Source organism: Kaistella sp. SH40-3 (assembly GCF_030686865.1).
GTDB lineage: Bacteria > Bacteroidota > Bacteroidia > Flavobacteriales > Weeksellaceae > Kaistella.
This window is the reverse complement of sequence record NZ_JAQYUS010000009.1, coordinates 57,672-115,342: the sequence shown is the minus strand read 5'-3', so window position 1 is coordinate 115,342 and position 57,671 is coordinate 57,672. Positions and strand designations below refer to the sequence as shown.

General features: G+C 36.1%; 53 protein-coding genes and 2 pseudogenes (1 of these 55 only partly in view). 36 read left to right on the top strand and 19 right to left on the bottom strand.

The window, feature by feature from the left end:
- Positions 1–202: 202 nt before the first annotated feature.
- Entirely contained in the window at positions 203–478 is a 276-nt protein-coding gene (locus PUH65_RS13555) for a hypothetical protein (RefSeq protein WP_305520733.1), read from the bottom strand.
- Positions 479–765: 287 nt separating this feature from the next.
- Between PUH65_RS13555 and PUH65_RS13550 the strand changes: the two genes are divergently transcribed.
- The 3 genes from PUH65_RS13550 to PUH65_RS13540 are packed head-to-tail and all read left to right on the top strand — an operon-like array spanning position 766 to position 2,750.
- A complete protein-coding gene (locus PUH65_RS13550; protein ID WP_305520732.1) occupies positions 766–1,056 on the top strand; it encodes a hypothetical protein in 291 nt (96 codons plus the stop codon).
- Complete coding sequence (locus PUH65_RS13545) at positions 1,057–1,605, top strand: hypothetical protein (protein WP_305520731.1); 549 nt, start codon at positions 1,057–1,059, stop codon at positions 1,603–1,605. It abuts the gene before it with no gap.
- A 23-nt stretch (positions 1,606–1,628) separates the two neighbouring features.
- Positions 1,629–2,750, top strand: a complete 1,122-nt coding sequence (locus tag PUH65_RS13540; RefSeq protein WP_305520730.1) for a PD-(D/E)XK nuclease family protein — start codon at positions 1,629–1,631, stop codon at positions 2,748–2,750.
- Positions 2,751–2,809: 59 nt separating this feature from the next.
- On the opposite strand, the gene PUH65_RS13535 is transcribed toward PUH65_RS13540, so the two are convergent.
- Entirely contained in the window at positions 2,810–3,163 is a 354-nt protein-coding gene (locus PUH65_RS13535) for a DUF2493 domain-containing protein (RefSeq protein WP_305520729.1), read from the bottom strand.
- Between the two features lie 109 nt (positions 3,164–3,272).
- Between PUH65_RS13535 and PUH65_RS13530 the strand changes: the two genes are divergently transcribed.
- The 3 genes from PUH65_RS13530 to PUH65_RS13520 all read left to right on the top strand — a co-directional run bounded on the left by PUH65_RS13530 (position 3,273) and on the right by PUH65_RS13520 (position 5,134).
- Positions 3,273–4,208 carry a YafY family protein gene (locus PUH65_RS13530; RefSeq protein WP_305520728.1) on the top strand — a complete coding sequence of 312 codons (936 nt, stop codon included), beginning with the start codon at positions 3,273–3,275 and terminating at the stop codon, positions 4,206–4,208.
- Positions 4,209–4,323: 115 nt separating this feature from the next.
- Complete coding sequence (locus tag PUH65_RS13525; RefSeq protein ID WP_290216401.1) at positions 4,324–4,806, top strand: hypothetical protein; 483 nt, start codon at positions 4,324–4,326, stop codon at positions 4,804–4,806.
- Positions 4,796–5,134, top strand: a complete 339-nt coding sequence (locus tag PUH65_RS13520) for a cyclic-phosphate processing receiver domain-containing protein (protein WP_290216400.1) — start codon at positions 4,796–4,798, stop codon at positions 5,132–5,134. Before PUH65_RS13525 ends, PUH65_RS13520 begins: the two co-directional genes overlap by 11 nt.
- A 705-nt stretch (positions 5,135–5,839) precedes the next feature.
- Here PUH65_RS13520 and PUH65_RS13515 read toward each other — a convergent pair.
- From PUH65_RS13515 to PUH65_RS13500, 4 genes are all read right to left on the bottom strand, one after another.
- Complete coding sequence (locus PUH65_RS13515; RefSeq protein ID WP_290216398.1) at positions 5,840–6,103, bottom strand: hypothetical protein; 264 nt, start codon at positions 6,101–6,103, stop codon at positions 5,840–5,842.
- On the bottom strand, positions 6,093–6,359 hold the full coding sequence (locus PUH65_RS13510; RefSeq protein ID WP_290216396.1) for a hypothetical protein: 267 nt from the start codon (positions 6,357–6,359) through the stop codon (positions 6,093–6,095). Before PUH65_RS13510 ends, PUH65_RS13515 begins: the two co-directional genes overlap by 11 nt.
- A 9-nt stretch (positions 6,360–6,368) precedes the next feature.
- Positions 6,369–6,821, bottom strand: coding sequence for a DUF5675 family protein (locus PUH65_RS13505; RefSeq protein WP_305520727.1), 453 nt, complete (start codon positions 6,819–6,821; stop codon positions 6,369–6,371).
- 90 nt (positions 6,822–6,911) lie between these two features.
- Complete coding sequence (locus tag PUH65_RS13500) at positions 6,912–7,715, bottom strand: hypothetical protein (protein WP_305520726.1); 804 nt, start codon at positions 7,713–7,715, stop codon at positions 6,912–6,914.
- A 108-nt stretch (positions 7,716–7,823) separates the two neighbouring features.
- Between PUH65_RS13500 and PUH65_RS13495 the strand changes: the two genes are divergently transcribed.
- Both PUH65_RS13495 and PUH65_RS13490 read left to right on the top strand, forming a co-directional pair.
- Entirely contained in the window at positions 7,824–8,381 is a 558-nt protein-coding gene (locus PUH65_RS13495) for a thermonuclease family protein (protein WP_305520725.1), read from the top strand.
- Between the two features lie 123 nt (positions 8,382–8,504).
- The gene (locus PUH65_RS13490; RefSeq protein ID WP_305520724.1) at positions 8,505–9,539 is read left to right on the top strand and encodes an acyl-CoA reductase; all 1,035 of its coding nucleotides are present in this window, start codon (positions 8,505–8,507) and stop codon (positions 9,537–9,539) included.
- A 3-nt stretch (positions 9,540–9,542) separates the two neighbouring features.
- Here the strand turns inward: PUH65_RS13490 and PUH65_RS13485 are convergent, their stop codons facing one another.
- Complete coding sequence (locus PUH65_RS13485; RefSeq protein ID WP_305520723.1) at positions 9,543–9,857, bottom strand: DUF4286 family protein; 315 nt, start codon at positions 9,855–9,857, stop codon at positions 9,543–9,545.
- A 149-nt stretch (positions 9,858–10,006) separates the two neighbouring features.
- Here PUH65_RS13485 and gyrA point away from each other — a divergent pair, with 149 nt between their 5' ends.
- The 3 genes from gyrA to PUH65_RS13470 all read left to right on the top strand — a co-directional run bounded on the left by gyrA (position 10,007) and on the right by PUH65_RS13470 (position 15,961).
- Positions 10,007–12,616, top strand: a complete 2,610-nt coding sequence (gene gyrA / locus PUH65_RS13480; protein WP_305520722.1) for a DNA gyrase subunit A — start codon at positions 10,007–10,009, stop codon at positions 12,614–12,616.
- Positions 12,617–12,646: 30 nt separating this feature from the next.
- Positions 12,647–14,035: a M48 family metallopeptidase gene (locus tag PUH65_RS13475; protein WP_305520721.1), complete on the top strand. Its 1,389-nt coding sequence runs from the start codon at positions 12,647–12,649 to the stop codon at positions 14,033–14,035.
- A 153-nt stretch (positions 14,036–14,188) separates the two neighbouring features.
- Positions 14,189–15,961 (top strand): aminopeptidase P family protein, encoded by a 1,773-nt coding sequence (locus PUH65_RS13470; RefSeq protein ID WP_305520720.1) that lies wholly within the window; start codon positions 14,189–14,191, stop codon positions 15,959–15,961.
- Positions 15,962–16,010: 49 nt separating this feature from the next.
- Here PUH65_RS13470 and PUH65_RS13465 read toward each other — a convergent pair whose 3' ends face one another.
- The 3 genes from PUH65_RS13465 to PUH65_RS13455 all read right to left on the bottom strand — a co-directional run bounded on the left by PUH65_RS13465 (position 16,011) and on the right by PUH65_RS13455 (position 18,111).
- The gene (locus tag PUH65_RS13465; protein WP_305520719.1) at positions 16,011–16,451 is read right to left on the bottom strand and encodes a phage tail protein; all 441 of its coding nucleotides are present in this window, start codon (positions 16,449–16,451) and stop codon (positions 16,011–16,013) included.
- A 150-nt stretch (positions 16,452–16,601) separates the two neighbouring features.
- Positions 16,602–17,093, bottom strand: a complete 492-nt coding sequence (locus PUH65_RS13460) for a nucleoside deaminase (protein ID WP_305520718.1) — start codon at positions 17,091–17,093, stop codon at positions 16,602–16,604.
- Positions 17,094–17,130: 37 nt separating this feature from the next.
- Entirely contained in the window at positions 17,131–18,111 is a 981-nt protein-coding gene (locus PUH65_RS13455) for a dipeptidase (RefSeq protein WP_305520717.1), read from the bottom strand.
- 192 nt (positions 18,112–18,303) lie between these two features.
- Here PUH65_RS13455 and PUH65_RS13450 point away from each other — a divergent pair, with 192 nt between their 5' ends.
- A complete protein-coding gene (locus PUH65_RS13450) occupies positions 18,304–18,474 on the top strand; it encodes a hypothetical protein (RefSeq protein WP_305520716.1) in 171 nt (56 codons plus the stop codon).
- Positions 18,475–18,484: 10 nt separating this feature from the next.
- Here PUH65_RS13450 and PUH65_RS13445 read toward each other — a convergent pair whose 3' ends face one another.
- The 4 genes from PUH65_RS13445 to PUH65_RS13430 all read right to left on the bottom strand — a co-directional run bounded on the left by PUH65_RS13445 (position 18,485) and on the right by PUH65_RS13430 (position 22,778).
- A complete protein-coding gene (locus PUH65_RS13445) occupies positions 18,485–18,997 on the bottom strand; it encodes a MepB family protein (RefSeq protein ID WP_305520715.1) in 513 nt (170 codons plus the stop codon).
- Positions 18,998–19,156: 159 nt separating this feature from the next.
- The gene (locus PUH65_RS13440; RefSeq protein WP_305520714.1) at positions 19,157–20,131 is read right to left on the bottom strand and encodes an NAD(P)H-quinone oxidoreductase; all 975 of its coding nucleotides are present in this window, start codon (positions 20,129–20,131) and stop codon (positions 19,157–19,159) included.
- A gap of 74 nt (positions 20,132–20,205) precedes the next feature.
- Positions 20,206–21,231: a DNA helicase UvrD gene (locus tag PUH65_RS13435; RefSeq protein WP_305520713.1), complete on the bottom strand. Its 1,026-nt coding sequence runs from the start codon at positions 21,229–21,231 to the stop codon at positions 20,206–20,208.
- The gene (locus tag PUH65_RS13430) at positions 21,213–22,778 is read right to left on the bottom strand and encodes an ATP-dependent endonuclease (protein ID WP_305520712.1); all 1,566 of its coding nucleotides are present in this window, start codon (positions 22,776–22,778) and stop codon (positions 21,213–21,215) included. The genes PUH65_RS13435 and PUH65_RS13430 overlap by 19 nt, the downstream gene beginning before the upstream one ends.
- Before the next feature lie 279 nt (positions 22,779–23,057).
- On the opposite strand from PUH65_RS13430, the gene mnmE reads away from it, so the two are divergent.
- The 7 genes from mnmE (at position 23,058) to PUH65_RS13395 (ending at position 30,646) form a co-directional block, all read left to right on the top strand.
- On the top strand, positions 23,058–24,596 hold the full coding sequence (gene mnmE, locus PUH65_RS13425) for a tRNA uridine-5-carboxymethylaminomethyl(34) synthesis GTPase MnmE (protein ID WP_305520711.1): 1,539 nt from the start codon (positions 23,058–23,060) through the stop codon (positions 24,594–24,596).
- A gap of 168 nt (positions 24,597–24,764) precedes the next feature.
- Complete coding sequence (locus PUH65_RS13420) at positions 24,765–25,904, top strand: site-specific integrase (RefSeq protein ID WP_305520710.1); 1,140 nt, start codon at positions 24,765–24,767, stop codon at positions 25,902–25,904.
- Between the two features lie 229 nt (positions 25,905–26,133).
- A complete protein-coding gene (locus PUH65_RS13415; RefSeq protein WP_305520709.1) occupies positions 26,134–26,415 on the top strand; it encodes an AlpA family transcriptional regulator in 282 nt (93 codons plus the stop codon).
- Positions 26,416–26,519: 104 nt separating this feature from the next.
- Complete coding sequence (locus tag PUH65_RS13410) at positions 26,520–27,680, top strand: VapE domain-containing protein (RefSeq protein ID WP_305520708.1); 1,161 nt, start codon at positions 26,520–26,522, stop codon at positions 27,678–27,680.
- A gap of 237 nt (positions 27,681–27,917) precedes the next feature.
- Positions 27,918–28,784, top strand: a complete 867-nt coding sequence (locus tag PUH65_RS13405) for a toprim domain-containing protein (protein ID WP_305520707.1) — start codon at positions 27,918–27,920, stop codon at positions 28,782–28,784.
- 235 nt (positions 28,785–29,019) lie between these two features.
- Entirely contained in the window at positions 29,020–29,487 is a 468-nt protein-coding gene (locus PUH65_RS13400; protein WP_305520706.1) for a special sigma factor, read from the top strand.
- Positions 29,480–30,646 carry a relaxase/mobilization nuclease domain-containing protein gene (locus PUH65_RS13395; protein ID WP_305520705.1) on the top strand — a complete coding sequence of 389 codons (1,167 nt, stop codon included), beginning with the start codon at positions 29,480–29,482 and terminating at the stop codon, positions 30,644–30,646. The genes PUH65_RS13400 and PUH65_RS13395 overlap by 8 nt, the downstream gene beginning before the upstream one ends.
- Positions 30,647–31,420: 774 nt before the next feature.
- Here the strand turns inward: PUH65_RS13395 and PUH65_RS13390 are convergent.
- Positions 31,421–32,704 carry an ATP-binding protein gene (locus PUH65_RS13390; RefSeq protein WP_305532475.1) on the bottom strand — a complete coding sequence of 428 codons (1,284 nt, stop codon included), beginning with the start codon at positions 32,702–32,704 and terminating at the stop codon, positions 31,421–31,423.
- 89 nt (positions 32,705–32,793) lie between these two features.
- Here PUH65_RS13390 and PUH65_RS13385 point away from each other — a divergent pair.
- A pseudogene (locus tag PUH65_RS13385) lies at positions 32,794–33,369 on the top strand (master DNA invertase Mpi family serine-type recombinase).
- 131 nt (positions 33,370–33,500) lie between these two features.
- Positions 33,501–34,139 carry a GNAT family N-acetyltransferase gene (locus PUH65_RS13380; protein WP_305532473.1) on the top strand — a complete coding sequence of 213 codons (639 nt, stop codon included), beginning with the start codon at positions 33,501–33,503 and terminating at the stop codon, positions 34,137–34,139.
- A 290-nt stretch (positions 34,140–34,429) separates the two neighbouring features.
- On the opposite strand, the pseudogene PUH65_RS13375 reads toward PUH65_RS13380, so the two are convergent.
- Positions 34,430–34,828, bottom strand: a pseudogene (locus PUH65_RS13375) (outer membrane beta-barrel protein); the annotation flags it as partial.
- 85 nt (positions 34,829–34,913) lie between these two features.
- Here PUH65_RS13375 and PUH65_RS13370 point away from each other — a divergent pair.
- The 12 genes from PUH65_RS13370 (at position 34,914) to PUH65_RS13320 (ending at position 47,134) form a co-directional block, all read left to right on the top strand.
- Positions 34,914–35,099 carry a hypothetical protein gene (locus tag PUH65_RS13370; protein ID WP_305520576.1) on the top strand — a complete coding sequence of 62 codons (186 nt, stop codon included), beginning with the start codon at positions 34,914–34,916 and terminating at the stop codon, positions 35,097–35,099.
- A 293-nt stretch (positions 35,100–35,392) separates the two neighbouring features.
- Positions 35,393–35,740, top strand: coding sequence for a hypothetical protein (locus tag PUH65_RS13365; protein WP_305520577.1), 348 nt, complete (start codon positions 35,393–35,395; stop codon positions 35,738–35,740).
- A gap of 176 nt (positions 35,741–35,916) precedes the next feature.
- The gene (locus tag PUH65_RS13360; protein WP_305520578.1) at positions 35,917–36,279 is read left to right on the top strand and encodes a hypothetical protein; all 363 of its coding nucleotides are present in this window, start codon (positions 35,917–35,919) and stop codon (positions 36,277–36,279) included.
- Positions 36,272–36,658: a hypothetical protein gene (locus tag PUH65_RS13355; RefSeq protein ID WP_305520579.1), complete on the top strand. Its 387-nt coding sequence runs from the start codon at positions 36,272–36,274 to the stop codon at positions 36,656–36,658. Before PUH65_RS13360 ends, PUH65_RS13355 begins: the two co-directional genes overlap by 8 nt.
- 203 nt (positions 36,659–36,861) lie before the next feature.
- Positions 36,862–38,175, top strand: a complete 1,314-nt coding sequence (locus tag PUH65_RS13350) for a sigma-54 dependent transcriptional regulator (protein ID WP_305520580.1) — start codon at positions 36,862–36,864, stop codon at positions 38,173–38,175.
- Between the two features lie 348 nt (positions 38,176–38,523).
- Positions 38,524–38,601: a potassium-transporting ATPase subunit F gene (locus PUH65_RS14945; RefSeq protein WP_370692046.1), complete on the top strand. Its 78-nt coding sequence runs from the start codon at positions 38,524–38,526 to the stop codon at positions 38,599–38,601.
- An 11-nt stretch (positions 38,602–38,612) separates the two neighbouring features.
- The gene (kdpA, locus tag PUH65_RS13345) at positions 38,613–40,307 is read left to right on the top strand and encodes a potassium-transporting ATPase subunit KdpA (RefSeq protein ID WP_305520581.1); all 1,695 of its coding nucleotides are present in this window, start codon (positions 38,613–38,615) and stop codon (positions 40,305–40,307) included.
- 17 nt (positions 40,308–40,324) lie between these two features.
- Positions 40,325–42,367, top strand: a complete 2,043-nt coding sequence (kdpB, locus tag PUH65_RS13340; protein ID WP_305520582.1) for a potassium-transporting ATPase subunit KdpB — start codon at positions 40,325–40,327, stop codon at positions 42,365–42,367.
- Positions 42,368–42,392: 25 nt separating this feature from the next.
- Entirely contained in the window at positions 42,393–42,950 is a 558-nt protein-coding gene (locus PUH65_RS13335) for a potassium-transporting ATPase subunit C (protein WP_305520583.1), read from the top strand.
- A 173-nt stretch (positions 42,951–43,123) separates the two neighbouring features.
- Positions 43,124–44,206: a porin gene (locus PUH65_RS13330; RefSeq protein WP_305520584.1), complete on the top strand. Its 1,083-nt coding sequence runs from the start codon at positions 43,124–43,126 to the stop codon at positions 44,204–44,206.
- A 38-nt stretch (positions 44,207–44,244) separates the two neighbouring features.
- Entirely contained in the window at positions 44,245–45,357 is a 1,113-nt protein-coding gene (locus PUH65_RS13325) for a sensor protein KdpD (RefSeq protein ID WP_305520585.1), read from the top strand.
- A gap of 55 nt (positions 45,358–45,412) precedes the next feature.
- Positions 45,413–47,134: an ATP-binding protein gene (locus PUH65_RS13320; RefSeq protein WP_305520586.1), complete on the top strand. Its 1,722-nt coding sequence runs from the start codon at positions 45,413–45,415 to the stop codon at positions 47,132–47,134.
- Between the two features lie 538 nt (positions 47,135–47,672).
- Here the strand turns inward: PUH65_RS13320 and PUH65_RS13315 are convergent.
- Both PUH65_RS13315 and PUH65_RS13310 read right to left on the bottom strand, forming a co-directional pair.
- Entirely contained in the window at positions 47,673–47,963 is a 291-nt protein-coding gene (locus tag PUH65_RS13315; protein WP_305520587.1) for a hypothetical protein, read from the bottom strand.
- A 460-nt stretch (positions 47,964–48,423) separates the two neighbouring features.
- Positions 48,424–49,905 carry a PLP-dependent aminotransferase family protein gene (locus tag PUH65_RS13310; RefSeq protein WP_305520588.1) on the bottom strand — a complete coding sequence of 494 codons (1,482 nt, stop codon included), beginning with the start codon at positions 49,903–49,905 and terminating at the stop codon, positions 48,424–48,426.
- A gap of 86 nt (positions 49,906–49,991) precedes the next feature.
- Between PUH65_RS13310 and PUH65_RS13305 the strand changes: the two genes are divergently transcribed.
- The 3 genes from PUH65_RS13305 (at position 49,992) to PUH65_RS13290 (ending at position 56,041) form a co-directional block, all read left to right on the top strand.
- On the top strand, positions 49,992–51,875 hold the full coding sequence (locus PUH65_RS13305; protein ID WP_305520589.1) for a TonB-dependent siderophore receptor: 1,884 nt from the start codon (positions 49,992–49,994) through the stop codon (positions 51,873–51,875).
- A gap of 663 nt (positions 51,876–52,538) precedes the next feature.
- The gene (locus tag PUH65_RS13295; RefSeq protein ID WP_305520590.1) at positions 52,539–53,696 is read left to right on the top strand and encodes a lycopene cyclase family protein; all 1,158 of its coding nucleotides are present in this window, start codon (positions 52,539–52,541) and stop codon (positions 53,694–53,696) included.
- A 335-nt stretch (positions 53,697–54,031) separates the two neighbouring features.
- Complete coding sequence (locus PUH65_RS13290) at positions 54,032–56,041, top strand: M13 family metallopeptidase (RefSeq protein WP_305520591.1); 2,010 nt, start codon at positions 54,032–54,034, stop codon at positions 56,039–56,041.
- A 271-nt stretch (positions 56,042–56,312) separates the two neighbouring features.
- Here PUH65_RS13290 and PUH65_RS13285 read toward each other — a convergent pair whose 3' ends face one another.
- On the bottom strand, positions 56,313–57,671 hold the 3' portion of the coding sequence (locus PUH65_RS13285) for a Xaa-Pro dipeptidyl-peptidase (protein WP_305520592.1). It continues 486 nt past the right edge of the window; the window shows 1,359 of its 1,845 coding nt (coding positions 487–1,845); its start codon lies off the right edge, out of view — the gene reads right to left on this strand; it ends in the stop codon at positions 56,313–56,315.

Genomic DNA, 57,671 nt, shown 5'->3' with positions numbered 1-57,671 from the left:
GAAAACCCACGCCCGGCCGCAGCAAATAACATAATCGCAATTATACGCAAATGGCCAGCGCGAACCGTTGTATTCCGCTCCACTTCGTTGCGTTCCATACAATCCAGCAGCATCTTCGCCTATAATTGAAGATTATGCTAAATGCTTTCCTTTTGTTTGGGCAAAGCCCGCACAAGCCACCGCCTTCCAGCCGCCAGGTCATTTATAATTTAGTAGGGCAGGACACCAATTGAATACCTTCTAATCCCCATTCAGAATTTGATGTGCCATCCTGAGCGAAGTCGAAGGACACAAAAATGGTGCAGAGAGTTTCGGGATTGGCCATGTGGTTCCAGTCAATAAACTGCTTTTTTTCAGCGGAAACTTGTAGTGGCAGTTTATTCACTTTCACCACCGCGCACAGCAGTATTCCTTGCTGAGAAAAATTGCTCTTGCCACCTCTTTTTTCCAGCACACAGTATTCATACTTTAGTTTCATAGGCTAAGATTTTCAGTGTATGAATACCGCGTTCTGTAAAAGCCAGCGCGCAGCAATTTTCCCCATCAATCCATACCGCTGTTTTTCCAGCCGCTTGTCACGTTCAGGTATTTGTTCACTATTATTGCTTATAGTACAATTGGTAAAGCACCATTTTTGTGCGAGTTGTTACCCCCCATTTTGCCATTTATAGTGAGTCTTGTTAAAGGACAAAAAAAATATAAATCTTTAGGATCAAAAAATTTATAACGACATCGATTGTCGCCCAAGAGCTATAAATTTACAATATGACAAAACAGAAATTAAAAACAGAAAGTAAAATACCCGTTGATAACAGTACGACGGTCTTATTTCGTGAAACAATAAAGTTTGGTTCGCTGGATGCCACTTGGGAAAGTTGGATTTGGGAAGGCGTCCAGGCTTTTAGTGTGATCTTTAAAGTTGATGACATAAACAAATATTCTGATAAAAAATTACTGGAAATGACAAAGCACATCGTAAAAGATAGTAAGCCAAATATCAGCAGGAATGGCCAAGGGTTTGTTTTCGTAAATTATGGGTTTTCAATTACAAAGTAAATGTACATAGACAAGAAAAAACTCCTTTATATCCATGGCTACGGCTCAAACCGACAGTCTGCAAAGTACAGAGAGATTAAAAATTATTTTGAACATATCTACGATTGTAATATAATGGAATGGCAGGAAGACTCGATTATTTCTCTACTTCTTAGTAATACCGTAAAGCAATTTAAAAATTGTGAAGAACTAATCATCATCGGAGACTCTACAGGGGCAAATTTCGCCTTTCAGTTAAAGGAGCTCCGCCAGAATGAAGAAGACATCCTAATACTAATGAGTCCCTTATTAAATATAGAACAGAAAAATTTTGATATTTTATTTCCTATAACTTTATCTGCCCAAATAAAAAAAATGGTACCTTCGAAAAATTCTCTGATTATTGCGAGCCGGACTGATGAAGTCTTAAATCAGAGCATATTGTTCGAAGAAAATACTTCACAATCTTTTACGCTATTAGAAGTTAATGATTCTCATTGTCTTGAAAATTTTCGCGAATACTTGCCCGCAATCAGGGCTTTTATATTAAATCAATATTTTAAATCTTAATTTTAATTCTATAATCTTTTTTTATGAAGTATAATTTTATCAAAGAAATTTCACGAATTACAGAAATGTACGACAGACATCGGAAAATGTCAGGCGAAGAGTTCAATATTTTTTCAATCATGAGCATGGAATCAGATGAAGTTTTCACTCATTCAGCACTGCTTGCAGAACTGCTCCATCCAAGAGGAACCCACGGGTTAGGTACTAAACCACTGGAACTTTTTGTTCAAAAATTTTTAGGCGCAGATTTTAAAATGAACTTTGAAAATGCAGTTTGCAGAAAAGAAGATCATATCGGCTTTACCAATGCCGATAAAACCGAAGGAGGCAGGATAGATATTGTCATTAAAGACCTCGAGGGCAATGTTATTCTTATTGAAAATAAAATATACGCGGCTGAACAACTGAATCAACTGAAGCGCTACAAAAAACAATTTCCTGATGCTGAACTGTTCTATTTAACATTAGACGGTAAAGAAAGCGACCAAATTTCTATTGGGGATGATGAATTAAAAATCTACAGAAACCTTTCCTATAAGGATCATATTATAGAATGGATTTCCGAATGTGCAAAGTGGGCTTTTGATAAGCCTATGCTGCGCGAAATACTAAACCAATATACTTTTCTTCTTAAAAAACTAACAAACCAAACTACAAATAAAGAAATGGCAGCATTAATAAAAAATATCATTACCGATAACTTCGAAGCATCTTTTGAAATATATAAAAATTTCGAAGCGGTAAGTACTGAATTAAAAAGAAATTTGTTATTGGATTTAGTTAAAAAGTTAACTTCAGCATATCCTCTACTTAATTTTGAAATAATCGAATTTAAAGATTTTCCTGCAATATTGGGAACGGGTTTTCATAATAACAGGGAATTTAAATTTAGATTTAAAAACAATAAGTTACCCGTAATAAGTTTTAGGGTATTTGATGTTGAAGAGCGGCAAAATTTTTCAAATTCTTTCAAAATGGACATTGTTAATGACCAAATTGCTGCGTTCTGGAAAACATTACCTGTTTTAACTGATAATAAATTGTTTCCTGAGGAACTTGCAAATACCCTTACATTCTTCGAGAACGAGATTGTCAAAGTGATTAATGTAATCATACCTGCAAATTCAGAAGCGGTTTCACAATAAAAATAACTTTCTTAAAAAAAACGGAATGCGCACTGCATTCCGTTTATATAAACTGGCATTTAATATTCAACAACAAACAGTTTACGATGCATTTTTTTAGCTTTATTAATGCTGTCCATAGTACCCCGGGATTTACCATCCCAAAAAGCAAATACAATATCGGACTTTTCAACGATTTCCGTATTTCTCAGCAATGCCGCAGACCTACCGTATTTTTTGTAATCCGGCCGGTAAACAATCAGTTCAATTTCCATTTCGGCAGCATATTTCTCAGCGAGAGTATCCGTTCCGGCTGCACCCCCCGAAACAATAGCATTGATAAATGTTTTATTATCAATATACTCATTTAAAACGTTTTTCATCAATTCATAATCGTTGAAATCGCGGCCGCCAACAATAGCAATATTTAGCATAACATTTAATTTTAGTCAAAACTACCATTGGGGCGCGTCAAAGAATGTCGTTACAAAAATTATTGCTATTTTTAAAAATATTTTTTTCTCCAATAAAACAGTTCCGCGAATGTCATTACTTGAAACTTTTACCCGTCACCGTATCATCATTCAGAAATTACGGATGAAACCCTTTACATTTGAGGAACTCAAAGCCAAACTGAATATAGAATCTGACATTATTGGGGGTAATTATGATATTTCAATACGAACTTTCCAGCGCGATATTCGAGATATATCGCAGTTGTACAGCATCGATATTTCCTACAATAAGTCGACAAAACGATATGAGATTTACTCCGCAGAGGATGATCAATATTCCGAACGGCTTTTTGAAGCGTTTGATGTCTTTCAGGCCCTGAAAGCCCATCAGGAATTCTCGGATTATGTTCAATTTGATACACGAAAACCTGAGGGAACAGGATATATGGCAGACCTCCTTGTTTCAATAAAAGACCGAAAACAAATTCAAGTTACCTACCAGAAGTTTTGGTCTGAGAAACCTGAAATAAGGGTGCTGGAACCTTATCTACTCAAAGAATTTCGCCGGAGATGGTATGTTTTTTCGTATGATTTGAAGGTGAAAGATTTTCGTGTTTTTGGGTTAGACCGAATAAACAACTTGCTGGAAACAGGAGTTAAGTTTCAATACCCACAATCCATCGACCCCAAAGAGCAGTTCAAAGAGGTATTTGGTATTATCGGTTCATCGGCCGATTTTACAGTTCAGGTGGTGACGCTGTCTTTCCGTAAAAGTCCCACAGATACCGTCGATATACCTAATCAGGGCGAATATATCAAATCAATGCCACTCCATGCTTCTCAAGAAATTGTAAAAGATACCCCAGATGAAATAGTGGTAAAAGTTAGTTTGAAACCTAATTGGGAGTTCATCATGGAAATCCTTTCTTATGGCGAATATGTTGAAGTCTTAGAACCTCAATCACTGCGTGTAATTATTCAGCAAAAATTAATGACCACGTTGTCCATTTATAACAAGAAGTAATCTCCGGCATCCATTACACACCGTTTTCTTCAATTTTTATAAACCATATCAGTCTGCGTCATATTTTGTCGTCCTTGAGCGCTATTTTTGCTTCTAACTATTAAAAATTACAGATATGATGACAGAAGAGCAGATTAAAAAATTTTCTTTAATTAATGATAAAATCAGAGCAGAAGAAATCAGGGCAAGGAAATATTTGATCAAACTTTGTGATGTACTTGATTTACAGGTGAAGAACGATTTAATGGATGACTACGAGTACGAAACTCATTTTTCTGTTTTTAGTTATGACGAAGAGTTTTGCCAATCGAGGCGTATAGAAGTAGGAGATCCCTTTTGTCAATCAAATATTTATTCCCTTTCACCCAATGATCCAGAGTTTTTTTATATGGATTGGTTTATACATGGTTGGATGGGATTCGAACAGTTGAAAATCTTTCATTTCGGCTATCTCATGCACTGCCTGATAGACCATAGTGGTCTCTCATTTGAAGAAATTTTGGCAATTGATGATGTGTGGATTGAAATAATTGTGCGTCATCAATTTTTTAAAGATAAAACAGACCTTAACCCTTCTAAAATTATAAATGCAGAATAAATCAATAAAACTTTATCTGGATGATATGCGTTCCACTCCAAAAAATTTTCATCGAGTTTATGATTATGATGAATTTGTGTTATTTGTCAATGCTCACGGCCTTCCAGCTTTTATAAGTTTCGATCACGATTGGGGTTTGGGAAAAACAGGTTACGATTGTGCAAAGTTTTTGGTTGACTACTGCCTCGATAATAAGATAAATACAATTAATTTTACGGTTCACAGTCAGAATCCGGTCGGTAAAGAAAACATCGAAAAATTACTTAGTAACTTTAATAAGTTAAAATTTTTTGTTCATATCCATCGCTTTCCCATGTTCCTCCAGTAACTGTCCGGTGGAGCCGTACAGTCACTGAGCCTGTCCTGAGCCCGCCGAAGGATCACCGCGCGCAGCAGAATGCCGGTACATCGGGATTGCGTTATTGAATTTTAGTTCCGGTGTACCGTCATACAGCTGCCTTTCCCAACGCTTGCCACCGCTTTGAATTATCGTCTTCGAAATAAAACAGGTTAAAAAAAAACAATCTCGCCGGTTATCAATCGGAAGACCCGACCATCGAAAAAAATAAAAAAAAGAAAGTAAAGGTATACCGTCAGGAAAATGTGCTGTCAATATCAAGCCCTGGCGGGTTTTTTGCAAAAAATATAGCCGTCTAAAATACTACGTCTATATTTTTTGCAAAAAAATATTGCATCGCATTTTCCTTCCAGAAGGGTATTGCACTTTCTTTTTTTTCCTTTTTTCTTTTGAAAAATTTTCAACGAAAGATCGTTACCAAATCCAAAGTTTAGCTTTAAGAAAGTACAGTCTGGAATTCCAATCAGTTTGGTAAATCCAATTTCTAAATGTAAATTTTTAATTTATGTCTCCTACTTAAAGGCTGTTCAACCGACCCTTAAAGGCTATATATTCCACCTAATTAAACAGACCGAAGCAACATAAAGCAAAACACAGAAAAACCTGCCTAAAAGACAGGTTCTCACAAATAACCAAATTACACAAACAGTCTTTAACCAGCCTATCAGGTGTGTTTTATTTGAAGTTTTCGCCAGGTTTGGAAACGTTTTTTCCGTATTCTTCTGAACTGACAGCGGTCTGACTGACCGCACCGATGATGGTTCCACCCAAAAACAAATAGCCGCCTATAGAAATAATTCCTGCAGGTAAAGAAACTGGAGAAGCAATCAGAGCACCACCAACGGCAGAGAGGGTAAGACCCAGATTTCGCATAATCCTAAACCATTTTGGTGTAGGTGCTTGCATTCTTCTGACTAGATTTAGATTTCTATTTTTCATAGTCTTGATTTTTAATTTGTGTAAATTCAATTTTGTTAATCCTTTGTTCTAAATATTCGACTTTTTGATTTAGAAGTTCATGACCATTCTTAAACTCTGATTTGATCAGTAGGGCAGTAGTTTTGACTTCTGTCAGATTTTCTCCCATCTTTCGGAAATCATTGTGAAGCTGCCGTATAAAAAAAGCAACAACTGCCAAAAGAACACTACTTGTAAAGCCAAAGAAGATGCTTACTGTAATTTCATTTTCCATCATTTCATGTTTTTAAAATTGGAAAATATTTTCAATCACAATACCAGAATCCTTGCTTTTTGTAATGGATAAAAGTTTTGGATAAATCATTTTGTAAGCATCAGTGCTTTGCAATACCTGAAAATCGCCATCTTTTTTAATCCAGGAAAGACCGCAAAGTGGACAACCTGCGGTTTCGCTGATTACATTTCCGATATGAATGTAAACTGCGCTGAAAGTGGGAAGTCCGGCAATCTCAATCATGCCTTTATGATTGGTGCCAAATTTTTGTGAATATTTGGTGTTCATTCCGCCAACCGTATTAACCTTTAAAGCAAATGATCCAATAGGAATAGCAGTTTGTTTCATGATTTTTACTTGTCGGATTTTATCCTCCAATAAAAAACACTGGAAAATACCATCGATATATAAATGGGAAAGAGTGCTGTTTTTGCCTTCGGCAACTCTAATTATTTTTGTTCTCATTGTGTTGTATTTAAAATGTTGAGTACACTATTTAAATTGATTCAATCAAAAAAGCCTTCTCTTTTGAAGAAGGCTTTGAAAGATTTATTATTAAAATACTTCTTCGATACGCAAACAGTTTCCACTGGCAAACGGATAATATTGGCCGTTGACTTCCTGATAAAACTCGATGCCAATACACTGAACTACTGAAACGTCAGCACCTAGTACGGGAACACCAGGAAGTGCTGCATTGATTGTTGCTCCGGCATAAGATGCATTCATGGGAATGTATGTTGAGTAAGCAATATAACTCAATTCATTATTCACGTTGTCATCCGGATCATAAGTTCCGGTAGTTGGATTGTATGAAAAATCAGACAGGACTGCCAATGCATGCAGAATGCGGAAGTGAGTTGCCCCTCCGGGAGCAGAAATCATTTCAACGGGATTAAATGCAGGAAGAATCAAATCGCCCTCATTTCTATCTACGGTATGATTAACGTCGTAAGGCGCGTTAAAAACACCATTGATGGAAATGTTTTTATCGAACTCGAATCCTTCAAGGTATTTTCTTTGCGAAGAAATTTCAATCTTACGGTAACCTCGGGCTTCAGTTCCATCTTCCAGATTGATTTTCTTCATTACTGAAGTTAATCTTCCGGTAACCTGCGGATCCGTAAACGTTCCCATTAGTGAGGAAAGAGCCGTTCTAAGAGATTTTCCTGCTTTTGCACTGCCTCCGAACTCATTCATGTTTTCACGGGTTCTTTCGAACTCTGGTGCAGTTTTAACCTGCTGCGCAGTAGGACCACCTACCATTCCAGCGAAAAATCCTCGCTGACCTTTAATTTTGAAGTGTCTCACGTCGCCAATTGTGCCAACGTATTTCATAAGACCTTTTTGTCTTGCCATTGTTTTAAGTTTTTAAATTGAGAAAAGATAGTATAACACTGTTGTCTAGACTATTACAAATTTCAATCATTGTCTTTATAAAAACAATAGATAAAATACTGTAAACCAATGAAATACAACGCAAATACACCAAATGGAACAGAAACTGAGAGTAGTACCGCCGAACATCCTTCTGCGAAATATTTTAGAATCCCCAACATAAGAACAGAAACTTTCTGGCTCATCGAAAGAGTGCTGGACGGTGACAGTTTAATTGTAAAAGAAGAATTTGGTCAATACCAAAAAGAAATAAGATTGTACGGCCTCGATGCGCCCGAAATACACCGGAACAGAAAGATCCGTGAAGATGAAGCCAAGAGTCATATTCCTGCGAGCCTATTACTTCAATATGGTCGGATGAGTTTAGATTATCTGCTGCAAGTAGCACCTCCGGCAACCAGGGTAACAATCTTAACAGAAAAGGAAAATCAGTTGGACTTTTGGAAGCGCCAATTAGGCTATATCATTCTACCTTCGGGCGAATGTTTGAATGAATTATTAATAAAAAACGGGTGGGCAAAACCCAGCAGTTCATACTATTGCTTTAGTTTGCATTACTTTCAGGAATTGAGTACTTTAGCGAGAAGAAATGACGCAGGAATCTACAGCTTTAATAAAACATTTTAAAAAGTTGTACTCATGTTGTACTAAGCAAAATAAAAAAGTAAGTGAACCCAGTAATTTAGGTAGTTTACCGAGAATTGTTTTATTTTGTACAAAATTACTAAAAATACCTCAATTTCCCATACAATGAATATAGAAAAGCAAATTTCAGGACTTTGCAAACTTAGCGCATATATTAAAGAGTTTTTAGAAAAAAGACCTGAGAATTTTAATGAAGATGACGAAATATTTGCTGGTGTTTTGCAAAAATCGGAAAATGAAAATTCATGGTTCACGCCCGAAAACCAAAAAATTGCTTTAAATCAATGGGCGGATTTATTAAATGAAAACAATATAAAAAAATGGCTTTCTGAATATCAAACTTCCAGATCTCCAAAAAGAGTAGGATTAATTTTAGCAGGAAATATTCCCTTGGTAGGATTTCACGATGTGATTTCTGTGATTCTAAGCCAGCATATTCCGGTGATTAAAATGTCCTCAAAAGACAAAACAATGCTGCCTTTTTTATTGAGTAAATGGAATGAGTTCTCCGGCGGAAATATTATTTATGAATTTACAGAGCGTTTAAAGGATTTTGATGCGGTAATTGCTACAGGAAGTAATAATACGGCGAGATACTTAGAATATTATTTTAAAGATTCACTAAGCATTATCCGCAAAAACAGAACGTCAGTCGCTGTGGTGAAAGGCGATGAAACTATAGAAGAATTAGAGTTATTAGCCGAAGATATTTTCCGTTATTTTGGATTGGGTTGTCGAAATGTAACCCGACTTTTTATTCCTCAAGATTTTTTAATTGATAAAATATTTGAAAGTTTCCTGAATTTTAAAAACGTCATTAATCATCACAAATACGCGAACAATTACGAATATAACCGTGCAATTTATTTATTAAATGCCGACCAGTTTTGGGACAATAACTTTGTAATGCTTAAGGAAGATGAAGCCTTGTTCTCGCCACTTTCTGTATTGAATTTCACTCGTTATAATGATCTTGAAGAAGTGCGAAGTTTCATTAATGAAAATGACAAAAACATTCAGACAATCGTGGCAAAAGCAGAATTAGGATTCGACTCCATCAACTTTGGTGAAACACAAAATCCAAGTTTGGATACTTATGCTGATAAGGTGGATACGATGAAGTTTTTAGAAGTCCTCTAAAAATTAAAATCTCGATTTTTTCGGATTTAAATACGTTTTAAATATCATCACATTTTGACCGAATTCTTTTAGGATTCGGTCGGTGATATTGCTTAATTCAATTTCTACAAAATCCTGGCGTTTTTCCTCATTGTCAAAAATCAAAAGGAGATTGGTATTTTGACCTTCACTGATCATTTCGGTTTCCACTTCAGACATGATGTATTTTTCTACATCAATTAGATTTTCAACCATTTGATGAAGATCTGTTTCCATGTATTGAATCCACTCTTTACTAATGCTTTCGGTGGTGTGAAAAGTGATGCTTAAAAGGCTCATTTTTTTAACTTTTTTTATTATTCTTTGATGAATTTCTTGCGCAAAAATCGGTAATTTTTTCGTAATTTAGCACGTTATTAATATTAGAAGAGTAAGAAAGATCAGGCGAAATTATAACTGCTTGATTTTCATTTTATTAAAAAAGATATATGCATACAGAAGGAGAAAGGTTAATTCCTATCAACATTGTTGATGAAATGAAATCCTCTTATATCGATTATTCGATGTCGGTAATTGTTTCCAGAGCGTTACCCGATGTAAGAGATGGCTTGAAGCCGGTTCACAGAAGAGTTCTTTACGGGATGTACGGACTCAACGTTTTTTCAAATAGAAAACATTTAAAATCAGCGAGAATCGTAGGAGATGTTCTCGGTAAGTATCACCCACACGGTGATACCTCCGTTTACGACGCTATGGTGAGAATGGCGCAGCCTTGGAGTTTGCGTTATGAACTGGTAGACGGTCAGGGTAACTTTGGGTCTGTAGATGGCGATCCGCCCGCAGCAATGCGTTATACGGAAGCAAGAATGAAAAAGATTTCTGATGAAATTTTAGCAGATCTTGATAAAGATACCGTTGATTTTCAGAATAACTTTGATGATTCAATGACGGAACCTACCGTTATGCCAACGAAAATCCCTAATCTTTTGGTGAATGGAACTTCGGGTATTGCAGTTGGTATGGCGACCAATATGGCACCGCATAACCTGTCAGAATCAATTGATGCGATCTGTGCCTATATTGATAATCCTGAAATCACGATTGATGAGTTAATGCAACACATCATCGCGCCCGATTTCCCAACGGGTGGAATCATTTATGGTTATGACGGTGTTCGTGATGCATTACATACTGGACGTGGGAGAGTTGTTCTTCGTGCGAAAGTAGGTTTCGAAGAAATTGGAAACAGAAATGCAATCATCGTTACTGAGATTCCTTATCAGGTAAACAAGGCCGACATGATTGCCAGAACCGCAGAACTGGTTAAGGACGAGAAAATCCCGGGAATCTTTGAAATCCGTGATGAGTCTGACAGACAGGGAATGCGTATTGTTTATGAATTAAAAAATGACGCGATACCGAATGTAGTTTTGAATATGCTTTATAAATATACTGCATTACAGACTTCATTCAGTGTTAATAATATTGCCTTGGTTAAAGGGCGTCCGGTTCAGTTAAATGTGAAGGATTTAATTCTGCATTTCGTAGAACACAGACACGAAATAATCGTTCGCAGAACCAAATACGATTTAAGAAAAGCCAGAGAAAGAGCGCATATTCTCGAAGGTTTCATGAAAGTGATTGGAACACAAGATGACTTAGATAAAGCAATTGCGATTATCCGTCACAGTTCTAATCCAGCCGAGGCGAAAGAAGGTTTGATGAAAGAATTTGATCTTTCTGAAATCCAGGCACAAGCGATCTTAGATTTAAGATTGGCCCGTTTAACAGGAATGGAACTCGACAAAATCCGTGCGGAATACGACGAGATCATGGCGTTAATTAATGACTTGGAAGATATTTTGGCGAATGAACCAAGAAGATACCAGATCATTAAAGACGAAATGTTAGAGATGAAAGAAAAATACGGCGACGAAAGACGTACGGAAATTGATTATTCAGGAGGCGAAATGTCTATTGAAGATTTAATTCCAGACGAAAAAGTAGTGCTTACCATTTCTCATGCAGGATATATTAAAAGGACTTCGCTTTCAGAATACAAAGTACAGAGTAGAGGTGGTGTAGGAAACCGTGCAGCAACAACCAGAGATGAAGACTTCCTGGAATATATTGTAGCGGCGACCAATCACCAGTACATGCTATTCTTCACCGAAAAAGGAAAATGTTTCTGGCTAAGAGTATTTGAAATTCCGGAAGGCTCTAAGATTTCCAAAGGTAGAGCGGTTCAGAATCTAATTAACATCGAACCGGATGATAAGATTAAAGCCTACATCAGAACCAATGATTTAAAGGATCAGGAATATATTAATAAAATGAACGTTGTGATGATTACCAAAAACGGAACTATCAAGAAAACTTCATTAGAAGCCTATTCAAGACCGAGAACAAATGGGGTAAATGCCATTGAAATTAGAGAAAACGATCAACTTTTAGGGGCGAGATTAACAGATGGGAATTCTGAAATTATGATTGCAACCAAAAACGGTAAATGTATCCGATTCCCAGAAGAAAAAGCCAGAGCAGTTGGACGTGGTTCCATCGGTGTTCGTGGTATTTCTTTGGACGAAGGTGATGAAGTTATTGGAATGATTGTTGTGAACGATGTGGAGAATGAAACGGTATTAGTGGTATCTGAACGTGGTTACGGTAAACGTACCGCAGTAGAAGATTACCGAGTTACCAACCGTGGAGGAAAAGGAGTTATTACTCTTAACATTACTGAAAAAACAGGACATCTTATCGCAATTCAAATGGTAACCGACGATGATGGTTTAATGATCATTAACAAATCCGGTGTTGCAATTAGAATGGGAATGGATGAAATGCGTGTGATGGGTCGTAATACACAAGGAGTGAAAGTAATCAACCTGAAAAAGAATGATGAAATCGCTGCCATAGCAAAAGTTGAAATGGACAAAGAGGTGATCGTGGAAGAAGAGGATATCGAAGAAGGTGAAATCATCGAAGGTTCAGAAGGCGAGGAAGCAACTCCAGTTGCTGATGCAGACTTAACTATTGAAACTGACACGAATCAAACCGACGAAAATACAGATTCTGAAGACGAGTCTGCTGAATAATAAATCAACCAAATTTTAAATTAAAATAAAATGAAAAAAATATTTTTAAGCGCAGCAATGCTAACCGTTGCCTTCGCATTTGGACAAAAGAAGGAAATCGCAGCAGCGGTTAAGGCAATTGATGCTGGAGATGTTTCTGGTACCAATGCACAAATTGCACAGGCAGAAAGTGCGATGGGTAATAAAACCTATCTTTTGGAGCCTGCTGTTCTAGAGCAATATTATTATGCAAAAGGATTGGCCCTTTTAAAATCAGGTAAAACTGCTGAAGGTGCATCTTATTTAGCGAAAATCAATGATTTGGCAAAAAACAAAATATTTGTCGGAAAAGATTCTTCAAAAAATAAAGTATACTATGTTGGTAAAACTGCGGCTGATGAATCGGGCGTACAAGGTTTGAAAGAGGAATCTTTCGTACCGAATCTAACCAATAAATTAAGTGGTGCGGTTAATCCGGTCCTTCAGGCTGCTAATAAATCTGCGTTTGATGCATTTGAAGGGAAGAACTTTGAAGTTGCAGGAAAGAAATTTGAGGAAACCTATAATTTGTTAAAAGCACTTGGAACGGATGATCAAACTCTTCTGCTGAATGCTGCAGTGGCCTATTCAAAAGGCGAAAAAATGGACGAAGCCATCAACATGTATAATAAATTAATTCAATCTGGCTATACTGGCGTTGGTAAAACATACACCGCTAAAAACAAGAAAACAGGCGCGGTTGAAAGTATGCAAAAAACAGATTATGAAATTTATCAAAAAATGGGAGCGGCTTCCGATTATACAGATTTCAAAATTGAAACTTCACCAAGTATCGAAAAGCAATTGTATCTAACTAACGCTGATAATTTATATAAAGCAAAACGTTATGAGGAAGCGATTAAACTTGCTGATGAAGGTTTAAAGAAATTCCCAAATGACGAAGTTTTAACCAATGTTAAAGGACTTTCTTATTTTAATTCAGGAAAATCTGCTGAGTTTATCCAAATTCTTCAGGATAAGGTGAAGAAAAATCCTAATGATTATGAAAGTTGGTTTAACTTAGGAATCATGCAGAAAAATGATCCGGCATTAGCAAAAGATGCTAAATCATCATTTGAGAAAGCGGTAGAAGTAAAGCCTGATTATGTTCCTGCTTACCAAAATCTTGCTTTTTTAATGATGGGTGACGATGCTAAAGCAATTGATGATTATAACGCATTTAGAAAAGCACAGAAAATCGAAGAGGCAAATAAAGTCATGGCCGCCAGAAGAGCAAGATTGGCTTCGGCCCTACCTTACGCAGAAAAATGGTATCAATATGACTCCAACAATTTAGATGCGGTTAGTCTCTTAAAAGGCTTGTACATGTCAACTAAAAATGATGCGAAATACCAGGAACTTAAAGTAAAAGAAGACGCTTTGAAAGCTGCTCAAAAATAAAACTTTAGATACCTCAATTTAATTAAGTATATCGAATTCATTTTCGATATACTTTTTTTTTTACGGAGTAGAAAGTATTTTAGTAAAACTTTAGCATTCAGTTTTTTTTAAACTCTTAATTTCTTCGTAAATTCACAACCAAATATATATAGCATGACTTCATCAGAAAAAATAGTGGCGCTTCGCCAAAAAATGTCAGAAAATAATATAGATGCTTTTATTGTTTATTCTGCAGACCCTCACATGAGCGAATATTTACCCGCAGAATGGCAAGAAAGATCATGGCTTTCAGGATTTACAGGTTCGGCTGGCTTCGTGGTTATTACCCATGACAAAGCAGGTTTATGGACCGACGGAAGATATTTTGTACAGGCGCCCATTGAATTAAAAGATTCCGGAATTGCTTTAATGAAAGATGGAATGGAAGGAACGCCCAATTATATCGACTGGATTAATTCAGAAATTACCGAAGGTGGAACGGTGGCCGTAAATGCTATCGCAACTTCCCACGCGAACTGGAAACTGTTATCCGAAAAACTTTCTGCGAAAGGAAACAAATTGGTCGATTTGCCTTTGTTAAAAGAAATTTGGAAAGATAGAAATACCAACGCACAGAAAAATCCGGTATTTGTACAGCCGGTTGAAAGAGCCGGAAAATCGGTGACTCAAAAACTTGCTGACATTAGAACTAAAATGGAAGAATTGGGAGCATCAACTCACATTATTTCAAGTTTGGATGATGTGGCCTGGACCCTCAATTTACGAGGAAGTGATGTAGAAGCAAATCCCGTATTTTTAGGTTATGTTATTTTAACTAAAAATGAGGCAAAACTATTTGTTGATCTGGAAAAACTCGAGGTTGAAGCCAGAAAACAAATGGATGATTCCGGAGTTAAAATGCTACCGTATGAGGAATTCTACAATGAATTAAAAAATATTAATAATGAGCAAATATTGATTTCACCGAATGGAAATCAATCTGTTTTCGAAGCGTTGAAAGACAGCAACACTTTCATTAAAGCACCCGTTCCGGGAAATTTAATGAAAGCCATTAAAAACGAAACTGAAATCCAGGGTTTCAGAACTGTGATGCAGCGAGATGGAGTAGCCATGGTGAAATTCCTTTACTGGCTTACTCATCAAGCCGGAAAAGAACCGATGACCGAGTTTTCTATCGGTGAAAAATTAAGAGGTTTCCGCGCAGAAGGTAAAAATTTTGTGGGTGAAAGTTTCGGCAGTATCGTGGGTTACAAAGAGAACGGGGCGATCATGCATTACTCCGCAAAAAGCGAAGGCAGTAAAGAAGTTACTAATGAAGCCACAATCCTTGTAGATTCTGGTGGACAATATTTAGAAGGAACCACTGATATCACTAGAACGGTAGCATTGGGGACCCCTTCGGCAGAATTCAAAGAAAACTGTACTTTGGCTTTAAAAGGATTGATTCAACTGTCCATGGTAAAATTCCCGAAAGGTACTCGTGGCGTTCAGTTAGATGCGTTTGCGAGAATGGCACTTTGGAAGGAAGGAAAGGATTACAACCACGGAACCGGACATGGCGTAGGTAGTTTTATGAATGTTCATGAAGGTCCGCAGAACATCAGAAAAGATATGAATCCGCAGGAATTAATTCCGGGTATGGTTTTGTCTAATGAACCTGGTTTTTACTACGATTACCACTATGGAATCCGTCATGAAAACCTCATCGCGGTCAGAGAATTAGAAACTACTGATTTCGGAACATTCTATGATTTTGAAACATTAACAATTTGTCCGTTTGACAAGAATGTAATCGCCACCGAATTATTAACGCAGCCAGAAAAAGACTGGTTAAATAATTACCACAGTTGGTGTAAAGAAAAACTGGAAAATGATTTACAGGGCGAAGTCAAAGACTGGTTCTTAGAATTGGTTGAGCCGATATAAAAACTAAAAGTGCAGCATTCTCGCTGCACTTTTTTTATTTGGTATGACGTTATTTTTTCCTGGAATGTTCCACTGTAAAACCGTCGTGAGCGATATATAGCGTTTCTGTGGCAATCTGCGAATCATTGCTGATAAGAACAGGACCGTAATATTTGGACGGAAAACAGTTTAACGCTCTCCAAGTAATAACAGGCAAAAGATTCTCATCCAGTAAAAAAATTTCAATAGTTCGTCGTTCTACCGTGCCAAAATTCCGCGTGGTAATCCAGTCATAAAAGTCATTGTCGCCCAGGTTAATATTTCTTTTAAAAATGATTTCAGGAAAAGTTTTTAAACCCGGAATTTTAATTGGACTGTCAACCTTCGAATTTCCCTCTCGCATAGGGATGATATCAATTGAAATGTCTAATCCTGAAATTTCCAGAAAATCCTCTCTTTTACCACCCCATTTGGCCAAAAAATGATACTGATTAATAAGTTGTTGTGCCATGATTATTTGTTTTAGTTAAAGATAAAGTTAGTTGTTTTTTGTGAGTTTTTTGATTATTCCGTTTTTCTTGAATTAAAGAGAAGCAAGTCAAAATAAAAAATGCCCCAAACTTTAAATAATTTGAGGCAGTTATAATTCGAAAGAGAATCTCTATTTTTTTAACCAGTTGATTTCGTGAATCTTTTTAATTTCTCCCAATAAATCACCTTTTGCCGGACCACGAACTTCTACATTTTTAATAATATCTTCAACAGGTAGGAAATTAATAGGCGCAGAAGGAAGATTAAAATCCGTTTGCCATTCTCCCAACTGTTTTGCCGAACTCAAATAAACCAAAGTTCCCAAACCAACCCAGCCATGCGCCGCTGAGCACATCGGACAATGTTCACCTGTTGTATACATGGTAGTTTTAGTTCTTTCTTCCTTTGATAAATTCTCTGCAGCCCAATATGCCAAATCGATTTCTGGATGAGCCAGAATCGTTTTTTCATTCACACGGTTTCGCGCTTCTGCAATAATTCTCCCGTCTTCACTCACCAAAACAGAACCGAATGCTTCATCACCCGCTTCTACAGATTCGTTCGCCAGTTCCAAACACCTTCTTAAATATTTCTCGTCCGTTTGTTTTAATTGTTGAACCATTGTTTCAAATTTTGAAATTTTCAAATCACCACATCAACTACTTCCAAATCCTTTCAATAAAACCCAAAGCATTCTGATGACTTATTTTGTTTTTCTGTTCAGCGCCAAATTGATTTTCCAAACCTTTATTTATTTCCAGGTAGCAACCCGCATTATCATGCTCTTTAAAATAAAACGGGATTCTCGATTTATCGGGATGATCTTTCGTGTAAAAGTAATCAGCACCGTAACAGATTGCATTTTCACCGCCCAAACTAATTCCGTGTGCGACGTGTTCTTCCAAAGCACTTGCATTTTCTGGATTCACAAAAGCGCGAACAAAGTTCAATCCGATCAGTCCTTTTTGATGGATGATTTCTTTTGCGACATCATCGGGTAAATTGCGTTTGTGATTATAAACCGGACGGTAATTAGAATGACTCGCCATAATGGGAACGTTGATGTTTTCTTTTGAAATATAATTCAAAATATCATACGCCAAAGCATCACTCGTATGCGAAAAATCGATGGCAATGTTGCGGGTATGCATATAATCGATTAAGGCTTTTCCGTCGTTTTTTAAGCCGGCAGTAGAAGAGTTACCGCCACCAAATCTGTTTTCTGCGTGATGCGTGAATCCAATATATAGAATCGAACCTGCGTTTTCAATGATTTTTTCTAAGTTTTCAAAGCCTTCTTTCAAAGAAATAGTCTCATCACAAAATGCCGAACCACTTTCTACAGAAGCCAGCATTCCAATATTATCGTTGGTAGCGAAAGTGGCTAAATGCTCTTTTTCAAAACGGTATAATTCATTTTCGTCCTTATTTAAATTTTTGAAAATCTCACTTTGCTTTAATCCAAATTCGTGATTCTTGTTTTCTACTGGTGCAAAAATCGCCATGATTTGTAATTTTATATATCCTTCTTTTAAATAGGGAACTGCACAACCGACCTCTTCGGTATTGTAAATGCTGGAATTTGGTCGGGTAAGATAACTGAGTAAATCGCAGTGTAAATCGATTATGGGTTGATTCATAAGGTCTTTTATTTTTTTAGATATGCTTTCTCGTCGGTTTCGGAAAAGAATTTGGTATTATTTAATTGTACTAAAATACCACTTTTGAAATAATCGGTTTTTTTTGTGATTCGAAATTTTTTTTCACGCAAAGCCGCAAGAAGGTTTCCTCTCTTCTAAAGGACGAGACAAAGATTCTCACTCAAAGAGTCAATGGATTTCATCTTCTCTAAAGCACGAAACAACGTTTATCACGCAAAGGTTTTCATCTTGTCTAAAGGACGAGAAAACGGTTTAATGAACAAAGGATTCCAGAGGAATTATATCTATAAAGCTTTATTAATTAACAATGTTGCGCGTTCCGTAGGAACGCCATCTAAATAAAACAGTTGATCTATTCTATCATCAACAATTTCTTCGCACGATTCAAATCAATTTGATCATTGTCTGATAAATCAATGAAATATTGGGTTTGCCAAATTTGGGTTTTTTGCGCCTGTTTACTGGTGGTTTCATCCCAAATTGGATAAACTCTTATTCCGCGTTTTCCATCTCTGGTTGCGTCTGATAAAACTTTATTGTCGTGCAAAATCTTTCTCGAAAATATAAACAACCCGAATTTGCTCGGCGTTCTGGTAGCAATCAGATAAAAGTCGAATTCATCTGTAATATCAAAAGGTTCCGTAATCCCTTTCTCATTCCTTTTCCAAAGCGTTACAAACTGTCCTGTTTTGGTTGGAGTGATTTTGGCTTTTCGAAATAGGATTTTATATTCATTGAGTTGAAAAGTGTGTGCAGCATATTCCTGGCTTTCTGATTCAGGTTCTATGTTTTTTAAATTGAAGTGACATGGTTTAAAAACCAATTCATCAATTAATTCGAGTTCAGACAGTGCTTTTTTTTCCAAGATTATTTAAATTTTTATTGTTCTTCAATCTTTTTTCTTAACGAATAAAATTCCAATTTTCTTAACGGCTCCGTTTCCTAGGTCAAATTAAAGAACGTTTTCAAATTAGCACATTTTCAAATTCTCAAATTGCCGCATTAGCACATTCTCAAATTAGCATTAATCCATCGTCAGTAGAATCTTCCCAATATGTTCGCTGCTTTCCATTAATCGGTGGGCGTCGGCGGCTTCTTCGAGCGGGAATTTTTTGTAGATGATTGGATGAATCTTTTTGGAATGAAATAGTGGCCAGATGTTTTTTTCGACGTCTTTGGCGATCTGGGTTTTTACTTCGGCGGTTTGGGGTTTTAGAAAACTTCCGGTGAGGGTGAGATTCTTGGCCATAATGGTGCGCAGATTAATTTTCACGTCCATGCTTTTCATACCATTAATGGAACAAAGCCGGCCTTTATTATTCAGGATTTCGAGATTCTTTTGGGTGTAATCTCCACCGACCATATCTAAAATGACATCAATTTTCTCGTCTTTCAGCACTTCTTCGAAAGCATCTTTTTTGTAGTTGATAACTTGATCAACGCCCATTTTTTTAAGGAAATCAATCTTATCTTCACTTCCGGCGGTGGTGTAGGTTTTGCAGCCCCACGCTTTTGCCATTTGCAAACCCACGGTTCCGATGCCGCTGGTTCCGCCGTGGATGAGTAATTTCTCGCCAGGTTGAAGTTTGCCCAAATGAAAGACGTTGAACCACACCGTAAAAACAGTTTCTGGAATTGCCGCAGCGTCGGTTAAACTGATTCCTTCCGGGATCTGAAGACAGTGAGAACTATCGACTGCCACATATTCTGCATAACCGCCGTCTGCAATGAGAGCGCAGACTTTATCGCCGATTTTTTTATCTGTTACGGCTGAACCGATTTCTGTGATTTCACCAGAAACTTCTAAGCCGGGAATTAAAATGGTTGGTGAACCTTTGCCGTAAGTGTCGGTGTTTTTTCGCGTAATAATATCGCTGCGATTGACACCGGCGGCTTTTACTTTAATTAGAACCTGGTTTTCTGCCGGTGTTGGTTTTGGAGTTTCTTGTAGTTGTAAAACTTCGGGTCCACCGGATTTTGTGATATGGATTGCTTTCATTTGAATTCTAAATTAATATTTGAATATTGAGACTTACTTTTATTTAAATTGACAACTCTAATAAAACTGAAAACTTAATTATTTATCAAATCATCATCAATAATATAACAATTACCTTTTGTTCTTGTAAGAGCAACGTAAAGTTTATTTTTTGTTCTAGGTTTTAAATCTTCAAATTTACTTTTTGCAAATATTCTTGCTGTTGTTTTATTCAAGATTATACAAGTGTCATTGTAATCATCTTCACCCTTACAATCACCCCAGTTTTTTGATAAAAAATTTCTTTTGTCACTTTTATCATAAACAAGTTTTATAATATTAGAATTATTAATTATTTCCAACGCAAACTCTCTGTTTTGAACAAAAATTATTTCAGTTTCGTCTTTTCGATGAGATTCAATATTGATTCCTAAATTTTGTGTCACGAATCTACAAATTGTTGGACTGCATCGGTAACTGTGTGAAAGTATTTTATCATCTATCCTAATATTAAAAAAATGAATTTTATGGGAATAATCTTTTAGATTAGAATATAATGTGTTGTTAGTTCTTCCATCAAAACTTGTAACGTAAGTGTGTTGAAAAAAATCCCCAACAAACAGAAAATTAATATTTGCTTGAACAATTTGCATCATGAAGTTAAAGTCATGACCACCTAAATCTTGAAATTCATCATAAAAAAAATGATCGTAAAACATCTCTAATCTTTTATTAATGTCAATAATTATATTCTCAAATTCAGCGAATTGTCCTAATCTATTATGATAAAGATATTTTTTAGTAGTCAAATATTTATTAAGATTTGTTTTCGGTAAAAATGTTGTGAATTCCGGTGGTCTGTTCCAATCTATTCCCTTTAGTTTGTGCTTGAAAAGAAGACTAGGTTTAATACAAAAACCATAAATAAATTCAAAATATGTCTTTGTCTTTATATTTGTTGGATAAAAACCAAACTTCTTAAATATTCTTGATTTGATAAGATTAAGACTTGTATTGGTATAGGTAACAATTAAAAACCGTTGTTCCAAATCTAAATTATCTATTAAATATTTAGTTTTTCCAGAGCCTGCAACCGCTAAAATTAATCTTTTATTAACCATGAAATTGCATCGATTATATATTGAGGAGGTTTTATTTCATCTCCCTTTTTGTCAAGAATATCATAAGCACAATCTGTCTTTTCATCGAGCATATATTGTTGAACAGATCTCGTTTTTAATTTTGGCAAAAATAACTGATCACATATAAGTTTATTCAATTTATATAACGCTATTTCAAAAGTTTTAATTTCGTCGTCTATTTCATAAAATACTTTAACGTATTTGCTCACATATTTTTCATAATTCTTTATACAATTATTTTCATGGTCTCCGTCATTATCTCTTACAACAGCGGTCTTAATTTCAAGAAGATTTGCAATCTCCATATATCTTTTAAAACTGGTGCCACCAACAGAAATTATGTGAACTCCCATTTTATTTGGTTTGTTACGAGTGATTATCTCAAAGAATTTTGCAGCAAAAATATACTCTGCATCTCCTTCAACTAAAAGTATTTTTTTTGATAGAATAAATTCAAGAATATTATTATCAGGTGCTTTTATAAAAAATTTTGCGGTTGCCGGTGTTAAATTAGATAAGTTTATAGATGCTTTACTATTACTGTTTAGCAAAATTGTATTTCTTAAATCTAGACGCGAACTAATCATGTTACTGTGAGTTGCAATAAAAAGTTGTTTATTCTTAGATTCATTTATCCTTTCGATCAAATTATGCATATGAAGATGACTAAGGTGATTTTCAGGTTCTTCTAATAATATAAAATCAAGTTCATTATCATTTTTTTGAAGTGCAAATTCAGTCTTAATAAAGCACTGTCTTCCCTTACCTCTATTTTGTAAATCTATATTATCTTCTGTTATTGTTAAGTCAGATTCTAGATTTGATTTGTTGCTATTTTTTATAGAAAATTCATATTTCCCTTTGCCTGTTTTATCATTTAATTCTTTTAAAATTTCCTTTCTAAAATTTAATTTATAATTTCTATATTCAAATAAGTGTTTATTTTTTTCAGATGTTGAAACTGAACTGTTATAAAGTGTTTTTATATATGAGTTAGTTGCGTATTCATTATTTATCGAAGAATTGTCGAGTAAAATATGTTTAAATTCTTTTCTGAAACCTAAGTAAGGGTGTCCGCCAAATTTCATAAAAGAAATAGAGTAGTATTCAAAAGGAAAATTTGAATTATTGTTTTTCAAGACAGAAACTATGTCTAAACTTACTTCTTCAATTGGTGAACAAATTAAACTTATGCCGTAATGATTATCTGTGAGAGAATTATTTTTACCATAAAATTGATCATCATCAGTTTTATCAAAATACAATTCAAGGGTTAATGTGGGTAAAGTTTCATAGGTATTTGTTTTGAAAAAATCTTGAATTATGTCATTGTTAAAAAGTGTATCCAATCCTAATGATTCAACTTTACTTCTGCTACCAGAAAGAAGTAAATCAATTGCTAATAGAATTGAACTTTTTCCTGATTCATTGTCACCAACAATAACATTATTGCTCGGTTTAAAGTTGATTTCAATAAATTTAAATTTTTTATAATTAAATGCTCGAAGTTTAGTTATGTTACTCATTTTTCATCTAAGGTGTTTTAATTTAAATATTATATCTATAACAATAAGGCTATCTTTCAAAGATACAAAACACTTCTATAAAATTTGTATATAAACAACTTTTAAAATCTATAACAGAAATCCCTCTCTTCATTCTAGCCCCGGTTGAAGCGGCATCCTTTTTTTTGGAAGGGCATTTTGCGGAGGAAAAAAAAGATATAGCGGAAAACGGGACGAGTCTTCGAAAGAGGCGAAATCTTGGTGCTTCTAAAAACAGGAATAATTCCGTAATTTTGCAGCATGAATCAAGATACGATCTGTGCGATTGCGACCGCTAATGGAGTGGGCGCTTTGGGAATTATTCGCCTTTCTGGGAATGATGCCGTGAAGATTGCGCAAAAAACTTTTAAAGGAACCAACTTAGAACTTGTGGCGTCTCACACGGTGCATTATGGGTACATTGTGGATTATAAGGATCAAGTTGTAGGAGGAAATGAAATGGACTTTGTGATAGATGAGAGACCTGAGACGAATATAACAAATGCTGATTCGAATCAATATATAATTCCTAACCATCAGCCATCAACCACAGGTTCAGATCCAGTTATTTATCAAACAGTAGAACTGATAGATGAAGTTATGGTCTCCGTATTCCTCGCGCCGAAGACTTTTACGACGGAAGATGTGGTGGAGATTTCTTTTCACGGATCGCCGCATATTGCAAAGAAAATTCTGGAAGTTTTGGTGAAGAATGGAGCACGACTGGCGAAAGCCGGGGAATTTACGATGCGTGCTTTTATGAACGGCAGAATTGACCTGGCGCAGGCGGAATCGATTGCTGATTTGATTGCTTCGGAAAATGAGGCGTCGCGGAAAGTGGCATTGAATCAGTTGAAAGGGGGAATTACGAATGAGATTTCGATCCTGAGAAATGACTTGCTGAATTTTACCTCGCTGATTGAACTGGAACTGGATTTCGGGGAAGAGGATGTGGAATTTGCGGACCGGACCGCCATGAATAAATTGCTGCTCAACCTGCGCCATAAACTGGGTTCTTTGATTGAGAGTTTTCAATACGGAAATGCGCTGAAAAATGGAGTGGAAGTCGCCATCATCGGGAAACCGAATGCGGGAAAATCGACGCTTTTGAATGCTTTGTTGAAAGAGGAAAGGGCGATTGTTTCTGAAATTGCAGGGACAACGCGCGATACGATTGAGGAAGTGATTCATTTGAAAGGAACGGCTTTTCGGTTTGTGGATACGGCGGGACTTCGGGAAACGACGGATGTTATTGAGAAAATTGGCGTAACGAAAGCGAAGGAGAAAATTGCCTCGGCGAAAGTGCTGTTGTATCTCTACGATGAACAAGATTCTACGACGGAAGAAGTGATTGCTTTTGTGAAGGAATTCCACCGCGAGGATTTGAAAATTGTGCTGGTTCATAATAAAGTAGATTTGACCAACGACGAAGTTCCAAACGAATTTGACGCCACTTTAAACTTGGAATTGTTTCCGGATTATTGTGATGAATTGTTGCGGATTTCCGCGAAAGATCAAACGGGAATTGAAGCGGTGAAAACGGTTTTGATCGATTACGTTGAGAATTTGAAAGATCAGGAAAGCAATGTGATTATTACGAATCAAAGGCATTTTGACGCCTTGCAGAAATCGCTGCAATCTGTTCTTCAGGTGGAGGAAGCGGTGAGTTCTGGGATTCATACGGAATTGTTGGCGTATGAGTTGAGAAATGCGCTGGAGCAGTTGGGAGAAATTTCCGGGGAATTTACGAATGATGAGGTGTTGGGGAATATTTTTTCTAAGTTTTGTATTGGGAAATAAATTACCTTTTCTTTAGTTTCTTTTTCTTTCTTTTGTTTGATTTACAATACTTTATGTCATTTTTATTTTCTCTTGTTGGAGTTTATTTCTATATTTGTACATCTCATGTACACCTCGAGCTGCAAAAGTAGTACTAAGGTGTACAAATGTACACCTCGAATAAAGCTTATGAAAATTACATTAAAACAAAAGAGATTATCCGACAGTATGATTAGTCTCTACGTCGAATATTACAAAGGTTCATCTACGAATCTGCAAGGGAAACGAATTCATCTTCGTGATTTTGAGTACCTCAAGTTGTATTTGCACCCAGAACCAAAGTCTGTTAAGGAGAAGAAAGAAAACAAAGAAACTTTAGCTCTAGCCGAAAATATCTTTTCGATTCGTAAAACAGAATATATTCAAGGCAAGTATGATCTTAAAGATAAAGTAAAATCAAAGAGGCTCTTCCTTGCCTATTTTGAGGAACTGACTGAAGAAAAGCAAAAGCAGGATTCTTCTAATAATTACGGGAATTGGTTTTCTACTTTGCAACATCTGAAAAAGGTTGTTCCAAAAAATATGACGTTTGACGAAATTGATGAAAATCTCATCAAAAAAGTCCGGAAGTATTTTGAAAAGGACGCCCTGACAAAAAGTGAGTTGTCACTTTCACAAAATTCAAAATATTCTTATTTTAATAAGTTTAAAGCAGCTCTAAGAAATGCTTTTGACGATGGTTATCTAACCGTTAATTACGCTGCAAAAATAAAATCATTTGATCAGGCAGAAAGCCAAAGAGAATATCTGACTTTTGATGAACTGCAATCTTTAGCCAAAGCCGAATGTAAATATCCGGTGTTGAAAAAAGCATTTCTTTTCTCTTGCTTATCTGGTCTCCGTTGGTCAGATATCAACGCTATGCTTTGGTCAGAAGTACGTGATGAAGGAGGATTATTTAAAATAAATTTCAGACAGGTTAAAACTGATGGAGTCGAATATCTTTATATTTCTCAGCAAGCGAGGGAACTTCTTGGAGAAAGGCAAGACCCCCAAGATCGAGTTTTCAAAGGTTTGAAATATGGAATGACTTATAACACTGAAATTATCCGTTGGTGCAATCGCGCGGCAGTTCCAAAGCACATTACTTTTCATTCCGCAAGACATACCAATGCCGTGCTATTACTGGAAAACGGTGCAGATATTTACACTGTTTCAAAAAGACTGGGACATCGTGAAATTAGAACAACTGCGATTTATGCTAAAATCGTGGACAGTAAAATGAAAGAAGCAGCAGAAATAATTCCGGAACTTACGTTGGAAATGTGAGTGTTTTTCTTTGAAGTAAGTTACAGAACAGAAAAATTTGATTTTTAAAACTTAATTTTTCACTTTTAAGCAAATAGAATCCAGAATAGCCCAGATTAATCTTATTTAGACTTTTTTTGAACCTTTTTCAATCCAAAGTAATAGTATTTAGCCTTTTGCAAACTTCTGGTATTGCCCATTAAGTTTATGATGTTGACTTTTGTATCAATAAATCAATCAAACGATACAAATGGAAAATGAACTCATTCTACACAAACTCAATCGTATCGAAAAACATATTTTCGGACTGAAAGAAATTCTCAACACAGAGGAATTATCTGATTATACTGGATTCAAGAAATCCTATATCTACAAACTGGTTCATACCAACAGTATTCCTTTTTCTAAACCCAACGGAAAAGTTCTCTTTTTCGAACGTAAAAAAATCGATACTTGGTTGTTAAAAAACAGCCATAAATCTAATGATGAAATCCAACAGGAAGCTCTGGAGTTTTCTCTACGAAAAAAGTAAAACCCAACTATAGCAGTAGTCAGGCTTAAATGTATTGTTTCACTTGGAAGTGAAGTGCAAATATAGCAATTATTTGTCTCTACTTCCCAAATAACTAATCTTTTATGGAAGAAGATAAAATGCTGTATCAAACTGGTGCAGTGAGCAAAACTATATTTGATCGAACTCTGAAATATCTAAATTCTAAGTATTCTTTGAGATTTAATACGATATCTCTGGAGTTTGAAATCAAAAGATCATTAGATAAAAAATGGTCGAGTTTGAACTTAAGTTCATTGTATATCGAACTCATTCAATCTGGAATTGATATTCCAGTCAATAAATTAGAAATCCTGGTGAGAAGCCATCTGATTGACCAATACAATCCCATTTCTGAATATTTTGAAAGTTTGAAAGAATGGGACGGAGAAGATCATATTAAAAACTTCTGTAGTTACGTAAAGACCAATGATGATAATGCTTTTCTGTATCATATGGAGAAATGGTTTACCAGATCCGTTTTGTGTGCTTTAGAAAAAGAAAAAATAAACAAGCATTGTTTGGTTCTCGCCAATACGATTCAAAATAGCGGAAAATCAACCTATTTAAGATTTTTTGTTCCCAGAAAATTGATGAACTATCTCTCGGAAGATATCGGATTGGATAAAGACAGCAGAATTAAATTGTGTAAAAATTTGATTATCAATTTAGATGAGCTTTCGATTTTAGCCAGAGCAGACATCAATTCATTGAAAGCATTTATCTCAAAAACCCATATCAACGAAAGGCTTCCCTATGCACGTAAAGCGGAGTATTTGGAGCGGATTTGCAGTTTCGTGGGGTCTACTAACAAAACTGATTTTCTGACTGATGAATCGGGGAGCGTGCGCTGGATCATTTTTGAAGTGACCGAGAAAATTAATTTTAATTATTCTTTGGAAATCGATATTGATAAAGTATGGGCACAAGCATACTTCAATGCTTATAAAAGGAAGGGTTTTAATCCGGAACTGACTTTGTCAGATATCTCTGAAAATGAGAGAAGGAATGAAAGATTTACGCAAATGACTTTAGAACAGGAAATGATCAACAAGTTTTATGAACCATCGGATAATTTGGAAGAATTCAAGACTGCGACCGAAGTGATGATGGATTTGAGCACGCAGGGAATTCGATTAAATCATTTAAAAATCGGGAGAGCGTTATCATCATTCAAATTTCCCAGAGTAAAACATCCACAAAGACAAATCTATGGTTACCTAATTCAATTGAAAACTACAGATTAATATAAACACCACAAAATAAACTACCTACTTACCTAACGGCTTTAAATTATTCTATATCAGATTGTTATATAGGTAAGTAGAATTAAATAAAGTTACCTAAAGTTACCTATTTAAAGAAATTGGGTAAGTAGGTAAATCAAGGTAAGCATGAAAAAAACCTTTAATTAATTGATTAACAACCATTTGGTAAGTAGGTAGGTAGTTTACCAAAAAACATAGAAGAAATATACAACTATTATGAATTGTTCAGAAGCAAAGAATATATCAATCAAAGCAGTATTGGAAAGTTTTTCTCTTTTCCCTAGCAAAGAAAATTCCCGAACCGCATTTTATTTTGCACTTGATCGCGAAGAGAAAACCCCAAGTTTATTAGTTGATTTTATTAAGAATGCTGCATTTGATTTTGGAACCGGAAAAAGCTATGATATTATCTCAATTGTTCAGACTATGAAAAGATGTTCAGTAAGCGATGCATTAAAATATTTAGAACAATTTAATTTTTCTTTTCAAAAGCAAAATCTAAAATTAGAAAATCTTCCAAAAGGTTATGAAATAATTGACGTCAAAGAAATTCAGCATCCTGCTTTATTAGATTATTTAAAAAGCCGAAATGTTGAAGATCAAAAAAAATGGGTTGAAGAAATTCATTATCGAATGAACGATAAAAATTATTTCGGAATCGCTTTTAAAAACGATTCCAATGGTTATGAAATCCGAAACGCTTACTCTAAAATTTGTTTGGGTAAAAAAGATATTACGACCATCAAGAACAACTCAAAATTGCTTAGAATTTTTGAAGGCTTCTTTGACTTTCTTTCCTTTAAAAAAGTAGAAAATTATCTGGAAAAAGAACCTTCTGATTATATCATTTTGAATTCGGTTACAATGATCCATAAAATTAAAAACGAGAACGAAAATTATAAAAACATTGAACTCTATTTTGACAATGACGAAGCAGGAACTCGAGCAGTTGAAATGATTAAAATTGAAATGGATAATGTAGAAGATTGTCGGGTTTTATATTCCGGTCTTAAGGACTTAAATGATTGGTTGATCCAGAATAATCCTACAGAAGAAAGGCAAGTAAAATATAGAAAAAGGTGAGTAAAATAATAGCAGGTTAAAATGATTTCAAAAATGTTTTAGCCTGGATCTTTTTTACTCAGGTAGAATAAATACACCTGCGTAAAATAGACTAAGGTAAAATATGGTAGGATGCTAGTGCAAAAAGTACCCATTGTTTACAAAAAGCGCGTAACGCTTTTTTGTAAAAATGAGAGTTTTTTGATTTCTTCCTATCGTCAGAAATGCAATTGAAATAAAATTATAAAAACATAAGATGGAAAATAGAAATAATGATTTTTTAAAGAATATAATCACAAAATCGACCGAGCAAAAAATGCAACAAGTTATTGCTGAAAAAAGAAAAAAATACTTTCAGGGTTTAGGGAGAAAAGGAGGTTTGAAAAAGAAATCTAATTTGCAGTTAACCAAAATAATATCATTCCGACTGACTGATTTGGAATATGAAGAAAGTCAAAAGAAATCTCAAAAATACAACTTGAAATTATCTGCTTATGCAAGAATGATTCATTTGCAAAAAGAATTAAAAATTAATGAATTTAAGATTGATGAAATCTTACTTCAATATGGAAATAATTCCAAAAGAATAACCAATCTTTTGCGTCATCGAGAATGGAATGTTTTTGAAAATAAGAAAGAAATTTTAACAAAAATTGAAACTACAAATGATTTGATGTATCAATATTTATATTCTAAAATGAACCAAAATACGAAGAATGAATAATTCTGCAACAACCCGGGTTATTTCCAAAATCGCTTTGGAGTATAATGGAAACGATAAAGGGATGGCAATCGCCGCCGCATCTAATTTTCTTTTGAGCAGCAAATCTGAAGAACAATATCACGAAATGAAAACGGTGGCTGATCGGAATCCTAAAGTGAAGAAATGGGCTTTAACTGGATATATTTCGCCACCCAATGAAATCGGTAAAATACTTTCAGACGGAGAATTGGCAGACATCGCAATTGAAGCTTTGCATAAAATAGGAGTTACGGAAAACAACCAATACCGATTGGATATTCATAATAGTACGAAGCAGAAACATATTCATTTTATTGTTAATCGCATCAGTAATGATGGTAAATGTACCATTAAAGCTCATGATGTAGGAAAGAGATTTGGAGAAGCAGTCCGGCAAGTTTGTCACGACAGAAACTTAAAAACGGATGTTGAAATTGGAATTGAAAAGCGAGCTGCGATGCTTAAAAATCTAACAGAAAGCCTGCAGCTTACAGTCAATTTTGATGATTTGATTTCAGAAATGAAAAATAGGGGTTATGTTGTACAGCTTTCTAAAAATGAAAAAATAGGAATTTCGGGAATGCGAATCATTCTGGAAAGCGATATTAATCATCAAACAGAAAGACAATACAAGCCAGGCTACAAACTTTCGGAGATTTCAGGAAGTCTGAAAATTGCAGAGATCAAAAATATCTTTGAAATAAAGAATACACTTTTGGATGAATCAAAAAGCGCGACAAACTGGAAAGAACTTCGGGAGAATTTATATCGAAAGGGTTGGTCTATCAAGATTCAATACAAAGGAGAGTTTAAAGTAAATCAAAAGAATGAAATTCAGGATATCTGGATCAATAAAGTTGGACGATATCAAACTGGTCAACTCAAAGATGGATTCTTTTTTAAAAAGCACCAAGGTTTTTCTCTTTCAGCAATCGATTATGGTTTTAACAATTTTGAAAAAGAAATAACTGCGTTTGCCGAAAAACAAGTTAGTGGAAATGACTCTAATGTTCCTGGTGCATCAACGAAAGATACTTTACAAAAAATTGCAGGTGAAGCGATAGAAGATTTTCTGAAGCCTAATTATGTTTCGCAGCAGGAAGATGAATGGTGGAGGAAGAAACGGAAAATGAGAAGATGATTAATAATTTGAAATAAACTCAAAAAGAGAAATTTTGATTTGGTAAAAATTTGTAAGTTCCAAGGATTCTTCAGTTTTATAAGAATTATACTTTTCAATTTTGGAGATTTTTTTTCTGTAAAATGGTGGTCAAGATGGTGATCAAGATGGTGATCAAGATGGTGGTCAAGATGGTGGTCAAGTAATAGATTTAACGAAAAGAGTACACAGATTAAAGGATTCTCGGACACATTCACATTCTTTCTTACTATGTAATGGTCAACACAGAAAGTGTTTTAAACCTCATGGTTGTATAGGTGAACCTTATAATGGATATGATAAATAAGTGCTTATTGAAGTGAAATGCTATAGTGTTTGCCCCGAAAACCTACCATAACTAAATTTTACATCGAGATTTACATATATAAAAGTCCAGTTTTTTAGTTAATAAACTGGACCTTTTACCTGTATTTGATTTAAAATATTTCAATGAAAACCCCTGATTATATAGGGCACACTTTAGACAATTTTCTAAAAGGTTATGTTCTCACCTATGATGATTTCTATAGAAAGGTGACTGAAAAGGAGGCAATGGTTCAGTAAAGATTGAAAAGTTTTAAACTTTCTATTGTTGGTCATATTGATAATCATATTTATGAAATGATGACAGAATAATGACAGAATATTGTATAATTCATATAAATTTTTATTTAGATAAACAGTTATTGTATTGATTTATAGTAGTTTATTGTGATGTTTATTTTTGGCAATGGTGACACTAATGGTGACATGTTTTTATAAAATTCGCCATTCTCCAGTTCTATTATTTCCTAATCTTTCTATGATTGAATTTTCCTGCAGGGCTTTAAAGGTTCTCAATATAGTTCTGCTATTCACAGATAACAGCTCGCTAATTTTAACAACCGTCATTTTTGGATCTTCCTTAATCAAATCCAAAACTTGTTGTTGAATACTTATTTCCACAAAATTGAAAATGACATAAAAACCGTTATCCTCATATCTGAAAATTGGAACAGGAATTTTAGCGGCTTTAGCTTCGTTAAAAATTTTAATCGTTCCTCTTCCCCAAGATTCAATAAGTCCACTTCGGAAAAAAGCATTAGCAATTTCAGGATTGTAGGGTCGGGAAGGATGCTTTATCTTCAGTTTTGCCACCGTCCAATTTTCAGGTAATTCGCCCTCATTCCAGATAATAAGTTTGTCATCGTAAACGCTGATTTGAATTGGGATACCGCTGGAATAATCTTTATGAATAATAGCATTTAGAACGGCCTCTCGTAATGCTCCAACCGGAACTGGAAAAGTTTCTTTCCTCTGTAAACCTTCATAGGTGATTTGTGCTTTTAGATATTTGCTAACCAATAAATCCATCACTTTGTCCACCTGCTCAAAAAGAGAACCTCTTACTTCATCCTGGTAAGCCAAATCATCATCGGTATTGAAAAATCCGATCTTTATGGTTGCGCCGGTAAATATTTTTTCGGGTTTCGGATGAAAAAGTAAAACAGCCGCTTTTTTTAAGTATCCGTTTAAATCGACAAGATTTAATTTTTCAAGTAATTCATGCGGTGAATCGCCCTGAACATCTTCGTCAAAACGTTGTGTTTCAGATGCACGATCTTTAAACAACTTGAATGCAAAATCAGAGAGATCAGCCTCCTTACTGTAGGGTTCTGGCGTTCCATCCCATTTCAGACCTTGTTTTCCCAATAAAAATTTATCAAGTGCTGCACCTTTCAATTCTTGATTTGTGGCACCACTACGGTAATAATATTTACCTTTATAATTAACAGGATAAGGATAAGCATCTGTGATAATTTCCAAATATTCTTTATCGGAATCATTCTTAATATTTACATCTATCAAAACTCCTAAAATATCTTTCACCTTATTAGGCAAATCTTCTGCTAGTTTTTTTACATCTGTTATTCCTAAAATAGTACCCTTATCATCAATACCGATATACATTTTACCACCATTTGCATTCGCAAAACCACAAATCCATTTGATGTATTCATCGCGCCAGCTTTCTTTATATTCCGTATTCTGATTTTCCATTGATTAAGATATATTGCAAAAATAGGGATTCGTTGACTAACTATGTTTCAATCTCAATATTTATATAGTTTATTCCAGATTATTTTTAGTTGTTCGCTTACATCCGCGTAAGCGCAGACAAACAAACATTAGAGAATCAACGCTATGAAATAAACCAATTTTGCGAGCGCAATTTTTATGTCATTGATAAATAGATTGAAGAAACAATCGCGGGAGCAAAAGATCTTAACGATCGTAAACTCGGTAAACTGCTCAAGAAAATGGAAAAGGATGATGTTCTTATTTGCTCCGAACTTTCCCGACTTGGCAGAAATCTTCTGATGATCATGGGAATTCTTAATGAATGCATCGGGATATTCAAGTCTGGACCATAAAAGATAATTACCGATTAGGAAGCGATATTAATTCTAAAGTTCTGGCTTTTGCTTTTGGTCTCTCTGCAGAAATAGAACGCAATCTCATTTCACAACGTGGCCAGAAAAAAAGCAGAAGGTGTTATTCTCGGTCGTCCAAAAGGAAGAAAATCGACGAAAACAAAACTGACTGGACAGGAGAAAAAAATAAAAGAACTTCTAGATAAGAATGTTTCTTTCTCTGCCATTGGTAGAATTTTAAATGTCCACAGATTGACGGTTTCTAAATTTGTGAAGGAAAGGTTGGATTAATTATTTTAATTTTAATGGTTATATTTGAGACTGTTCGGAAAGTTAATATACATATTAGCGTAATAAATACTTACATGAAATTAAATACCAATCCGACTTCTAAACAACTTGCCGAAATCAAATCTTGGCTTGTGGAAGAAAAGAAAAATTTTAATGAAGGTTTTTACTGCAATTGGAACATTATTGAAAAATCATTTAATGAACATAAATTATTTGTTCTTGAATTTGATAAAAAGATTGTTGGATTTATTACATGGACTAATCATGAGAGGAAATATGTTGACATTGATATTATGGAAATTAATCGAAGTTTTAGAAAGAGAGGCTTTGGAAGGATTTTATATAAAAAAACAGAAGAATTTTTCGCGGAACACAACTATATCGCGATTAAACTTTTTTGTGCACCAGCAAATTCTGAATCATTTTGGAAAAAAATGGAATTAATAAAGTTTCCTTATAGAGGTTATTCCGAATCAGAACTAATTTATTATAAGCCTCTGATAAATGCGAAAGAACTTTCGGTTGGTAAATTTTTAGCAAATAAAATTGAATTGTGGGATGTTGAACCGTACGAATTAAAAGAGCAAGAACCCAAATGGACTTGGGAGATTTACAATAATAATTATCCGATACTTCAACCATGCAATCCTAATTGGAATTTAAGACTAACTAAAAATGGACAAATAGTGAAAGAAGACAAAATAAAATATTTTGACAGTGAGAAAGAAATTGAATTTGGACCATTTTTATACTTAACAGTAACTGAATAAAAAAATAACGCAAACATTATTTTGCAATCGTTGGGAAATTTATTGCTAAATTCAATTTTAGTTCGTCGATTAATATTTTGTAATATTTTCATGAATCAAATTTCTATTGCCGATAATATAGAGCCTGTCCCGACGTGAAAGCGAATGAACAGGAGTTTTCCAACTTGTTCAAAAAAGCAAATAACTTCGAACTTAAAGGGAATGCTTTGATGCGAAGAAATTCGAACAAGCATAAACTAAAAAGCCGCCTCGATTTGAGACGGCTTGTTCCTATAAAAAACAAATACAAATTACATCGGTCCTCCATCTTCGCCTGTAAAGTTGCTGTTCACATCTTTTTTACGTTTTGGCTGATCTACTTTGTCACCCTGCTTAAAGCGGTATGTAAACGATAAAGTAAATTGTTGTGGGGCGAACTGCATGAAGGAGTATTGCGTATAATCTGGGCCATTATAAGTAAATTCTCTAGCTCGGGAATTCAAAACATCCTGAATATTGAAGGTTAAAGTTCCGTCGCCTTTAAGAATCGTTCTGGAGGCTCCCGCATTCAAAATATACATTGCGTTTCTGTTATTTACGGCCGTATTTTCGGCACCTCGATAAGAACCCTGTAATTGAACAGAAGTATTTTTGTCGCGTTTAAAGGTGGTAGTCAATCTCATTCGGGTAGAAAATCCTTCGCCATCAAAATTGGTTTCAAAATATTGAGCGCAAAAATCTTAATCATCGACGACGAACTGAAATTGCTGAAACTTCTGGGAATGATTATTTCCAATGAAGGTTAATAGTGAACTTTCTGCCACAAATTTTCCCGATTCTGAAGGTGGCAATTCTTTCGCCAGATCTTCCGTAGAAAAAGATCATTTTAAAAATTTTAAATTACAGAAAAGGCAACAAAGCCGCACGACTCCTCGATATCGAATCGCAACTTTGTACCGTAAACTCGAAGAATATCTCTAGAAATAGCATTTGTTCAAATCTTCTCAATTTGAGAATCAAGCCTGTCATTTTGATAGGCTTTTTTTATTGTCTAAATTCCTTAAAAATAAATAACAGTTTGGTATTCAGTATGATAAAGGAATCGTTTTCATCTAGGTACATCAATTGGCATTATTGATAGAAAATAATAGAATTCAAAATGAAAAAAGACAATGATGTTAACGATTCATTTGCTCATCGTAGGGTTAGTGTGGTCTGTTTTTATTTTAAAATGAATGTTTTTTTCGATAAAATTTAATTAAAAAATAAATACTATGAAAATACTCTCGATGGCAGTATTGATCGCTAAGGAAATTCCGACTTCTAAAGACGAAATTTTCTTAATGGCTGAAAAAAATGAGACTTTTAAATTGGTTTCATTATTAACAAAACACATAAAAATAGCAGCAGTTAGGGGAAACGAAAATGTTGTAAAAAAAGGTCTCGAAGTAATGGGCAAGATTTATGAAAAAGGAAATTTAACCTTTCAGTCGGCAGTTGAGAACGTATTTGTTTTTTCTTGCGACCAATTTTTAGTTCATAATAAGACATTTCTTCTGACGTCTCTTCCAAAATCATTACAGAAAGCGTATTTGAGCCAAGTTTATCATTCAGGACTCTAAAGATTTACTACAATGAAATTTAAAAAACCAGGACAGAAAGTTCATTTACACAATTTGAAAAAATCAAAAAATAAAAGTACGAATGACACTTTAGCGGTTCATATAATCACGATTATAGCGGTTTTTGTGGTCGCTTTTCTTATTCAACCTTTCAATTAATTTTTTATTAAAAAAACATGAAAATATCTATCGAACAATTTTTCAGATTGCAATTTCCAGAACTTTATCCTTTCGGAATGATTGCTGCGGAAAACCAAGAGTATTTGGTAGATTACAAATTACTGATATTCTTTGCCAATTTTTGTTCAGAACATCCTACTTGTAAACAATCTAGCGATATTCTAATCCTCATTAATTCCATTTATAAAACGCAAAATATTTTTGTTAAAAATGCTATTGAAAATGAGTTTTTAGCTGTTATGGTTGAAAAATTTGGAACAACTGATATGGAAAAGCAATTAGAATTGATTCCATCAGAACTTCAAATTGTTTATAAGAGAATTTTATCGGAAATGAAGAAAGAATCACAAGATGCATAAATTGATCAACAGAAATAAAGCGGCAAAATACTTTGCGAATTATTACCCTGAAATTAAAGAAGAGATTAGGTTTCTTTCTCTCCAAAAAAACTTTGCTGGGATTATTCAGAGTATTATCAATTATTTATTTCAACTTCTGGAACAGTCGAAACAGTGTATAGTGATAGCAAAAATACAAGGCATGGGTAGGCTGTACAGAAGAGGAAATCATGCCGTAAAAGAGTTAATTGAAAATCTTTTCATTCGCTCGTTTCACGCTATGAAAAAACGTTGCAAGCCGCAAGAATGGAATTTCTTATTAGAAAAATGTCCTGCAGTCTTTCAAAATATTTATCAGAATCAAATTAATAAAGATCAACGATTAAAAATAAAATTATAATCGCACTTTTCATTGCAGCATTTGCCAATCGTTCACAAACCTCTTGTGAATGATTGGCATCCTGCATTGTATTGCCATCTTAAGACTCACCGAACTTTGTTAATCACCAATACCCGCGACGATTTAATAATTAAAGGTTGGCAAAAGGAATTACTTGTGAATGTTTTTTTACTTTTGCAGCAAACTTTTAAATCACCCAAATTTTGAGCGCAAAAATCTTAATCATAGACGACGAACTGAAATTGCTGAAACTTCTGGGAATGATTATTTCCAATGAAGGGTACGAAGTTTTCCAGGCTTCTTCCGCACGTTCGGGAATGAATATGCTGACAGCTCACCAGATCGACTTGGTTTTGTGTGACGTTCGCTTGCCGGATGCTTTTGGTGTTGATTTAGTAAAAGAAATTAAAACCAAATATCCGCACATCGAAATTATTTTGATGACGGCGTACGGAAATATTCCTGATGGAGTACAGGCTATGCGAAACGGCGCCTACGATTATATTGTAAAAGGCGACGACAATGAAAAAATTATTCCGCTGGTTTCCAAAGCCTTGGAAAAAGTGAAAGATAACGTCAAAAACGAACAGGTAGAAAAATCCAATCTCAAATCCAATTTTTCAACGATCATTGGAAAATCGCAAAGTTTTCTTTATTCAAAAATGCTCGCCCAAAAAGTAGCGAATACTGACACTGCCGTGCTTTTAACGGGAGAAACAGGTACCGGAAAAGAAGTGTTCGCCAACGCCATTCATCAGGAAAGTTACCGAAACAAAGGCAGTTTTATGGCGATTAACTGTTCTGCTTTTGGTAAAGATGTTTTAGAAAGTGAATTGTTCGGCCATAAAAAAGGCGCTTTTACGGGTGCGGTTTCAGATAAAAAAGGTTTGATAGAAGAAGCCCAAAATGGTACACTGTTTTTAGATGAAATCGGCGAAATGCCGTTGGAATTACAATCGAAGATGTTGCGTGTTTTAGAGAATGGTGAGTTTATAAAAATGGGCGACACCAAAATATCCCATTCTAATTTCCGCCTCATCGCAGCGACTAACAGAGATTTAAAAGAAGAAAGCCGACTTGGGAATTTTCGGGAAGATCTTTATTTTCGATTGAATGTTTTTGAAATTCACCTGCCGCCTTTGCGCGAAAGAAAAGAGGATATTCGCGAACTCGCCAATTTATACATTGGAAAATTTTCGAGCAGGATGAATCTGAAAACAGTCAATGTTGCTGAAGATTTTTACAAAAAATTAGAGAGTAATCCTTGGAAAGGAAACATCCGTGAACTCAAAAATACGCTGGAAAGAAGTCTGATTTTAATGGAAAATCATCAACTTTCTCCGGAGAATTTACCCCATTCTGAAAGTGGAAATTCCTTCGCCATGTCGTCGGTTGAGAAAGACCATATTCTAAAAGTCCTTAATTATACCAAGGGAAACAAAGCGGAAGCAGCCCGATTACTCGATATCGGAATTGCTACCTTATATCGAAAACTCGAAGAATATCAGTTGAAATAAAGTGATTTCTTCTTTCATCCTGAACGAAACAAAGTGAATTGAAGAATGTCATTCTAAAATAAGAGATGCTTCATTGCGTTAAGAATTCCCACAAGTAACTTCTCAAATTGAGAATCAAGCCTATCATAATGATAGGCTTTTTTTGTTTTGGCACCCTTCAAAAATTCAGTAATAAAATGTAAATCAACTGATTAAATATTTGAGGAATTGTTTTTGGCATTAGGGTTATCAATCTATAAAAATTCTAAAATTTCAAACTATGATGAGTGTAATCCTTACTGCCACCGGAACGTTGTTTTTCTTCCTACTGGCCAAATCTATTAACTTTTTTGATAAAATTTAAAACCTATGTGGCTCTTATTTATCCTTTCTCTCGCAGCATTTGGGTACATCTGCTATGTCTTAATCAAACCCGAAAAATTTTAAACAAATAAAAAATGAATATAGAATTACTGGGACTCGTCCTGATGTTCGTAGTCACCTTGGTTTTGGGAATTCCCCTCGGGAAGTATATCGCCAAAGTTTATGGACACGAAAAAACGTTTTTGGATTTTATTTTTGATCCAATAGAAAAATTATTCTTCCGGCTTTCCGGCATCAATCCGCTAATGGGTTGGACCTGGAAACAAAATATGATGGCACTGCTTGCTATTAATTTTGTTTGGTTTTTAATGGGAATGTTCATCCTCATGAATCAAAGTTGGTTACCGCTCAATCCGGATAATAATCCAGGACAAAGCGCGGATTTAGCCTTTAATACCACGATTTCCTTTTTAGTGAACTGTAATCTTCAGCATTATTCTGGGGAATCTGGGGTGAGTTATTTCGGTCAATTGTATCTAATGTTTCTTCAGTTTACTACCGCTGCAACCGGTATGGCTGCAGTAGCGCATGTTTTCGTGGCTTTCAAAGAAAAAACAACAGAGCATTTAGGAAACTTTTTCGATTTTTTCGTGAGATCGGTAACCAGAATTCTCATTCCACTTTCTGTAATCGTCGGTACTATTTTGTTGATTAATGGCACACCGATGACCTTTAACGGAAAAGATCAGATCACCAATTTGGAGGGCAATACTGTAGAAGTTTCCACAGGTCCTGTGGCGGCTTTTGTTCCTATCAAACATTTAGGAACCAATGGTGGTGGGTTTTTCGGAACTAATGGTGCGCATCCTTTAGAAAACACCAACTATGTCACCAATTTCACCGAAATGGTAGCGCAAATGTTGATTCCATTCGCTTTGGTTTTCGCCTTCGGATTTTTTATTAAACGAAGAAAGCTAAGTTGGACCATTTTTGCCGTTATGTCCATTGGATTTTTATCCTTAATGGCGATGAATGTCGCTTTTGAAAATGCTGGAAATCCTGCTTTACAGGAAATGGGCGCCAATATTTCACTCGGAAATATGGAAGGCAAAGAGGTCAGAATTGGTTCTTCAGCATCTGCTTATTGGAGCATTGCAACCACTGTAATTTCTACCGGTTCTGTCAATTCCATGCACGATAGTTATATGCCGCTTTCCGGTATGAATATGCTGCTCGCCATGATGATCAACAGTTTTTATGGTGGAGTGGGTGTTGGAATTTTGAATTACCTCGTCTTCATTATTCTGGCCGTATTTATTTCTGGTTTAATGGTTGGAAGAACACCTGAGTTTTTAGGTAAAAAAATCGAAGCAAAAGAAATGAAGATCGCCATGATGATCGCGCTTTTGCATCCACTTTTAATTTTGGCAGGAACTGCTTTAACGGCTTACCAACCCGAATTTGGAACGGCGACTTTAAATAATCCTTCGTTCCACGGATTTAGTGAAATGCTTTATGAATTCACTTCTGCCTCGGCAAATAACGGCTCCGGTTTCGAAGGTTTAGGCGATAACACGCCGTGGTGGAATATTGCAACAGGCGTTGTTTTGTTTTTTGCCAGATTCTTACCGATTGTGGGACCAGTGGCAATCGCAGGCTTGCTCGCTAAGAAAAAATTCATTCCTGAAAGCGCCGGAACTTTAAAAACCGATACCCCAACTTTTGGACTGATGACTTTGGGCGTTATTTTACTGATCGCGGCTTTGGCTTTCTTCCCTGCTTTAACATTAGGACCGATCGCAGAATATCTGACCTCGATCTCCAAATAATATTTGACAATTAAAAAATGAATACAAAAAATACACAAAATCTTTTTCAAAAGGATTTAGTTAATGAAGCGCTGAAGCAATCTTTTATCAAGTTGGATCCGCGCGTGATGATCAAAAATCCCATTATGTTTTTGGTGGAAGTGGGAACCGTCGTGATGTTCGTGGTTTCACTTTGGACCCTAATGGGAGAAAAAAGTCAAGGAAGTTTCGCTTACAATTTTACCATATTTATTACGCTTTTTCTCACGGTCTTATTTGCCAATTTCGCCGAAGCCATAGCCGAAGCGCGTGGAAAAGCACAAGCCGATACTTTAAGAAAAACGAGAGAAGAAACTCCGGCAAAATTAATTCTGGAAAACAAACGCGGTTTCGAAGTAGAAACCGTACAGAAAATGTCTGCGCAAATGCAGTTGGGAGATATTTTCCTTTGCGTTGCTGGTGATCAAATCCCAATGGATGGCGAAATTATCGAAGGTTTAGCGACCATTGATGAAAGTGCGATCACGGGTGAAAGTGCGCCGGTAATCCGTGAAGCAGGTGGCGATAAATCCTCGGTTACAGGTGGAACAAAAGTTCTTTCCGACCGGATTAAAGTAAAAGTTAATACCAAACCGGGCGAAAGTTTCCTCGACAAAATGATTGCTTTAGTAGAAGGTGCAAGCCGCCAAAAAACACCGAACGAAATCGCGTTAACGATCTTATTGGCTGGATTTACTTTGGTCTTCATCATCGTCACGGTAACCTTGAAACCGTTTGCGGATTACAGCAATACACCCATCACGATTGCGGCATTTATTTCCCTTTTTGTGTGTTTGATTCCAACAACCATTGGTGGATTGCTTTCAGCCATCGGAATTGCGGGAATGGATCGCGCATTGCGCGCCAACGTCATTACCAAATCAGGTAAAGCCGTAGAAACTGCGGGTGATATTGATGTTTTGCTTTTAGATAAAACCGGCACCATCACCATTGGAAATAGGAAAGCCACCGAGTTTTATCCTGCCCCAAATGTCTCGATGGATGATTTCATCAAAGCGGCGGCCTTGAGTTCTTTGGCCGATGAAACGCCGGAAGGAAAATCGATCCTGGAACTGGCAGCATTGGCGCCGGAAAATCTGATCGTTGAAAATGCATCTTTTATTGAATTCACAGCCGAAACGAGAAGTTCTGGAATTGACTTTAATGGAACCAGAATTAGAAAAGGCGCTTTCGATTCCATCAAACAAATGACAGAAAAAGCCGGAAATGCTTTCCCAGAGGAAACTGCAGAATCCGTGAGAATGATCTCTGGTAATGGCGGAACTCCGTTGGTTGTTTTGAGAAATGACATCGTGCTCGGCGTTATTGAATTGCAGGATATCATCAAAACTGGCATGGCAGAACGTTTTCAGCGCTTGCGAAAAATGGGCGTGAAAACCGTAATGGTTACAGGAGATAATCCTTTAACCGCGAAATTTATCGCCGAAAAAGCCGGAGTTGATGATTTCATCGCTGAAGCCAAACCGGAAGATAAAATGAACTACATCAAACGCGAACAGGAAAGCGGAAAATTGGTCGCCATGATGGGTGACGGAACGAATGATGCGCCGGCTCTAGCACAGGCAGATGTGGGTGTGGCGATGAATAGTGGAACGCAGGCGGCAAAAGAAGCCGGAAACATGGTCGATCTGGATAATGATCCTACCAAACTCATCGAGATTGTAGAAATCGGTAAACAGCTTTTAATGACGCGCGGAACCTTAACTACTTTTTCAATTGCGAATGATGTTGCGAAATATTTCGCCATTATTCCCGCACTCTTTATCACCTTTATTCCTGCACTGCAAGCTTTAAATATCATGAATTTGCACAGTCCGGAATCGGCAATTTTGTCTGCGGTTATCTTTAATGCAGTCATTATTCCTTTCTTGATTCCACTTGCTTTAAAAGGTGTTGAATACAAACCGATCGGTGCGAGTGCTTTATTGCGCAGAAACCTTTTGATCTATGGTTTGGGAGGAATCTTAGTTCCTTTTATCGGGATCAAATTGATCGATATGGTCGTAACGCTCTTTATGTAATCAGTACAATTTTAATTTTAAAAAAATGAAAAAATATATCAGACCTGCTTTAGTATTAACTTTAGGAATGGTCGCCGTCATCGGAGTTTACACATTTGCTGTTTTCGGAATCGGAAAGCTCACACCGGATCATGGTTTGGGAGAACAAATAAAAGTGAATGGTAAGAGACAATACGCCAATGTTGGTCAGCAATTTACGCTTCCACAATATTTTCACGGGCGACCGTCGGCGGTCGATTATAATGCTGCAGGAAGTGGCGGAAGCAACAAAGGTCCGAACAATCCGGAATATTTAACGGAGGTTCAGAAGAGAATAGACACTTTATTAATCCAGAATCCGACCATGACGGAAGTTAAAATTCCCGTGGATTTAATTACTGCAAGTGGAAGTGGGTTGGATCCCAATATTTCTGTTCCGGCAGCCGAGTTTCAAATCGATCGGGTCGCAAAAGCGCGAAATATTTCTACCGCAAAAGTGAAGAACTTGATTGCACAAAACGCTGCAGAGGAGAACATTGTTTTCTTTGCACCGCAAAAAGTGAATGTTTTGAAACTCAATGCTTCTTTAGAAAATCTTAAATAAAAACAATTTTAATACGTAGAGAAAAAAAATAGATAATAGATAAAAGACGAACAATGAGTTGCATAATTAACAGAATAATTTAATCATTAGATTTCAAAAATTGAATCTGCTTTAATATTTCCTGTTAAAATCTAAGGTCTAATATCTAAATTCTAATATCTAGAAAATCAACAATGAAAAAAATAATTTTATCAGTATCAATCGTAACTTTCGGAATGATCGCTGCTCAGGAAGTAACTGAAACCGAAACTTCGAAAGTAACTTTCTCAGGTTATGCAGAAATCTTTTACACCTACGATTTCAATCAGCCCAACAATCATATTCGGCAACCTTTTTTGTACACGTATAATCGTCACAATGAATTCAATTTGAATTTAGGTTTAGTGAAAGCGAATTATACGACCGAAAATATACGCGCCAACCTGGCTTTGATGGCGGGAACTTATCCACAGGATAACATGTCTGCAGAACAGGATCTATTGAAAATTATCAATGAAGTCAACATTGGTTTCAAGATTTCGAAAACAAAAAATATCTGGATCGACGCTGGAATTATGCCGTCTCACATAGGCTGGGAAAGTGCCATCGGTAAAGATAATTTGACTTTGACGAGAAGTATCGCAGCAGAAAACTCTCCTTATTTCGAAACGGGTGCAAAAATTTCTTACACTTCAGATAATGGAAAGCTTTTCCTTAGCGGCTTGGTTTTAAACGGATGGCAAAGAATTGCCCGACCAGAAGGTAATCAAACTTTGGCTTTTGGACATCAGATCACGTATAAATTCTCGGATGATTTCAGTTTAAACAGCAGTTCTTTTATCGGAAATGATAAACCTACAGACGAAAAGAAAATGCGTTATTTCCATGATTTATACGCTAGTTTTAATCTTGGAGAAAAGTGGTCCGGAATTGCTGGTTTTGACGCTGGAGCTGAACAAAATGCGAAAGGAAGTGAGAAGTATAATTTATGGTATTCACCCAATTTATTGTTGAGGTATGCCATTAATGACCAAACAAAAATCGGCGGAAGAGTAGAGTATTTCAACGATGAAAAAGGCGTGATCATTGGAACCTCAACACCAAATGGATTTCAGACTTTCGGATATTCTTTGAATGTGGACCATGAAATTCATAAAAATATTTTGTGGCGAACCGAAGCCAGAGGTTTTTCTTCAAAAGATGAAATTTTTATGAAAGATAATCTGGCGGAAAAAACCAACTTCTTCCTCACCACAAGTCTTTCAGCCTGGTTTTGAAACTGAAAAAGTTAAACCTTAAAAATAACAAATCAACCATGTCTTCAGCCGAACATTTCCTAGACCTCATTCAGCGATCCAAACGCGGCAAATTCAAGATTTATATCGGAATGAGCGCCGGTGTGGGCAAAACGTATCGAATGTTGCAGGAAGCCCACAGCCTGCTGAGACATGGTATTGATATAAAAATCGGGTACATCGAACCGCATCTTCGCGTAGAAACCATTGCGTTGGTGGAGGGAATTCCCGCTATTCCCAGGAAATCTATTTTCTACAAAGGGAAATACCTCGAGGAAATGGATGTTCAGGCGATCATCAATGATCATCCCGATATTGTGTTGGTTGATGAATTGGCACACACCAATGTGGAAGGAAGCGCCAATAAAAAAAGATGGCAGGATGTTCTGGAAATTCTGGAAGCCGGAATCAATGTGATCAGTGCCGTCAATATTCAACACATCGAAAGTCTGAATGAAAGTGTTAAGAATATCATCGGAATCGAAGTATCTGAACGGATTCCCGATAAAATTCTGGCACTCGCCGATGAAGTGGTCAATATTGATTTAACGGCAGACGAATTGATTGCCCGGGTAAAAGAAGGCAAAATTTATCCGCAGGACAAAATTGATATTTCGCTGAAGAATTTTTTTAAAAGTGACCACATTCTGCAATTGCGCGAATTGGCTCTGAAAGAAGTGGCCACACATGTCGAGAAAAAAGTAGAAACAGAAGTCACCAAGTCGATTAATATTCGGTCTGAAAAATTTCTTGCCTGCATCAGCAGCAACGAGAAAACAGCAAAAGCGGTGATTCGTAAAACCGCCAGATTAGCGAGTTATTACAACAGTCGGTGGACGGTTTTATATGTGCAGATTCCCAAGGAAAATGCAGATAAAATTGCGCTGGACAAACAAAGATATCTGATCAATAATTTAAACTTCGCTCGGGAAATGGGCGCACAGGTGATCCAGGTAAATGCCTCTAATATCGCCGAAGCAATTTTGGAGTATGTGCAGCAGAATCATATTACGACAGTCTGCGTTGGGAAACCGCATCTTAATTTTTTCCAACAGGTCTTTAGATTGAACTGGTTTCATAACTTTGTGAATAATATGACGAATGAAAAAGTAGATATTATCATCTTGTCTTAAAAGCAAATATTTTCGATTCTATATACTTTTAAAAAAAATATTTCATCGATTTAAAATGAAAATTAAAACGAAACTAACCCTCGGCGTGGGACTTTTATTTCTGATGATTGTAATGTTATCAGTGATCAGCGCGATCTACATTCATCAACAGAAATCAGACACCGAGAAGATTCTTACGGCCAATTACAATTCTTTGGAATATTCGAAAAATATGATGTTGGCTTTGGATCGAATCTCTTTAGACAGTACTCAAAATTATGTATTTAAGAAAAACCTGGCGTTAGAAAGTAAAAATATTACTGAAAATGGCGAAAAGGAATCTTATCAGAGTTTGGTTATCCATTTTGAAAACTTTTTAAAATCAAGAAATCCCGAAAATGAAAAGTTGATCCGAAATGATCTGATAGAAATCATGCGTTTGAATATGAACGCCATCGTACAGAAAAGCGACACGGCTATAGCAACTTCGCAAACCGCCACAACTTGGGTGATTTCTCTGGGTACGATCTGTTTTATTATCGCCTTTACCTTGCTGTTCAATTTGCCCGATACGATTGCGCGCCCGATTAAGGAATTAACGGAAAGTATCAAGCAGATCGCGAATAAAAATTATCACGAACGCATCCATTTTGAAGGAAGCGCAGAATTTGAAGATCTGGCGAATTCCTTTAATTCCATGGCCGAAAAGTTGGAGGAATATCAAAGCAGCAGTGTATCAAAACAGTTGATGGATAAAAAGCGTGTGGAAATGCTTATTGCCAATATGCATGATCCGGTGATTGGTTTGGATGAGAAAAATCAGATCAACTTTATTAATGAAGAAGCGTTGAAAATATCGGGTTTAGTGCGTGAAGATTTAGTGGGAAAAACTGCTGCGGAGATCGCAGTAAATAATGATCTATTGCGGGAATTACTTCGCAACGCTTCCCTGGAAGAAAAATCAGAGGTGCCAATGAAAATTTTTGCCGACCAAAAAGAAAGTTATTTCGAACCGGAAATCATACCGATCAGCATTATTCCAACGGGTGAAACGGAGAAAAAAGATGCCGGAAAAGTAATTCTCTTACGGAATATTACAGCCTATAAAGAACTGGATTTTGCCAAGACTAATTTTATTGCTACGGTTTCTCATGAATTGAAAACACCGATTTCCTCTTTGAAAATGGGAACGCAACTCCTTAAAAATGAAAAGTTTGGAATACTTAATGACCAGCAAAAGGAACTTTTGAAAAGCATCGAAGAAGATGGTGACCGATTATTAAATATTACAGGAGAATTGTTGAATTTGTCGCAGGCTGAAAGCGGAAATATCCGCTTAAATATTCAGAATTGCGGCGTGTCTGAGCTGATCAAGAAAGCGGTTTCCAATAATCTGATTGTTGCAGAAAATAAAGAAATCCAAATCGAAACTGATATTAACACGGAAGAAAATTCTACCATTAAAGCCGATTTCGATAAAACGGTTTGGGTGCTCAATAATTTTCTCACCAATGCAATCAAACATTCGGAGACTGGAACAAAGATTATCATTAAAACTGAACATATTTCAGATAAAATTAAATTTTCGGTGCAGGATTTTGGGAAAGGAATTAATTCAAAATACCATTCTAAAGTTTTCGACCGATATTTTCAGGTTCCGGAAGATTTTCAGAATGGAACCGGTTTGGGCTTAGCCATCAGTAAAAACTTTATTGAGAAACAGGGTGGCGAAATTGGGATAGAAAGTTCGGAGAATGAAGGAAGTATTTTTTACTTTAAATTTAGTCAAGTACATTAAAATAAATAACAAAAGATGAAACACCATAAAAACTCCGCGTGCAACATTTTAGAAGGCTATTTCTTTATAAATACCTATCAAATCTAAAGGATATTTAAAGATGATCATGGTAACATCTATCAATTTTCAATAGTCTCCGTTTTAGTTAAGTGATTGATTTGATGATATTTAGGTTTGTCAAGGTGTACAATATGAATGTTTAAAAATATTGTATTTTTACAGAACTCAGTATTGATGGTACTTACAGGAGACGAAAATCGGGTGGAAATGTAAGTGAAAAGATGTTGCAGCATGTTAGCGCTGTACTACTTTTGTACACCTTGACCCTTGTAAATCACCATAGATAGAGGGTTCTTTAGATTCTGTATTGGAAAGTAAAAGTTAAAAGAAAATAGTTTGTATTTGTAATACTTACAATAATTTCATTCGTAAACAAAGACTTTAAAGGTGTTTTAAGAAACACCAAGGTTGGCAGTAAAAAATGTCTCCAAAGTCAGGAGACTTTGGAGATCTGGTCAAATTTCTTTATAAAGATTTATTAATGGTGTCTTACGCCTTTTTGATGGTGCTGAACTTTTTGAACGGGTGCCGTATAATTAACCAGGGTACTATCATTAAGGGCAGCGTTTCCGTGATCCGTAATAAAATTACCCTTTGTCTTTTCTTGATGAAGTTCCTGATTAGGTGACTTATTTTCAGTTTTACGATAGGTACTTCTATCTAAAGCATCTTGCTGTTCTTTGTTTTTTCTGTTCCTTAAAACAGTTAGTGCAAGCACTCCTGCGGCAGTTGCTGTGAAGCCAGCGGCGATTTTTACTAGTGTGTTCATATGCTGTAATTTAGGTTGTAAGACACAAAATACTTGCCAACAAGTTCAGGATGGGAAACTAAATCCAAAGATTTATTAAAGTTTGCTATGATCCAGTTTTTGGACGGGAAAGGTTTAATATTGCGTGGGAAGACGGCAGTGTTGTTGGTGAGTTTTTTAGTGGGCTTTAGAGATTTACCATTTGAGATCTATCATCGGATAATCATTCTGTACGTAAACATCACGGATTGCAAATCCGCGCCATCGGGGTCTCCTTTAAAACGGTAATTTAAGAGGACCATACCGAAGAGAGAATTTAATGAAACTGTAGATAGTAAATAGTTGTAGTTCTTTTAATGATGAGTCTATTTTTTTTATAGGGCCGGAGGAACTTAATTGAGGTTATGAATTTTATGTGACAAACATTTTAGATTGCGTTCGATATAACTTTGAACATACGCTGAACCATCGTTCCTCACCTTTATTTTTCCAAAACTAATTCCCGATAAGCTTCACTGAGAATTCCCACCGCTTCTTCCATTTCCTGCACATTAAGATGTGCAAAACCTAATCTTAAAGCGGTGACGGTTCGGTTTTGGTACAGACAGATCATGGGAATAAAAAGTCCTTTTTCTTTGCTTTTCTTTTGCAATTCACTTAAGGAAATCTTTTCTTTAAACTGAATCCAAAAGGCCAAACCTGAACTTGGAATCGTAAAAGAAACATGATCTTTAAGAATGTTGTTGAGCAATTGCGCAAAAAAGTCTTTCCGCTCAGAAATTACTTTTGTGGCTTTCCTTTGATACCGGTGAATATCCCCTTGATGAATGAGTTCGCCCAACGCTTTTTCCATCATGGCATCGGGTTTACCAAAGATATTGAGGTATTTTGCGCCTTCTCCCAAAAGGTCTTTGGGCCCAATCAAAAAATTCATTTGAAATCCTGGATCCAGGAATTTTCCGAAAGAACCAATGTAGATTACCCGGTTTCCACCTTTTTTACGAAGCAATATTTCTTTTTTGTTTCTGACCAGTGAAAATTCGAAATCCGTATCATCTTCAATCACGATGAACTGATATTCTTCTGCCATTGCCAGCAGTTGGGTTTTTCTCTTTTCAGATAACGCCACGGTCGTAGGATATTGGCATTTCGTATTGATATAGACCGCTCGAATCTCACCTTCTTTGAAGTGATTTCGAATATAATTGATATCCATTCCTTCTTCATCAATCGGGATCGTTTTTAATTGAGCTCCAGCCTGACTGTAAATCATATTGGGTAAAAAATAACTGAGTTCTTCCACCAAAATAACATCCCCTTCATTAATGATCAATCGGGCTAAAATAGAGTGAACTTTCTCCAAACTGGCGACAGGCAAAAAGAAATCCCGTGAAATATGAAAACCTCTCGTCAAATTGAGATAGTAACTCAGCTGATCCCTGAAAAATAAACTGCCATCATTCATATTGGTTCCAGGTCCTGAATGTTTCTTGCGCCGAACTACGGAAGTGTAGAAACGAACCAGTTCCTCAGGTTTTATAAGTCGGTAATCTGGCGTACCATCTGTAAAATAGAGTTGTTCCTTATTTTTTTCTAAAGGCGTATCTAAAATAAATTCTTTTCTAAAATCAAAGGGAGCTTTTTCCGGCGGATGTTGAAATGTTTTTGTTTGGAAAGTTGTACTTAAAGAACTTTCCGGGTTTTTTACAAAAGTGCCCACATTTGGAATTGTTTCTACCCAGCCTTGATCCTGTAATTCTGTCAAAGCCGCAATTACTGTTTTTCGATGTACTTGCAGATTCTCAGCGATGATCCGGCTGCCGGGAAGTTGATCATTGTTTTCTAAAAGGTTGCTTTTTACAGCATTAATAAACTGATAAACAATCTGCAAATACACCGCATCTTTTTTACGACGGTCTATTTTAACAAAAGATTGAAAAGGTATTATTACCGGACTACTCATTATTTACATTTCGGACTACCAAAATTACTCTTTTTATTCAAACCTTTGCAGCCCACAAATTAATAATACGGTTTAGAATAATAATTATGAAAAAAGCAATACTCAGTTTAGGACTCCTTTCCACGATGTCGACCTTTGCCCAACAAACAAAATATGATTCGGATTCTTTGATTAAAAGTAAGGATGTAGAAGAAGTCATCATTCAGGGAAACCGTTTACAAATTCCTTTCAATGAAGCCACTCGCGATATTCAGGTGATTATGCAAAAGCAAATTCAAGCACTTCCTGCAAAATCGCTGAACGAGGTTTTATCCTACATCAGCGGTGTAGATATTCGACAGCGAGGTCCTTTTGGAACGCAAACTGATATTTCGATTGATGGTGGTACGTCTGAGCAAACCTTAGTTTTGATTAATGGGGTGAAAATGATTGATGCGCAATCCGCGCACAACATGATGAATCTTCCAGTTCCTTTGAGTGCAATTGACCATATTGAAGTGATTCGTGGTGCTGCAGCAAGAATTTATGGAATTAATGCGTTGACAGGCGCAGTCAATATTGTGACTAAAAAAGGGAAACAATCTTCCATCACTGCAACTGTTCAGGCGGGAAGTTCTTTTCAGTCAAAAGATGAAGGCGATGGTTCGGGAATTTATGGTGGTCTGTCTGCAGAAGTGAGTGGTGTTTACGGAACTGAAAATCAAAGTCAATTATTTTCAATCGCACAGAGCGATTACAACGGACAACGGTATAATTCAGCGGCAAAAAATACCCGACTTTTCTACGCAGGAAACTATGATTTCAATACGAACAACAGTATTCAGGCGATGGCGGGTTATGCCAGAAATCATTTCGGTGCTAACGGTTTTTACGCTGCGCCGGGAGATATTAATTCCGAAGAACATACCGATTCTTCTGTATTCAGTCTTTCCTCCAAACACACTTTTGGTAATTTTACGATTTCGCCAAGAATCAGTGATCGCTATGGTGAAGATGATTACCGATACTTTAAAGATGATTTAAGTAAAGGCCGTTCGGTTCATTACACCAACGCTTTGATGTTGGAATTGAACAGCAGTCTTCGAACAACGCTTGGAACTTTCGGATTTGGTGTCGAGTCCAGATTGGAGAAAATCAACAGTTCCAATATTGGGCAATATGAACGCGATAATCACGGGATGTATGCAGAATTAAAAACCAGTTTGGGACAAAAAATACGAGGAACCATCGGCATCTATGGAAACTATAATACTGATTTTGGCTATCAGGTATATCCAGGAATTGATGTTGCTTATCTTTTAACTGATTACTGGAAAATATCCACCAGTATTGGTTCTGGGCAACGGATTCCTTCTTTTTCTGATTTATATCTGAATCAGCGACCAGGAAATGTGGGTAATGAATTGCTTCAACCCGAAAACGCCTGGAATTATGAAGGAAATGTACAGTATAGTAAAGATAATCTTCAATTTAAAACCGGTTATTTTTACCGCAGTATTAATGATTTTATCGATTGGGTAAGAGAAAACCCTTCTGAACCTTATTCACCTAGGAATTTGGGACAGAACAAAATGCAGGGGTTTTATGGAAGGCTGCAACAGGATTTTAAACTTTCGGAGAAACAAACTATTGGTTATGATTTGAGTTATAATTATTTGAAACCTTCTTTCGAGGGATCTTCTGAAATGCAATCCAAATACATCTTGGAATCTTTGAAACATCAGTTCGTTGCTGGGATTCATTATCAAATCAATGACTTTTCGGTGCAGATAAAGGACAGATGGTTGAAGCGGGAATTGGGCGATTCTTATAACATTGCTGATGTTCGCCTCAATTATAAAATCCAGGATTTCGATTTATACACGGAAGTTACAAATCTTTTTAATGCATCGTACAATGAGGCTGGAGCAGTTCCCATGCCACCGCGATGGTTTTCATTAGGAGTTAGATTTCAATGGAATCAGCATTAAATCAATTTTTAAACTAATAATATTGCGTTCGCAGATTTAAAAATGCAAGAAAGAACGCTCTGGGAGTTTCCAAAACTTTTTTTACTGAATTAAAAACGTAAAATATGAACCATCCCCAAAATGCATTAGAGTGGAAGCTGTTTCTTTGTACAAAAAACCGGTGATGAATCTTCTTTTTGAGACAGCTATCGTGCATCGACAATATCACAATCCAAATAAAGTTCAAAACTCTACTTTAGTTTCCATCAAAACTGGTGGTTGCAAGGAAGATTGAAGCACAGATTAAAAGAAAATGAATTCATTAGTAAGGATATGGTCTATTGATCAAAAAAAGGGTTGTACTAGAAGTACAACCCTTTTTTTGAATTTTAGGAATCTGTTTTAATGTATAGATGTTGCATATGAGATTTAGTGATGCTGCTAATTTTAGGTGATGACTAATCAAAATCATTACAAGAAATAGATTTATCTTTGTAATGATTAGAATGGAATTGCACCATAGGTTTTTAACTTGTTAATTAAAAGTAGTGATTACTGGAAAATAATTGAATTAATCTAAAAACCACTTATTGCGGTTTTTAAGCAACAAAAATCTATCTTTAATTTTAATCTATTATTTTCAAAAATTATATTGATGAATAGAAGATCACCTCAAATTTTTACATGAAGAATAACGACCTCAAATACGATTATATCATTGCTGGCTCTGGGTGTGCTGGGTTAAGTTTACTTTACCGATTGCTAATTAATCCAGTTTTTCAATCTAAAAAAATCCTGGTGATTGATCGCGTCCAGAAAAATGAAAACGATCGAACCTGGTGTTTTTGGGAAGAGGGGAAAGGTCTTTTTGAATCGGTAGTTACACACGAATGGAAATCTTTAATTTTTAAGAATGAAGACTTTACCCGCCAATTTGATCTGGAAAACTATCGCTATAAAATGATACAGGGAAAAGACTTTTATGATTTTGTCCTTTCGCATGCAGCCAGTTTTGAAAATGTAACCTTTAAAAATGAAAATATAAAAGGGATTACTTCAGATTCTATTGAGGCGAGCGTAGAAACGGAGGAGAATATTTACAGATCTCAATATCTATTCAATTCAACTTCTTTATTTAATCCGAATATTACCGAAGAAAATTCATTGCTTCAACATTTTACAGGGTGGGTCATTAAAACGAAAGAAGCCACTTTCGATTCAAAGGTTGGAACCTTAATGGACTTTACTTTAGATCAAAAACATGGCGCAACATTCATGTATGTTTTACCAACAAGCCCCACGGAAGCGTTGGTAGAATATACCTTATTCAGTAAAAGTGTTTTGCCCAAAGAAGAATATCAGTCCGCCTTGACGGATTATATTAAAGATAATCTTCAAATCTCGGATTACGAAATTACGCATATCGAATTTGGAATCATCCCAATGTCACTGGCCAAGTTTGAGCGGAAGAGCGATGCTTTTAATCGCCTCATCAATATTGGAACTGCGGGCGGTTACACGAAAGCGAGTAGTGGGTATACTTTTCAGTTTGTGCAGAAAAATACGGCGCAGATCGTTAAAAATTTATTGGAACAAAAAAATCCGAACCCCGAAAAATCATTTGATGATAAGCGGTTTGAGTGGTATGACCGTACTTTGCTGGAAGTTATTTTGTCTGGAAAAATGGAAGGAAAAGAAATTTTTTCATTGATGTTTTCAAAACGCTCACCTGAAGCGATTTTAAAATTTCTGGGGAATGAAAGTACGATTTGGGATGATCTGAAAATAGTGACCGCGCTACCCATCGCCCCTTTTATGAAGGCTGGATTGAAGCAGTTGTAAGAATTGTAATATTACTTTTCAGCACTATCAAAAATCCCATTAATTCATTATTCTATAAGAAAATTTTATCTTTTAATTTTCCTTTGGTTATCGGTCTTTGCTTATAGTCAGAAATTTCAGTTTGCTGTTTATTAACCAAATATATTGACGCGTTTAACTCGGTAAAAGAGTTGTAAACAATAATTTATAAAGCCTTCAGAACATACTATTCTGTAGGCTTTTTTAAGTTTGAATATTAATACCCCTAATATTTCTAACGAAAAGAGGAAGATTCAAGACTAAAATTGTATATTTTTGATTAGTTGAATAAATTTATTATCGAAATCATTTAAAATATGAAAAACTTCTTAATTATTCTCACTGCGGTATTTACATTTTCTACATGTACTGCTCAAAATAAAAAAGCGCCTGAAATCACCGGTTTAGACACTTCCATAAAACCTGGAGATAACTTTTTTATGTATGTCAACAAGAAATGGTATGATGCGACTCCTATCCCTGCAACACAGGCCGGAGTGGGTGCCTATATGTTTATGAATTTTCCTCAAAGGATTCGGCTGCAGGGAATTTTGGAAAGCGTTTCGAAAGGTCAGTTCCCTGCCGGAAGTGTTGAGCAAAAGGTGGGCGATTTTTATGCTGCCGGAATGGACACGATTACCATTGAAAAACGTGGTTACGAACCGATCAAGCGAACTCTTTCCCGAATTGAATCCATCCGTGATGTCAAGTCTTTAATGTCTTTTGTAGCGGAGGGAATTAAAGTGGGTAATGGGTCAATCATGTCTTTTGGAGTGGGACCTGATGATAAAAACAGCAGCATGAATATTGCGCACAGTTATCAAACAGGAATTGGTTTACCTGATCGCGATTATTATTTCAAAACAGATCCTTCAACCGTTGCCATACAAAATGCCTACAAAACTTATCTTTCTACTTTGTTTCAATTGACAGGCACCAATGCGGCCACTTCTAAAAAAGATGCTGAACTTGTTTATCATATTGATCAACAAATTGCCGCTTCTCATAAAACAAGGGTTGAACGTCGGGATGTTCATGCGAATTACAATATGATGGCCGTTGCGGAGCTGGAGAAAAAAGAACCCAATATTGGGTGGACTGTTTTTCTAAAAAATCTGGGTGTTCAAATTGATTCCATTGATGTTGCTCAACCTGCCTACTACGAAAAACTAAATGGTCTCTTAAAATCTGTTCCTCTTCAAAACTGGAAATTGTATCTCAAAGCCAATACCATTGCAAACTACGCGGGTGATTTAAGTAAACCTTTTGTGAATGCTGAGTTTAATTTTAATAAAGTACTTTCGGGTCAGGCCGTACAAAAAACACGGGGCGAAATCATCGCCAGCGCAGTAGATAATCATTTAGGGGAAGCGCTGGGACAATTGTATGTAAAGAAATACTTTCCGGAAGCGGCAAAGAAACGCATGGCGGTTTTAGTCGATAATGTACAGAAGGCTTATGCAGCAAGGATCGATCAACTGGAATGGATGAGTGACAGTACGAAACTAAAAGCCAAAGAAAAGTTGTCTGCCATTACAAAGAAAATAGGATATCCTGATCAATGGAAGGATTACAGCAAGGTCAATATTTCAAGAAACACTTATTTTGAGAATCTGATTTCTGCCTCTTCTGCTGCGTATGAACTTGAAATTGCAAAACTGGGCAAACCCGTGGATAAGTCGGAATGGTTTACAACGGTTCCGACCGTTACGGCTTATAACAATCCGTCCGCAAATGAAATCGTTTTTCCCGCCGGAATTTTACAAGCTCCTTATTTTGATAACGACGCCGATGATGCTTTGAACTATGGTGGTGTTGGAATGGTCATCGGTCACGAACTGACACATACTTTTGATGATCAGGGCGCACAATATGACAAAGAAGGGAATGTGAGAAACTGGTGGACCAAAGATGATTATGTGCAATTCAAATCAAGAATACAGCAAGTCATTGATCTGTACAGCACCTTTACGGTCTTAGATAATTTACCCATTAATGGTGCCATGACGGTTGGGGAAAATACGGCTGATATTGCCGGAATCGCTGTGGCTTATGACGCTTTCAAAATGACTAAAGAAGGGCAGAGTTCCACAAAAATTGATGGACTGACCCCGGATCAAAGATTCTTCATTTCAGTCGCTAAAATCTGGAGGGTAAAGATGAAAGAGGAATTCCTTCGTTTATGGATCAATAATAATCCTCATTCACCGCCGCTTTGGCGGGTCAATGGTCCTTTGATGAACAGTACTCCTTTTTATGAGGCGTTTGACGTAAAAGAGGGCAATAAAATGTTCCTGCCAGAAAAAGACCGCATAACAATTTGGTAATTTAGGTTCAGATAAAGTATTGTCTGCAGGAAGTTTGTGAGTTTCTATACAATCTGCGCAATACCGGACAGATCATTTACCAGAACCAGATCAAAAACAAAAAGGAAGTTTCGTCAGAAGCTTCCTTTTTGTTGAATAATTGAGCACGTTTGCTTGATTGCTGATCAGCGCTTATGGTTTTGAGGTCAGGACGTGGTTTGTGATTTCGGAACAAAGAATTCGTATCATTTATCTTCGATTTTAGATCGTAGTAATTATATTAAATCAATCATTAATTCTCTTTTACAGCACTTACAAATGCTTCCGAACCGCCTACAATGGGCAAAATCAAATTTGTTCCATCCAGATAAATTGTTAATTCCGTTCCCGGTTCTGGGTGCAAAGTGAATTCTTTATCACTCGAAAATATCAGTAATCCTATTTGTTGTCCTTTTTTGATGATTTGATCATCCGGTTGTAAATCGAAAGACACTTGGTAGAATTTTCCTGGTATTAAAGGTTCGCCTTTTCTTATGGAAGCATGGTTTTGTGGATCCGCCCAACCGCGCGTAATAATATTGTCTGTTATTTTTGTGGCTCTTCCTTCATTCCAGGGCAGTGAAACCAACCAGACCGATAAGTTTGCAGCAGGTTTATTGCTTGCTAATTTAATGGTGATTTTGGGCACTCCCGAAAGATGAACGTCGGTTAAAAGTTTTGGGCTGACATATAGTAAACGGTGATTTGTGTTTTCTGCTTTGGCTAAACATGCCCCCTCAAATGAATAGTTATCAACCAGGGTTTCCTGACCTTGATGGGAAGATTTGGTGGTTATTAAACCTCCAGTTTTTGGTGCACCTTTCGTTAAATAAAAGGAGACCGGTTTTGCGTCAGGGTTCGGATAATCTTTGTAAGGCGTTGGATTATTTAGATCATCATTCTCCCGGACGATAAAGGCTTTATTCTCTTCTTTTTCGATTCCATTATCAATCCCAAATAGATAATGGGAGAACCATTTGTTCATCATTTCAAGGGGTGGCTGTCCGCCGTGACCGTTTTGGTGGTAGTAAATGGCGGTTTCTAAGCCCATTTCTTTGGCTTTCTTATAAATACGGTAACTGTGCTCCGGCATCACATTCCAGTCGTTAAAACCATGCGCCATTAACATCGCTGCTTTCATCTTTCCCATTTGATTTAAATAATCACGTCCTGCCCAAAAATCGTTGTAATCTCCTGTGATTCGATCCATGCCATTTTTCATTTCGGTATCCCGAATTTTAGCATTGCTGTAGGCGCGTTTCGATTCGTCACCACTGTGAATAAAATCATACAGAACATCAACGTCTTCTCCTAAATAACCGCCAGGTGAACGCACTAATCCGTTGGATCGATAGTAATGATAGTAAGAAGTATTGGGCGCGATGGGAATGATCACTTCTAACCCTTTTACGCCAGTGGTGGCTGCGGCAAGTGGAATTGTTCCATTGTAAGAAGTTCCGGTCATGCCGACTTTTCCAGTCGTCCAGTAGGCTTTTACTTTTTCATTTCCATCGGGAGTGGTATATCCGTTTGCTCTTCCGTTGAGCCAGTCAATGACGGCTTTGGGAGCTAGAGATTCATTCTCGCCGCCAACAGTAGGGGAACCTTGAGA

Bases quoted from the DNA above. Each gene is read 5' to 3' on its own strand.
- PUH65_RS13555 (WP_305520733.1), bottom strand. From the start codon at position 478: ATGAAACTAAAGTATGAATACTGTGTGCTGGAAAAAAGAGGTGGCAAG.
- PUH65_RS13550 (WP_305520732.1), top strand. From the start codon at position 766: ATGACAAAACAGAAATTAAAAACAGAAAGTAAAATACCCGTTGATAAC.
- PUH65_RS13545 (WP_305520731.1), top strand. From the start codon at position 1,057: ATGTACATAGACAAGAAAAAACTCCTTTATATCCATGGCTACGGCTCA.
- PUH65_RS13540 (WP_305520730.1), top strand. From the start codon at position 1,629: ATGAAGTATAATTTTATCAAAGAAATTTCACGAATTACAGAAATGTAC.
- PUH65_RS13535 (WP_305520729.1), bottom strand. From the start codon at position 3,163: ATGCTAAATATTGCTATTGTTGGCGGCCGCGATTTCAACGATTATGAA.
- PUH65_RS13530 (WP_305520728.1), top strand. From the start codon at position 3,273: ATGTCATTACTTGAAACTTTTACCCGTCACCGTATCATCATTCAGAAA.
- PUH65_RS13525 (WP_290216401.1), top strand. From the start codon at position 4,324: ATGATGACAGAAGAGCAGATTAAAAAATTTTCTTTAATTAATGATAAA.
- PUH65_RS13520 (WP_290216400.1), top strand. From the start codon at position 4,796: ATGCAGAATAAATCAATAAAACTTTATCTGGATGATATGCGTTCCACT.
- PUH65_RS13515 (WP_290216398.1), bottom strand. From the start codon at position 6,103: ATGAAAAATAGAAATCTAAATCTAGTCAGAAGAATGCAAGCACCTACA.
- PUH65_RS13510 (WP_290216396.1), bottom strand. From the start codon at position 6,359: ATGATGGAAAATGAAATTACAGTAAGCATCTTCTTTGGCTTTACAAGT.
- PUH65_RS13505 (WP_305520727.1), bottom strand. From the start codon at position 6,821: ATGAGAACAAAAATAATTAGAGTTGCCGAAGGCAAAAACAGCACTCTT.
- PUH65_RS13500 (WP_305520726.1), bottom strand. From the start codon at position 7,715: ATGGCAAGACAAAAAGGTCTTATGAAATACGTTGGCACAATTGGCGAC.
- PUH65_RS13495 (WP_305520725.1), top strand. From the start codon at position 7,824: ATGAAATACAACGCAAATACACCAAATGGAACAGAAACTGAGAGTAGT.
- PUH65_RS13490 (WP_305520724.1), top strand. From the start codon at position 8,505: ATGAATATAGAAAAGCAAATTTCAGGACTTTGCAAACTTAGCGCATAT.
- PUH65_RS13485 (WP_305520723.1), bottom strand. From the start codon at position 9,857: ATGAGCCTTTTAAGCATCACTTTTCACACCACCGAAAGCATTAGTAAA.
- gyrA (WP_305520722.1), top strand. From the start codon at position 10,007: ATGCATACAGAAGGAGAAAGGTTAATTCCTATCAACATTGTTGATGAA.
- PUH65_RS13475 (WP_305520721.1), top strand. From the start codon at position 12,647: ATGAAAAAAATATTTTTAAGCGCAGCAATGCTAACCGTTGCCTTCGCA.
- PUH65_RS13470 (WP_305520720.1), top strand. From the start codon at position 14,189: ATGACTTCATCAGAAAAAATAGTGGCGCTTCGCCAAAAAATGTCAGAA.
- PUH65_RS13465 (WP_305520719.1), bottom strand. From the start codon at position 16,451: ATGGCACAACAACTTATTAATCAGTATCATTTTTTGGCCAAATGGGGT.
- PUH65_RS13460 (WP_305520718.1), bottom strand. From the start codon at position 17,093: ATGGTTCAACAATTAAAACAAACGGACGAGAAATATTTAAGAAGGTGT.
- PUH65_RS13455 (WP_305520717.1), bottom strand. From the start codon at position 18,111: ATGAATCAACCCATAATCGATTTACACTGCGATTTACTCAGTTATCTT.
- PUH65_RS13450 (WP_305520716.1), top strand. From the start codon at position 18,304: ATGGATTTCATCTTCTCTAAAGCACGAAACAACGTTTATCACGCAAAG.
- PUH65_RS13440 (WP_305520714.1), bottom strand. From the start codon at position 20,131: ATGAAAGCAATCCATATCACAAAATCCGGTGGACCCGAAGTTTTACAA.
- PUH65_RS13435 (WP_305520713.1), bottom strand. From the start codon at position 21,231: ATGGTTAATAAAAGATTAATTTTAGCGGTTGCAGGCTCTGGAAAAACT.
- PUH65_RS13430 (WP_305520712.1), bottom strand. From the start codon at position 22,778: ATGAGTAACATAACTAAACTTCGAGCATTTAATTATAAAAAATTTAAA.
- mnmE (WP_305520711.1), top strand. From the start codon at position 23,058: ATGAATCAAGATACGATCTGTGCGATTGCGACCGCTAATGGAGTGGGC.
- PUH65_RS13420 (WP_305520710.1), top strand. From the start codon at position 24,765: ATGAAAATTACATTAAAACAAAAGAGATTATCCGACAGTATGATTAGT.
- PUH65_RS13415 (WP_305520709.1), top strand. From the start codon at position 26,134: ATGGAAAATGAACTCATTCTACACAAACTCAATCGTATCGAAAAACAT.
- PUH65_RS13410 (WP_305520708.1), top strand. From the start codon at position 26,520: ATGGAAGAAGATAAAATGCTGTATCAAACTGGTGCAGTGAGCAAAACT.
- PUH65_RS13405 (WP_305520707.1), top strand. From the start codon at position 27,918: ATGAATTGTTCAGAAGCAAAGAATATATCAATCAAAGCAGTATTGGAA.
- PUH65_RS13400 (WP_305520706.1), top strand. From the start codon at position 29,020: ATGGAAAATAGAAATAATGATTTTTTAAAGAATATAATCACAAAATCG.
- PUH65_RS13395 (WP_305520705.1), top strand. From the start codon at position 29,480: ATGAATAATTCTGCAACAACCCGGGTTATTTCCAAAATCGCTTTGGAG.
- PUH65_RS13390 (WP_305532475.1), bottom strand. From the start codon at position 32,704: ATGGAAAATCAGAATACGGAATATAAAGAAAGCTGGCGCGATGAATAC.
- PUH65_RS13370 (WP_305520576.1), top strand. From the start codon at position 34,914: ATGAAGGTTAATAGTGAACTTTCTGCCACAAATTTTCCCGATTCTGAA.
- PUH65_RS13365 (WP_305520577.1), top strand. From the start codon at position 35,393: ATGAAAATACTCTCGATGGCAGTATTGATCGCTAAGGAAATTCCGACT.
- PUH65_RS13360 (WP_305520578.1), top strand. From the start codon at position 35,917: ATGAAAATATCTATCGAACAATTTTTCAGATTGCAATTTCCAGAACTT.
- PUH65_RS13355 (WP_305520579.1), top strand. From the start codon at position 36,272: ATGCATAAATTGATCAACAGAAATAAAGCGGCAAAATACTTTGCGAAT.
- PUH65_RS14945 (WP_370692046.1), top strand. From the start codon at position 38,524: ATGTGGCTCTTATTTATCCTTTCTCTCGCAGCATTTGGGTACATCTGC.
- kdpA (WP_305520581.1), top strand. From the start codon at position 38,613: ATGAATATAGAATTACTGGGACTCGTCCTGATGTTCGTAGTCACCTTG.
- kdpB (WP_305520582.1), top strand. From the start codon at position 40,325: ATGAATACAAAAAATACACAAAATCTTTTTCAAAAGGATTTAGTTAAT.
- PUH65_RS13335 (WP_305520583.1), top strand. From the start codon at position 42,393: ATGAAAAAATATATCAGACCTGCTTTAGTATTAACTTTAGGAATGGTC.
- PUH65_RS13330 (WP_305520584.1), top strand. From the start codon at position 43,124: ATGAAAAAAATAATTTTATCAGTATCAATCGTAACTTTCGGAATGATC.
- PUH65_RS13325 (WP_305520585.1), top strand. From the start codon at position 44,245: ATGTCTTCAGCCGAACATTTCCTAGACCTCATTCAGCGATCCAAACGC.
- PUH65_RS13320 (WP_305520586.1), top strand. From the start codon at position 45,413: ATGAAAATTAAAACGAAACTAACCCTCGGCGTGGGACTTTTATTTCTG.
- PUH65_RS13315 (WP_305520587.1), bottom strand. From the start codon at position 47,963: ATGAACACACTAGTAAAAATCGCCGCTGGCTTCACAGCAACTGCCGCA.
- PUH65_RS13310 (WP_305520588.1), bottom strand. From the start codon at position 49,905: ATGAGTAGTCCGGTAATAATACCTTTTCAATCTTTTGTTAAAATAGAC.
- PUH65_RS13305 (WP_305520589.1), top strand. From the start codon at position 49,992: ATGAAAAAAGCAATACTCAGTTTAGGACTCCTTTCCACGATGTCGACC.
- PUH65_RS13295 (WP_305520590.1), top strand. From the start codon at position 52,539: ATGAAGAATAACGACCTCAAATACGATTATATCATTGCTGGCTCTGGG.
- PUH65_RS13290 (WP_305520591.1), top strand. From the start codon at position 54,032: ATGAAAAACTTCTTAATTATTCTCACTGCGGTATTTACATTTTCTACA.